Source organism: Hydrogenophaga pseudoflava NBRC 102511 (genome assembly GCF_001592285.1).
GTDB lineage: Bacteria > Pseudomonadota > Gammaproteobacteria > Burkholderiales > Burkholderiaceae_C > Hydrogenophaga > Hydrogenophaga pseudoflava.
On record NZ_BCWQ01000008.1, the window covers coordinates 165,194 to 212,714 of the forward strand.

The 47,521-nt window shown below is 68.6% G+C and carries 51 protein-coding genes (1 of these 51 only partly in view); 26 read left to right on the forward strand and 25 right to left on the reverse strand.

Annotated elements, in window-relative coordinates; translation table 11 throughout:
- The 4 genes in view from HPS01S_RS11780 to HPS01S_RS11795 are tightly spaced (at most 23 nt apart) and all read left to right on the forward strand, a layout consistent with a single transcriptional unit that may run on beyond the window.
- Nucleotides 1-619, forward strand: the end of a protein-coding gene (locus HPS01S_RS11780; RefSeq protein ID WP_255284204.1) for an AMP-binding protein. Its footprint begins 836 nt before the window's first position; only the last 619 of its 1,455 coding nucleotides appear in the window; its start codon lies beyond the left edge, outside the window; its stop codon occupies nucleotides 617-619.
- 19 nt (nucleotides 620-638) lie between these two features.
- A complete protein-coding gene (locus HPS01S_RS11785) occupies nucleotides 639-1,328 on the forward strand; it encodes an iron-containing redox enzyme family protein (RefSeq protein ID WP_066155892.1) in 690 nt (229 codons plus the stop codon).
- Nucleotides 1,325-2,146 (forward strand): SDR family oxidoreductase, encoded by an 822-nt coding sequence (locus HPS01S_RS11790; protein WP_066155895.1) that lies wholly within the window; start codon nucleotides 1,325-1,327, stop codon nucleotides 2,144-2,146. Before HPS01S_RS11785 ends, HPS01S_RS11790 begins: the two co-directional genes overlap by 4 nt.
- 23 nt (nucleotides 2,147-2,169) lie before the next feature.
- On the forward strand, nucleotides 2,170-2,850 hold the full coding sequence (locus tag HPS01S_RS11795; RefSeq protein WP_066155897.1) for a tetratricopeptide repeat protein: 681 nt from the start codon (nucleotides 2,170-2,172) through the stop codon (nucleotides 2,848-2,850).
- A 21-nt stretch (nucleotides 2,851-2,871) separates the two neighbouring features.
- Here HPS01S_RS11795 and HPS01S_RS11800 read toward each other — a convergent pair whose 3' ends face one another.
- Genes HPS01S_RS11800 through HPS01S_RS11810 form a run of 3 tightly spaced genes read right to left on the reverse strand, consistent with a single transcriptional unit; the run spans nucleotide 2,872 to nucleotide 5,144 of the window.
- Nucleotides 2,872-3,384 (reverse strand): dihydrofolate reductase, encoded by a 513-nt coding sequence (locus HPS01S_RS11800; protein ID WP_066155900.1) that lies wholly within the window; start codon nucleotides 3,382-3,384, stop codon nucleotides 2,872-2,874.
- Nucleotides 3,377-4,291, reverse strand: a complete 915-nt coding sequence (locus tag HPS01S_RS11805) for a DMT family transporter (protein ID WP_084397321.1) — start codon at nucleotides 4,289-4,291, stop codon at nucleotides 3,377-3,379. The genes HPS01S_RS11800 and HPS01S_RS11805 overlap by 8 nt, the downstream gene beginning before the upstream one ends.
- A 10-nt stretch (nucleotides 4,292-4,301) precedes the next feature.
- Nucleotides 4,302-5,144: a thymidylate synthase gene (locus tag HPS01S_RS11810; protein ID WP_066155903.1), complete on the reverse strand. Its 843-nt coding sequence runs from the start codon at nucleotides 5,142-5,144 to the stop codon at nucleotides 4,302-4,304.
- An 85-nt stretch (nucleotides 5,145-5,229) separates the two neighbouring features.
- On the opposite strand from HPS01S_RS11810, the gene HPS01S_RS11815 reads away from it, so the two are divergent.
- Nucleotides 5,230-5,862, forward strand: a complete 633-nt coding sequence (locus HPS01S_RS11815; protein ID WP_066155908.1) for a glutathione S-transferase family protein — start codon at nucleotides 5,230-5,232, stop codon at nucleotides 5,860-5,862.
- A 33-nt stretch (nucleotides 5,863-5,895) separates the two neighbouring features.
- Here the strand turns inward: HPS01S_RS11815 and HPS01S_RS11820 are convergent, their stop codons facing one another.
- Entirely contained in the window at nucleotides 5,896-7,317 is a 1,422-nt protein-coding gene (locus tag HPS01S_RS11820; protein ID WP_066155914.1) for an FAD-binding oxidoreductase, read from the reverse strand.
- On the reverse strand, nucleotides 7,314-7,802 hold the full coding sequence (locus HPS01S_RS11825) for a DUF2069 domain-containing protein (RefSeq protein ID WP_066155917.1): 489 nt from the start codon (nucleotides 7,800-7,802) through the stop codon (nucleotides 7,314-7,316). The genes HPS01S_RS11820 and HPS01S_RS11825 overlap by 4 nt, the downstream gene beginning before the upstream one ends.
- Nucleotides 7,803-7,823: 21 nt before the next feature.
- Between HPS01S_RS11825 and HPS01S_RS11830 the strand changes: the two genes are divergently transcribed.
- Entirely contained in the window at nucleotides 7,824-9,056 is a 1,233-nt protein-coding gene (locus tag HPS01S_RS11830; RefSeq protein ID WP_066155920.1) for a YihY family inner membrane protein, read from the forward strand.
- On the opposite strand, the gene HPS01S_RS11835 is transcribed toward HPS01S_RS11830, so the two are convergent.
- Complete coding sequence (locus HPS01S_RS11835) at nucleotides 9,057-10,346, reverse strand: cytochrome P450 (RefSeq protein ID WP_255284205.1); 1,290 nt, start codon at nucleotides 10,344-10,346, stop codon at nucleotides 9,057-9,059.
- Between the two features lie 32 nt (nucleotides 10,347-10,378).
- Nucleotides 10,379-11,878, reverse strand: a complete 1,500-nt coding sequence (locus tag HPS01S_RS11840; RefSeq protein ID WP_084397323.1) for an aminotransferase-like domain-containing protein — start codon at nucleotides 11,876-11,878, stop codon at nucleotides 10,379-10,381.
- A 195-nt stretch (nucleotides 11,879-12,073) separates the two neighbouring features.
- Between HPS01S_RS11840 and HPS01S_RS21970 the strand changes: the two genes are divergently transcribed.
- Nucleotides 12,074-12,412 (forward strand): DUF2917 domain-containing protein, encoded by a 339-nt coding sequence (locus tag HPS01S_RS21970; RefSeq protein ID WP_066155922.1) that lies wholly within the window; start codon nucleotides 12,074-12,076, stop codon nucleotides 12,410-12,412.
- On the opposite strand, the gene HPS01S_RS11850 is transcribed toward HPS01S_RS21970, so the two are convergent.
- Nucleotides 12,349-13,167, reverse strand: a complete 819-nt coding sequence (locus tag HPS01S_RS11850) for an alpha/beta fold hydrolase (RefSeq protein WP_066155925.1) — start codon at nucleotides 13,165-13,167, stop codon at nucleotides 12,349-12,351. The two genes, HPS01S_RS21970 and HPS01S_RS11850, sit on opposite strands and share 64 nt — an antisense overlap.
- The gene (locus HPS01S_RS11855) at nucleotides 13,167-14,477 is read right to left on the reverse strand and encodes an O-acetylhomoserine aminocarboxypropyltransferase (RefSeq protein ID WP_066155928.1); all 1,311 of its coding nucleotides are present in this window, start codon (nucleotides 14,475-14,477) and stop codon (nucleotides 13,167-13,169) included. Before HPS01S_RS11855 ends, HPS01S_RS11850 begins: the two co-directional genes overlap by 1 nt.
- A 120-nt stretch (nucleotides 14,478-14,597) precedes the next feature.
- Between HPS01S_RS11855 and HPS01S_RS11860 the strand changes: the two genes are divergently transcribed.
- From HPS01S_RS11860 to HPS01S_RS11870, 3 genes are all read left to right on the forward strand, one after another.
- The gene (locus tag HPS01S_RS11860) at nucleotides 14,598-15,068 is read left to right on the forward strand and encodes a CBS domain-containing protein (RefSeq protein ID WP_066155932.1); all 471 of its coding nucleotides are present in this window, start codon (nucleotides 14,598-14,600) and stop codon (nucleotides 15,066-15,068) included.
- A gap of 70 nt (nucleotides 15,069-15,138) precedes the next feature.
- Nucleotides 15,139-16,239, forward strand: a complete 1,101-nt coding sequence (aroC, locus tag HPS01S_RS11865; protein WP_066155935.1) for a chorismate synthase — start codon at nucleotides 15,139-15,141, stop codon at nucleotides 16,237-16,239.
- On the forward strand, nucleotides 16,232-17,401 hold the full coding sequence (locus HPS01S_RS11870; RefSeq protein ID WP_066155937.1) for an MFS transporter: 1,170 nt from the start codon (nucleotides 16,232-16,234) through the stop codon (nucleotides 17,399-17,401). Before aroC ends, HPS01S_RS11870 begins: the two co-directional genes overlap by 8 nt.
- Here HPS01S_RS11870 and HPS01S_RS11875 read toward each other — a convergent pair.
- Nucleotides 17,398-18,228, reverse strand: coding sequence for an IclR family transcriptional regulator domain-containing protein (locus HPS01S_RS11875; RefSeq protein ID WP_084397326.1), 831 nt, complete (start codon nucleotides 18,226-18,228; stop codon nucleotides 17,398-17,400). The genes HPS01S_RS11870 and HPS01S_RS11875 overlap by 4 nt on opposite strands.
- 167 nt (nucleotides 18,229-18,395) lie before the next feature.
- On the opposite strand from HPS01S_RS11875, the gene HPS01S_RS11880 reads away from it, so the two are divergent.
- From HPS01S_RS11880 to HPS01S_RS11900, 5 genes are all read left to right on the forward strand, one after another.
- On the forward strand, nucleotides 18,396-19,385 hold the full coding sequence (locus HPS01S_RS11880) for a Bug family tripartite tricarboxylate transporter substrate binding protein (RefSeq protein ID WP_066155940.1): 990 nt from the start codon (nucleotides 18,396-18,398) through the stop codon (nucleotides 19,383-19,385).
- A 77-nt stretch (nucleotides 19,386-19,462) separates the two neighbouring features.
- Nucleotides 19,463-19,975 (forward strand): tripartite tricarboxylate transporter TctB family protein, encoded by a 513-nt coding sequence (locus HPS01S_RS11885; protein ID WP_066155943.1) that lies wholly within the window; start codon nucleotides 19,463-19,465, stop codon nucleotides 19,973-19,975.
- On the forward strand, nucleotides 19,972-21,465 hold the full coding sequence (locus HPS01S_RS11890; protein ID WP_066155946.1) for a tripartite tricarboxylate transporter permease: 1,494 nt from the start codon (nucleotides 19,972-19,974) through the stop codon (nucleotides 21,463-21,465). The genes HPS01S_RS11885 and HPS01S_RS11890 overlap by 4 nt, the downstream gene beginning before the upstream one ends.
- Nucleotides 21,466-21,493: 28 nt before the next feature.
- Nucleotides 21,494-22,414: a 4-hydroxyphenylpyruvate dioxygenase gene (locus HPS01S_RS11895; RefSeq protein ID WP_066155949.1), complete on the forward strand. Its 921-nt coding sequence runs from the start codon at nucleotides 21,494-21,496 to the stop codon at nucleotides 22,412-22,414.
- A gap of 3 nt (nucleotides 22,415-22,417) precedes the next feature.
- Complete coding sequence (locus tag HPS01S_RS11900) at nucleotides 22,418-23,329, forward strand: sugar phosphate isomerase/epimerase family protein (RefSeq protein WP_066155952.1); 912 nt, start codon at nucleotides 22,418-22,420, stop codon at nucleotides 23,327-23,329.
- A 7-nt stretch (nucleotides 23,330-23,336) separates the two neighbouring features.
- Here the strand turns inward: HPS01S_RS11900 and HPS01S_RS11905 are convergent, their stop codons facing one another.
- Nucleotides 23,337-24,602 carry an Hsp70 family protein gene (locus HPS01S_RS11905; protein ID WP_066155955.1) on the reverse strand — a complete coding sequence of 422 codons (1,266 nt, stop codon included), beginning with the start codon at nucleotides 24,600-24,602 and terminating at the stop codon, nucleotides 23,337-23,339.
- A 185-nt stretch (nucleotides 24,603-24,787) separates the two neighbouring features.
- Here HPS01S_RS11905 and HPS01S_RS11910 point away from each other — a divergent pair, with 185 nt between their 5' ends.
- A complete protein-coding gene (locus HPS01S_RS11910; RefSeq protein WP_066155958.1) occupies nucleotides 24,788-25,252 on the forward strand; it encodes a (2Fe-2S)-binding protein in 465 nt (154 codons plus the stop codon).
- Nucleotides 25,253-25,254: 2 nt separating this feature from the next.
- A complete protein-coding gene (locus tag HPS01S_RS11915) occupies nucleotides 25,255-27,399 on the forward strand; it encodes a xanthine dehydrogenase family protein molybdopterin-binding subunit (protein WP_066155961.1) in 2,145 nt (714 codons plus the stop codon).
- Here the strand turns inward: HPS01S_RS11915 and HPS01S_RS11920 are convergent.
- The 6 genes from HPS01S_RS11920 to HPS01S_RS11945 form a co-directional block, all read right to left on the reverse strand.
- Entirely contained in the window at nucleotides 27,386-27,802 is a 417-nt protein-coding gene (locus tag HPS01S_RS11920) for a carboxymuconolactone decarboxylase family protein (RefSeq protein WP_066155964.1), read from the reverse strand. The genes HPS01S_RS11915 and HPS01S_RS11920 overlap by 14 nt on opposite strands.
- A gap of 7 nt (nucleotides 27,803-27,809) precedes the next feature.
- Nucleotides 27,810-28,811, reverse strand: a complete 1,002-nt coding sequence (locus tag HPS01S_RS11925) for a Bug family tripartite tricarboxylate transporter substrate binding protein (RefSeq protein ID WP_066155967.1) — start codon at nucleotides 28,809-28,811, stop codon at nucleotides 27,810-27,812.
- 54 nt (nucleotides 28,812-28,865) lie between these two features.
- Nucleotides 28,866-29,924, reverse strand: coding sequence for a beta-keto acid cleavage family enzyme (locus HPS01S_RS11930; protein ID WP_066155970.1), 1,059 nt, complete (start codon nucleotides 29,922-29,924; stop codon nucleotides 28,866-28,868).
- 30 nt (nucleotides 29,925-29,954) lie between these two features.
- Nucleotides 29,955-30,803: a TauD/TfdA dioxygenase family protein gene (locus HPS01S_RS11935; protein ID WP_066155974.1), complete on the reverse strand. Its 849-nt coding sequence runs from the start codon at nucleotides 30,801-30,803 to the stop codon at nucleotides 29,955-29,957.
- Between the two features lie 20 nt (nucleotides 30,804-30,823).
- Entirely contained in the window at nucleotides 30,824-31,804 is a 981-nt protein-coding gene (locus HPS01S_RS11940) for a quinone oxidoreductase family protein (protein ID WP_066155977.1), read from the reverse strand.
- Between the two features lie 118 nt (nucleotides 31,805-31,922).
- Nucleotides 31,923-32,963 carry an AraC family transcriptional regulator gene (locus HPS01S_RS11945; RefSeq protein ID WP_066155980.1) on the reverse strand — a complete coding sequence of 347 codons (1,041 nt, stop codon included), beginning with the start codon at nucleotides 32,961-32,963 and terminating at the stop codon, nucleotides 31,923-31,925.
- Nucleotides 32,964-33,098: 135 nt separating this feature from the next.
- Here HPS01S_RS11945 and HPS01S_RS11950 point away from each other — a divergent pair, with 135 nt between their 5' ends.
- From HPS01S_RS11950 to HPS01S_RS11965, 4 genes are read left to right on the forward strand one after another with little or no spacing between them, the layout of a single operon-like run.
- Nucleotides 33,099-34,079 (forward strand): tripartite tricarboxylate transporter substrate binding protein, encoded by a 981-nt coding sequence (locus HPS01S_RS11950; RefSeq protein ID WP_066155982.1) that lies wholly within the window; start codon nucleotides 33,099-33,101, stop codon nucleotides 34,077-34,079.
- A 16-nt stretch (nucleotides 34,080-34,095) separates the two neighbouring features.
- Entirely contained in the window at nucleotides 34,096-35,130 is a 1,035-nt protein-coding gene (locus tag HPS01S_RS11955) for a YeiH family protein (RefSeq protein ID WP_066155985.1), read from the forward strand.
- 56 nt (nucleotides 35,131-35,186) lie between these two features.
- Entirely contained in the window at nucleotides 35,187-35,900 is a 714-nt protein-coding gene (locus HPS01S_RS11960) for a YebC/PmpR family DNA-binding transcriptional regulator (protein WP_066155989.1), read from the forward strand.
- Entirely contained in the window at nucleotides 35,900-37,330 is a 1,431-nt protein-coding gene (locus HPS01S_RS11965; RefSeq protein ID WP_066155992.1) for a phospholipase D-like domain-containing protein, read from the forward strand. Before HPS01S_RS11960 ends, HPS01S_RS11965 begins: the two co-directional genes overlap by 1 nt.
- A gap of 7 nt (nucleotides 37,331-37,337) precedes the next feature.
- Here the strand turns inward: HPS01S_RS11965 and HPS01S_RS11970 are convergent, their stop codons facing one another.
- Both HPS01S_RS11970 and HPS01S_RS11975 read right to left on the reverse strand, forming a co-directional pair.
- Nucleotides 37,338-38,222 carry a pirin family protein gene (locus HPS01S_RS11970; protein WP_066155994.1) on the reverse strand — a complete coding sequence of 295 codons (885 nt, stop codon included), beginning with the start codon at nucleotides 38,220-38,222 and terminating at the stop codon, nucleotides 37,338-37,340.
- Between the two features lie 24 nt (nucleotides 38,223-38,246).
- Nucleotides 38,247-38,846, reverse strand: a complete 600-nt coding sequence (locus HPS01S_RS11975; protein ID WP_066155997.1) for an FMN-dependent NADH-azoreductase — start codon at nucleotides 38,844-38,846, stop codon at nucleotides 38,247-38,249.
- 114 nt (nucleotides 38,847-38,960) lie between these two features.
- On the opposite strand from HPS01S_RS11975, the gene HPS01S_RS11980 reads away from it, so the two are divergent.
- Both HPS01S_RS11980 and HPS01S_RS11985 read left to right on the forward strand, forming a co-directional pair.
- Nucleotides 38,961-39,935 (forward strand): LysR family transcriptional regulator, encoded by a 975-nt coding sequence (locus HPS01S_RS11980; RefSeq protein WP_066156001.1) that lies wholly within the window; start codon nucleotides 38,961-38,963, stop codon nucleotides 39,933-39,935.
- Entirely contained in the window at nucleotides 39,932-40,621 is a 690-nt protein-coding gene (locus HPS01S_RS11985; protein WP_066156004.1) for a DUF4286 family protein, read from the forward strand. The genes HPS01S_RS11980 and HPS01S_RS11985 overlap by 4 nt, the downstream gene beginning before the upstream one ends.
- Nucleotides 40,622-40,627: 6 nt before the next feature.
- Here HPS01S_RS11985 and HPS01S_RS11990 read toward each other — a convergent pair whose 3' ends face one another.
- Both HPS01S_RS11990 and HPS01S_RS11995 read right to left on the reverse strand, forming a co-directional pair.
- Complete coding sequence (locus tag HPS01S_RS11990; RefSeq protein WP_066156008.1) at nucleotides 40,628-41,467, reverse strand: DUF3047 domain-containing protein; 840 nt, start codon at nucleotides 41,465-41,467, stop codon at nucleotides 40,628-40,630.
- A 100-nt stretch (nucleotides 41,468-41,567) separates the two neighbouring features.
- The gene (locus tag HPS01S_RS11995; RefSeq protein WP_066156011.1) at nucleotides 41,568-42,188 is read right to left on the reverse strand and encodes an NUDIX domain-containing protein; all 621 of its coding nucleotides are present in this window, start codon (nucleotides 42,186-42,188) and stop codon (nucleotides 41,568-41,570) included.
- A gap of 87 nt (nucleotides 42,189-42,275) precedes the next feature.
- On the opposite strand from HPS01S_RS11995, the gene HPS01S_RS12000 reads away from it, so the two are divergent.
- Both HPS01S_RS12000 and HPS01S_RS12005 read left to right on the forward strand, forming a co-directional pair.
- Nucleotides 42,276-43,034: a DeoR/GlpR family DNA-binding transcription regulator gene (locus tag HPS01S_RS12000; RefSeq protein ID WP_066156014.1), complete on the forward strand. Its 759-nt coding sequence runs from the start codon at nucleotides 42,276-42,278 to the stop codon at nucleotides 43,032-43,034.
- A gap of 102 nt (nucleotides 43,035-43,136) precedes the next feature.
- The gene (locus HPS01S_RS12005) at nucleotides 43,137-43,553 is read left to right on the forward strand and encodes a VOC family protein (RefSeq protein WP_066156017.1); all 417 of its coding nucleotides are present in this window, start codon (nucleotides 43,137-43,139) and stop codon (nucleotides 43,551-43,553) included.
- A 75-nt stretch (nucleotides 43,554-43,628) separates the two neighbouring features.
- Here the strand turns inward: HPS01S_RS12005 and HPS01S_RS12010 are convergent, their stop codons facing one another.
- On the reverse strand, nucleotides 43,629-44,600 hold the full coding sequence (locus HPS01S_RS12010) for a helix-turn-helix domain-containing protein (RefSeq protein WP_084397330.1): 972 nt from the start codon (nucleotides 44,598-44,600) through the stop codon (nucleotides 43,629-43,631).
- Nucleotides 44,601-44,689: 89 nt separating this feature from the next.
- On the opposite strand from HPS01S_RS12010, the gene HPS01S_RS12015 reads away from it, so the two are divergent.
- The gene (locus tag HPS01S_RS12015; protein WP_066156020.1) at nucleotides 44,690-45,484 is read left to right on the forward strand and encodes an MBL fold metallo-hydrolase; all 795 of its coding nucleotides are present in this window, start codon (nucleotides 44,690-44,692) and stop codon (nucleotides 45,482-45,484) included.
- A 24-nt stretch (nucleotides 45,485-45,508) separates the two neighbouring features.
- Here HPS01S_RS12015 and HPS01S_RS12020 read toward each other — a convergent pair whose 3' ends face one another.
- From HPS01S_RS12020 to HPS01S_RS12030, 3 genes are all read right to left on the reverse strand, one after another.
- Nucleotides 45,509-46,078, reverse strand: a complete 570-nt coding sequence (locus HPS01S_RS12020; RefSeq protein WP_255284206.1) for a dihydrofolate reductase family protein — start codon at nucleotides 46,076-46,078, stop codon at nucleotides 45,509-45,511.
- Nucleotides 46,078-46,503 carry a GFA family protein gene (locus tag HPS01S_RS21590; RefSeq protein ID WP_084397332.1) on the reverse strand — a complete coding sequence of 142 codons (426 nt, stop codon included), beginning with the start codon at nucleotides 46,501-46,503 and terminating at the stop codon, nucleotides 46,078-46,080. The genes HPS01S_RS12020 and HPS01S_RS21590 overlap by 1 nt, the downstream gene beginning before the upstream one ends.
- Nucleotides 46,504-46,569: 66 nt before the next feature.
- Nucleotides 46,570-47,094: a GNAT family N-acetyltransferase gene (locus HPS01S_RS12030; protein WP_066156026.1), complete on the reverse strand. Its 525-nt coding sequence runs from the start codon at nucleotides 47,092-47,094 to the stop codon at nucleotides 46,570-46,572.
- Nucleotides 47,095-47,521: the final 427 nt, after the last annotated feature.

The following is a 47,521-nucleotide window of genomic DNA, read 5'->3' on the forward strand; positions in this document are numbered from 1 at the left end:
TCCGGCGCACGAGGGCTACGGCCTGTCCGAAGGCTCGTCGGTGCAGACACTCAACCTGCCGGGCGCCGACCGCCCCGGCAGCGCCGGACGCCCGCTGCCGCATGCGCAGGTGCGCATCTGCGAGCGCGGCGAAATCGAGGTGGCCGGTGGCCTGATGCTCGGATACCTGGGCCAGCCGCCGCTGCAAGGCGATTGGTGGCCCACCGGCGACCTGGGCGAGATCGACGCCGACGGCTTCGTGCACGTGCGCGGGCGTATCAAACATGTGCTGATCACCGCCTTCGGCCGCAACGTCTCGCCCGAGTGGGTCGAGACCGCGCTGCGCAGCGGCCGCACTCTCGTGCAGGCGGTGGTGCTCGGCGACGGCGAGCCGGCCCTCAGTGCCGTGGTCTGGCCGGTGAGCGACGCGCTGCCCGACGCGGCCATCCAGGCCGAGATCGACGCCGCCAACGCCTCGCTGCCCGACTACGCCCGCGTGGCCCGCTGGGTGCGGGCGCAGGCGCCGTTCACCGCCGGCAGCGGCATGGCCACCGCCAACGGCCGGCCACGCCGCGACGCCATCCTGACCCTTCATGCCCAATTGCTCGGTCTCACCGCCCACGACGCGGTGACCGCCTGAGCGTTTCTCTGGAGTCCTCATGTCCTTTCACGCCCAACTGCTGCAACAGACCGTACAGGCCCGCATGGGCCTGCTCTCCGCGCCCATCATCCAGGGCTGCCTGCGCGGCGAAGTCTCGCTGCCCAGCTACATCGCCTTCCTCACCGAGGCTTACCACCACGTCAAGCACACCGTGCCGCTGCTGCAGGCCTGCCAGGCCGCGCTGCCGGCGCACCACGCTTGGCTGAAACCTGCACTGGACGAATACGTCGAAGAAGAGAAGGGCCACGAGGAGTGGATCCTGGACGACATCCGCGCCTGCGGTGGTGACGCCGAAGCGGTGCGCCACGGCCGGCCCGGCCATGCGGCCGAGGTCATGGTCGCCTACGCCTACGACACCATCCAGCGTGGCAACCCGCTGGGTTTCTTCGGCATGGTGCACGTGCTCGAAGGCACCAGCGTCTCGCTGGCCCTGCTGGCGGCCGACAGCATCCAGAAGCCGCTGAACCTGCCGGACTCGGCCTTCAGCTACCTGCGCTCGCACGGCACGCTGGACCAGGAGCACACGGCCCACTTCCAGCTGCTGATGGACCAGATCAGCGACCCGCAGGACCAGGCCGACATCGTGCACAGCGCGAAGGCGTTCTTCCGTCTGTATGGCGACGTGTTCCGCGGCCTGCCGCTGCCGCAAATGGCGGCACAGCCCGCGCGCGAGGCGGTGGCCGCATGAAGGCCGCGAACGCGCGTGTGGTGATCACTGGCGCGGCTGGTGGCATCGGTGCCGCCAGCGCCGAGGCGCTGCTCAAGGCCGGCGCGGCGGTGATGCTGGTGGGGCGCTCGGCGTCCCGCCTGGAAGAGCTGGCGAGCCAGCTCGGACGCAGCACCGGTGCCCATCCCGCGCGGGTGGCCTGCCGGGTGGCGGACCTGACGCAGCCGAAGGATCTGGACAGCCTGTCCGCGCAGGCGGCGGTCTGGGGCTGCAACGTGCTGGTGCACAACGCCGGCCTGCCCTCGTTCGGACGGCTGCAGGACCAGACACCCGAACAGATGACGGCGGCGCTGCAGATCAATCTGCTGGCGCCCATGCTGCTCACGCGCTGCCTGCTGCCGCACCTGCTGGCTCAGCAGGCCGCGCAGGTGGTCTGCGTCGGCTCGGCCCTGGGGGCCATTGGCCTGCCGGGCTTCAGCGTCTACAGCGCGGGCAAGTTCGGGCTGCGCGGTTTTGCGCAGGCGCTGCGCCGCGAGCTGGCCGAGACGCCGGTGGCGGTGCAGTACCTCGGCCCGCGCACCACGAAAACCGCCTTCAACAGCGAAGCTGTGGAGGCCTACAACCGCGCCACCGGCACCGCCAGCGACCGCCCCGAACAGGTGGCCGCCGAGCTGGTGGCCCTGCTGGAGAGCGGGGACGGGGAACGCTTTGTCGGCTTTCCCGAGAAGTTCGCTGCCCGCCTCAACGGCCTGGCGCCTGCGCTGCTGGATGGCAGCTTCAAGCGCCACAGCCGACACCTGCAGGCCACCGGTCATGTCCGGCCGGTCCTGAGTTCCTGAATCACATTCCCGGAGGTCCTTCCATGTCTGTTCCGTTTCCGCTCTCCACCACCGGCGCGTCGCGCCGCCGTCTGACCTCTGTCCTGCTGGCGCTCGCCGGCCTGTCCCTGTTGCCGGCGGTCCAGGCCGCCACGGTCGAAGAATCCGTGACCGAGCTGCAGCAGGCCTGGGAGCTCATCAACTACAAGACGCCCGCGGCCGAGAAGGAGAAGAAGTTCGAGGCCCTGGCCGCCCGCGCCCACAAGGTCAGCGAGAGCTTCGCCGGCCGCCCTGAGCCCCTGGTCTGGGAAGGCATCATCCTCAGCTCCTGGGGCGGCGCCAAGGGCGGCCTGGGCGCGCTCGGCCTGGTCAAGCAGGCCAAGGTGCTGTACGAGCAGGCGATCCAGATCGACGGCAACACGCTCGATGGTTCGGCCTACAACAGCCTGGGCGTGCTGTACTACAAGGTGCCCGGCTGGCCCATCGCCTTCGGCGACAAGGACAAGGCACGCGAGCTGCTGCAGAAGGCGCTGGCGATCAATCCCAAGGGCATCGACGCCAACTACTTCTTTGCCGACTACCTGGTCGAGACCGGCGAGCCGCAGAAGGCGGTGGCGCACCTGGAGAAGGTGATGCAGGCCGCGCCCCGCGCCGGCCGCCAGATCGCCGACGAAGGTCGCCGCGCCGAAGCCCGCGAACTGATGGAAAAGATCCGGTCGAAGTGACGGCCGGCGGGTGGTGGACGTTCAGGCGTCCGCGCGCCGGTAGGTGACGAAGGCGAAGGGCAGGCCGCTGGCGCTGACCTGCTCTTCGCGAGCCACCTCGCGCCATTCGCCGCCCAGCACGGGCGCGAAGGCATCACCCTCGAAGTCCTGCGCGATCTCCGTCACCACCACCTCGTTGGCCAGCGGCAGCGCCTGCGCATAGATCTGCGCACCGCCGATCACCCAAGCGGTGCTGCCGGCGGGGCAGAGCCCGCGCGCGGTTTCGAGCGAATGCGCCACGCTCGCGCCCTCGGCGACGAAACCCGTGTCCCGCGTCACCACGATGTTCAACCGCCCGGGCAGTGGACGAAACTTCGGCGGCAGCGAGTCCCAGGTCTTGCGGCCCATGATGACCGGGCAGCCCAGGGTGCTGCGCTTGAAGTGCGCCATGTCTTCTGGCAGGTGCCAGGGCAGCCGGTTGTCCTTGCCGATCACGCCATTGGCGGCGCGGGCGTAGATCAGGTGGAGCGAAGCGGGGGCGGTGGTCTCAGGCATCCGGCGATTGTGCCGCGCCGGGATTTCTGCGCAGAAAGCCCGAGGGCAGCAGCACGCTGGCGATCGCCACCATCACGAACACCATGGCCAGCCAGTCCTGCCAGTGCGGCACCTCGCCGGTGATGAAGGTGGCGCTGAGCGTGCCCACCAGCGGGATCGCCATCACGCTCATGGCGCTGGTGGCCGGCGGCAGGTCGCGCGCCATGCCGAACCAGATCAGCTGCGCAAAGCCGTAGTTGATGAGCACGCCGTAGGCCAGGCTGATCCACATCATGGGCGTGAAGCTGGCAGGCTGCGGCAGCGGTTCCAGCGACAGCGCGAGTGCCCAGACCACGGCGCTGCCCAGCAGCAGCATCCAGACCGTGACCACCAGCGGCGAGAGCGTGAGGTGGGCGCGGCGGAACATCAGCGTGCCCAGCGCCCACGAGGCCGCGGCGCCCAGCATCCAGGCCACACCGGCGGGGCGGCCACTGAGCCGCTGCAGCTCGTGCCACAGCAGCAGGCCGATGGCCAGGCTCACACACACCACCGCCAGCCGCACGCGCGGCGTGATGCGCTCGCCGAAGAAGGCGGCGCCGATCAGCACGGTGAAGATGGGCATGGTGAAGCCCAGGATGGCGGCACGCCCCGAGGCCAGTTCCTGCACGCCGAAGATGGACAGCGTGTGCCAGCCCAGCACGTTGGGCAGCCCCAGCCAGGCGATGGTCAGCCATTCCTTGCCGGAGGGCCGCATGCGTTCGCCTTTGGATGCCACGTAGGCGAACAGCCAGGCCGCGCCCAGCAGCATGGTGCTGGCACGGAAGTACAGCGGCGAGAGCTGCTGCAGCGAGAGCTTCATCATGGGCCAGTTGACCCCCCACATGATCGTGAGGGCCAGCAGCGCCCAGAGCTGGCGGCGCGAAATCACGGAAAGATCGTCAGACGGCGACGGGCGCCTTGATGGCGGGGTGGCACTCGTAGCCGACCACTTCGAAATCCTCGTACTCGTAATCGAAGATCGAGGCCGGCTTGCGCTTGATGTTGAGCGTCGGGTAGGCAAAAGGCTGGCGGCTCAGCTGCAGTTCCACCTGTTCGTGGTGATTGCTGTAGATGTGGCAGTCGCCGCCGGTCCAGATGAAGTCGCCCACGTCCAGGTCGCACTGCTGCGCCAGCATGTGGGTCAGCAGGGCGTACGACGCGATGTTGAAGGGCACGCCCAGGAAGATGTCGGCGCTGCGCTGGTAGAGCTGGCAGCTGAGCTTGCCGCGGCCGCCCGGCTCGGTGGCGGGCGCCACGTAGAACTGGAAGAAGGCGTGGCAGGGCATGAGCGCCATCTGGTCCAGGTCGGCCACGTTCCAGGCGCTGACGATGATGCGGCGGCTGTCGGGGTTGGTCTTGAGCTGTTTGACGACTTCGCTGATCTGGTCGATGTGCCCGCCGCCCGGCTTGGGCCAGTTGCGCCACTGCACGCCGTAGACCGGGCCCAGTTCGCCGTCTTCGCGCGCCCATTCGTCCCAGATGGTGCAGCCCCGCTCCTGCAGCCACTTCACGTTGGAATCGCCGCGCAGGAACCACAGCAGCTCGACGATGATGGCCTTGAGGAAGACCTTCTTGGTCGTCACCAGCGGAAAGCCCTCGTTGAGGTCGAAGCGCATCTGGTGGCCGAACACGCTGCGCGTGCCGGTGCCGGTGCGGTCGCCCTTCTGCACGCCATGCTCATAGACGTGGCGCATAAAGTCTTCGTACTGGGAGCGGACGGGGCGGTGGGTCGGGGCAGTCATCCCGCCATTTTGCCTGCACGGTTGTGGCCCCCGGGGGCAGCGGCTAGGATCGCCCTTTGCCACCACCGACCACAGGAGGAACGCCATGAGCGAGCTGGTCTTCTACACCAACCCCCAGTCCCGAGGCCGCATCGCACACTGGATGATGGAAGAGGTGGGTCAGCCCTATCGCACGGTCTGGCTCAACTTCGGGCCCGAGATGAAATCCGCCGAGTACCGCGCGGTCAACCCGATGGGCAAGGTGCCCGCCCTGCGGCACGGCGACGTGGTAGTGACCGAGGCCGCCGCCATCTGCGCCTACCTGGCCGATGCCTTTCCCGAGACCGGTCTGGCGCCCCCGCCGGGCGATCCGCTGCGCGGCACCTGGTTGCGCTGGCTCTTTTTCGGGGCCGGGCCGCTGGAGCAGGCCGTGACCGCCCGGGCCCTCGGCTGGCAGGTGCCACCGGGACGTGAGCGCATGGCAGGCTTTGGCAGCTACGACGACACCCTGAACGCACTGGAGATCGCCCTGCGACCCGGGCCGTTCATCTGCGGTGAGCGCTTCTCCGCCGCGGATGTCTACATCGGGTCGAGCCTGGCCTGGGGCCTGATGTTCGGAACCATAGAGAAGCGCCCCGTGTTCGCCGACTATGTGAAACGGCTGGGCGGGCGCCCGGCCGCACAGCGCGCCGACCGCCTCAACGAAGAACGCCTCAAGGCGCAGCAGCCCGCAGGCTGACTCCGCCTGGAAGGGCGGGCCGCTGCCGGCCGATCAGCGCAGCACCCGGCCGGGGTTGAGGATGTTCTGCGGGTCCAGCGCCTGCTTGATCGAGCGCATCAGCGCCAGCGCCACCGGGTCCTTGTAGTCCGGCAGCTTGTCGACCTTGAGGCTGCCGACGCCGTGTTCGGCGCTGATCGAGCCCTCGAAGCGCGCGACCTGGTCGAACACCAGGTGGTTGACCCGTTCCTCCTGCTCGCGCAGGAAGGTGGCGGGGTCGCCGCCTTCGGGCGCCTGCACGTTGTAGTGCAGGTTGCCGTCGCCCAGGTGGCCGAAATTCACCAGGCGCACGCCGGGTATCTCGCGCTGCAGCAGTGCGTCGGTCTCGGCGCAGAAGGCGGGGATCTTCGAGACCGGGATGCTGATGTCGTGCTTGATGTTCAGGCCCTCTTCGGCCTGTGCCAGCGGGATGCTCTCACGGATGTGCCACAGCGCATGGGCCTGCGACAGGTTTTCCGCCACCACCGCGTCGCTGACCACGCCGTTTTCAAACGCGGTCTCCAGCAGCCGCTCGAACTGGCCGCGCGCGTGGTCCTCGGACTCGCTGTCGCTGTTCTCCAGCAGCACGCAGTAGGGGTGATCGGCCCACAGCGGCACGCGCTGCTGCGCAAAGTGTTTGGCCACCAGCGAGAGGGCGAACCGGCCCATGACCTCGAAGCCGGTCAGGCCCGCGCCCAGGTGCCGGTGCGCCAGGCCCAGCAGCTGCACCGCCGCCTCCAGCGAGGGCACGGCGGCCCAGGCGGTGAGTTGCGCGGCGGGCAGCGGGTAGAGCTTCATCGTCGCGGCGGTGATCACGCCCAGCGTGCCTTCGCTGCCCACGAACAGGTCGCGCAGGTCGTAGCCGGTGTTGTCCTTGCGCAGGCCCGAAAGCCCGTTCCAGACCTCGCCCTGCGCCGTCACCACCTCCAGCCCCAGGCACAGCTCGCGCGCGTTGCCGTAGCGCACCACCTGGGTGCCGCCCGCGTTGGTGGCGAGGTTGCCGCCGATGGTGCAGCTGCCTTCGGCCGCCAGCGACAGCGGGAACAGAAAGCCGGCTCTTTCGGCGGTTTCCTGCAGCACCTGCAGCACGCAGCCAGCCTCGACCGTCATGGTGAGGTTGTCGCCGTCGATGGTGCGCACGGCGTTCATGCGGGTGAGGCTGAGCACCACCTGCGTGCCGCTGTCGTCGGGCACCGAGCCGACCACCAGACCGGTGTTGCCGCCCTGGGGCACGATGCTCACGCCGGCGGCGGCGCAGGCTTTCACCACCGCCGCCACCTCGGCCGTATGGCCGGGTCGCACCACGGCGAGGGCACGGCCGCGCAGGCGCTTGCGCCAGTCCTGTTCCCAGGCCGAGAGGTCGGTGGCCGGGTCGTCGTGCGTCAGCACCTGGGCGTGGCCGACGATGCTGCGCAGGGTGGTGATCAGTTCGTTCATGGCTTCCTCGATGGCGGAACCGGGTCGGCCGCATAGCCGGCCTCGGCGGCGCGGCGGGCAGCGTCGGCCGCGATGGCCTCCTTGCCGGCGGCGCGCAGCCGGGTGCGGATGTGCCAGGTGCAGGCCACGAAGAGCACCACGCACAGCAGCAGCTCGATGCCGGCGAGCAGGGCCGAGAGGCTGCTGGGGTCGCTGGTCATGCGCACCGCGCCCTCGGCCGCATACAGCCAGACCAGCAGGCTGAGCCAGCGGTAGGTGTACATGCGGTTCTTGAGCAGGCCCGCGAGCGGGATGGTCAGCGGCAGCACCTTGAGCACCAGCCAGGAACCACCGGGCCGCAGCGGCGCCAGCCAGAGTTCCCAGGCCAGGCACAGCGCGATCAGCGCCACCAGGCTGGCCACTGCGAGCTGGCGGGAGCGGGCCACGCCCGCGGGAGCCGGGGCCATGGCGGCCGCGGGGGAAGAGGGGGTGAGCGGGTCTGACATGGCGGGTGGCATGATACCGGGATGACTGTTTCCGAGCGCCTTGCCGACGCCCAGACCCTGCTGGCCGAGCTGTGGCAGAACCTGCTGCGTTTCCCCTGGCGCACCACCGCGCTGACCCTGCGCGAGCGCTTCCGCGAAGACCGGCTGGGCGTGACCGCGTCCAGCCTCACCTTCACCACCACCATCTCGCTGGTGCCGCTGTTCACCGTGGCGCTGGCGGTGTTCAGCGCCTTCCCCATGTTCGGCCGCCTGCAGGTGACGCTGCAGCGCTGGCTGGTGGAGAGCCTGGTGCCCGACAACATCGCCAAGCAGGTGCTGAGCTACCTCAACCAGTTCGCGGCCAAGGCCGGGCAGATCGGCTGGGTGGGCGCGCTGATCCTGCTGGGCACCGCGCTGGCGCTGATCCTCACCATCGACCGCAAGCTCAACGACATCTGGCGTGTGCGCACCTCAAGGCCGCTGACACAGCGTGTGCTGGTGTACTGGGCGGTGCTCACCCTGGGGCCGCTGCTGCTGGCCGCCAGCCTGACCGCCACCTCCTACGCCGTCACCACGACGGGCGTGACGCGATCGGGCAGCGTGCGGGTGCTGCTCGACTCGCTGCAGTTTGTGCTGATGACCGGCGGCATGGCCGCGCTCTACCGCTTCGTGCCCAACACCAAGGTGCGCTGGTCGCACGCGCTGGTGGGGGGCCTGTTCACCGCGGGTGCGCTGGAGCTCGCCAAGGGCGTGCTGGCCTGGTACCTGGGCCAGGTGCCGACCTACTCGGTGGTCTACGGCACCTTCGCCACCGTGCCCATCCTGCTGGTCTGGTTCTACGTGGCCTGGGTGATCGTGCTGCTGGGCGCGGTGGTCGCGGCCTACCTGCCCAGCCTGCTCTCGGGCATCGCACGCCGCGGCAACTACCCGGGCTGGCGCTTCCAGCTCGCGCTGGAGACGCTGGTGCAGCTGCAGCTGGTGCGCGAGGCACCGGCGCGCGGCCTGAGCCTCGACGCGCTGGCGCAGGCGCTGCAGGTCGACCCGCTGCACCTGGAGGAGCCGATCGGCGCGCTGGTGGCGCTCGACTGGCTGGGCCGGCTGGACGAAGAGGACGAGCGCTACGTGCTGCTGCAGGACCCGGCGAACCTGCCGGTGGCGCCGCTGGCGCAGCGCCTGCTGCTGCCCGATTCGCCAAGCACCGAGGCCTTCTGGGCGGTCAGCGGGCTGCGGAGCATGACGGTGGCGCAGGCGCTGGCGGCGCCGTCGGTGCCCTGATCAGGCGGTCCTGAACGGCGCCGAGAGAAAGCCCCGGAACCGCGCCCGCCCGCCTCGCACCGGCGGTGCGCTGAGCTCGAAGCGCGGAAAGCGGGCCAGGAAGCGCCCGATGGCGATGCGGCCTTCGAGCCGCGCCAGGCTCAGGCCCGCGCACTGGTGGATGCCGAAGCCGAACGCCAGGTGTTTGTTGCCCTCGCGGCGCAGGTTCAGGGTCTCGGGCTGGTCGTACACCGCGGGGTCGCGGTTGGCGGCGCCGATGCAGAGCGTGACCAGCGCACCCGCGTCCAGCGCCATGCCGCCCACCGTGGCCGACGACAGCGCGCGCCGGTTGCCCAGCTGGTTGGACGACTCGAAGCGCAGGCATTCGTCCACCGCCAGCGTCAGCACCTGCTCGCGGGCCGCCTCGTCGGTGCCGGCGGTGCGCAGGTCGGCCAGCAGCTGTTCGCGCTGGACCGGGAACTCCTGCATCAGGATCAGGCCGTTGCCGATCAGGTTGGTGGTGGTTTCGTGGCCGGCGTTGAGCAGGAAGATGCAGTTCTGCAGCAGTTCGACCTCGCTGAGCTTCTCGCCGCTGGCTTCGCCCTGGATCAGGCGCGTGAGCACGTCGCGCTCGGGGTCGCCCGGGGCCTGGCGCCGTGCGGCAACCAGCGTGCGCAGGTAGGCCAGCATCTCGGTCACGCTGCGGTTGCCGGCGGCGTGCTGCTCGGGCGTGGGCACGGGTTCAAGCGCGCCGAGGATGGCCAGCGACCAGTCGCGCAGCGGGCCACGGTCGGCGTGCGGCACCCCCAGCAGGTTGCCGATGATCTCGACCGGGATCGCGGAGGCGAAGTCCTCGACCAGATCACCGCCGCCTTGCGCCTCGATGCGGTCGAGCAGCTGGTCGACCAGGGTCACCAGGCCCGGCTCCATGTCGGCGATCGCGCGGCGGGTGAGGGCGCCCATGATGAGCTTGCGCACCCGCGTGTGCAGCGGCGGGTCGTTGAACACCAGGCTGGTGGTGTGGTGCTCGTACAGCGGCGAGCCCACGCCGTACTTGGGTGCGAACTCGACGTGTTTGTCGGAGCTGAACACGGCGGCGTCGCGGTACACCGCCATCAGGTCGGCGTGGCGCGTGAGGAAGAGCGAACCATCGGGCATGCGCCGCACCGGCTCGTGTTCGCGCAGCAGGGCGTAGACCGGGAATGGGTTGGCCAGGAAATCGGCGGGCAGGGCGCGCAGGTCGAACGTTGCGGCGATCTCGCGCGCGCGCTCGGCGCTCATGGGCGGGGTGATCTGTTGCGGCTGGATCATGGTGCGGCCATTCTGGCGCCGCCGCGCGGCGCTCAGGCGCGCTTCTTCTCGGGGTTTTCCTGCAGCATCTGCCGCGCGATCTCGCCGATGCGCGCCAGTGCCTGCATCTCCAGCGTGGTCCAGGGCCCGGAGAAGTTCAGGCGCAGGCAGTGCCGGTAGCGGTCGGTGGCGGTGAAGAATTCACCGGGGCCGAAGGTGATGCCTTCGGTGGCGCAGCGACGGAACAGTTCCATGGCCGAAAGGTCCGGTGCCAGCTCCAGCCACAGCGTGTCGCCCGAGGGCGGGTTGCTCACCTTGGTGCCCGGCGGGAAGTGGTGCGCGATCAGGCGGCGCGCCTCGTTGCGGCGCTGGTTCATGTAGGTGGTCAGGCGCCGCAGGTGGGCCTCGTAGCTGCCCTGGTTCAGCAGGTCGGCCAGGGCTTCCTCCAGCACCACCGGCGTGGCCGCGCCCTGCAGCCGCTTGTGCGAGGCCACGCTGTCGCGCCAGCGGCCGGCCTCGACCCAGCCCAGGCGGATGCCGGGCGTGAGCGTCTTGGCGAACGAACCGCAGACCATCACGTTGCCGTCGGTGTCGAAGGACTTGGCGGCCTTGCGGCGCTCGTCGCCGGCCAGCAGGTCGTTGAACACCACGTCCTCGATCAGCGGCACCCGCCGCTGCGCCAGCAGTTTCACCAGCTTCTGCTTGGCGCCCATCGGCATCACCGAACCCAGCGGGTTGGACAGCGTGGGCGCGGCCAGCACCGCCTTGACCGGCTGCGTGTCCAGCGCGAGCTCGAGCGCGGGCAGGGACAGGCCGGTGGCGGGGTGCGTGGGGATCTCCAGCACGCGCAGGCCCAGCGACTCGATCAGGTCGAGGTAGCCGAAGAAGGTGGGCGACTCCAGCGCGACCACGTCGCCCGGCTGGGTCACGGCGCGCAGGCACAGGCTGACGGCCTGGGTGCAGCTGGCGGTGATGACGATGTGCGCCGCGTCCAGCGCGCAGCCCAGGTGCAGCGCGCGCCGGGCCACGGCCTGGCGCAGGGCCGGGCGGCCGGCGTCGGCCTTGTTATATTCGGTCAGGCTGTGGCGGTGCACGCGCGAGGCGCGGCCGATGGCGACGCGCAGGCGCTCCTCGTCGAACAGCGTGCTCTGTTCGGGCGCGAAGCCGCCGAAGCTGGCGCGGTCGCCCGGCTGGTGCAGCATGGCAAAGCCTTCGGAGCGCGTCTGCCGCTCCACCAGAAAGCTGCGCTGCGGCGGCGCGCTCAGGCCGGGCTGGGCGATGCGCTGCGGTCGCCGCACGAAGTAGCCGGCCTTGGGGCGCGCATGCGCCAGGCCTTGCTCCTCCAGCTGGCGGTAGGCCTGCAGCGCGGTGGAGATCGACACGCCGTGCGCCACCGAGGTTTCGCGCACCGAGGGCAGGCGCTGGCCGGCCTTGAGGGTGCCGCCATGAATCAGTTGTGCCAGGGCCTGCGCGATCTGCTGGTACAGCGGCGTGTCGGGGGGCGACACCGGTGGAACCGGGCGCAGCGCGGGGGGCTGGGAGGGCTCGGGCATGGACGGTCCATGCTAACCGAGCGCCGGCCAGCCGGCGCCGCCGGTGGTCTGCCGCCGACCAGCACAGTTGGCCGGCAAGCCGACCACACAGATGCGGATCTGTGCGGCGCTGAGCGGGCATGCTGCCGGCCCGCTGTGTCTGTTGCGGTGGGGCGGAACGCCGGACAGTGGGGCCTCATTCACGAAAGGTCCGACATGTCCACCAGCCAGCCCCCCACCACCCGCCTGTTCCCGCTGCAGACCCGCGTGATCCACGCCAGCGCCGGCCTGCGGCTGCGCGTGGTCAGCGGCCGGCTCTGGCTGACGCAGCCGAACATGGCGCAGGACCTGTTCCTCGGCCCGGGCTCGGTGATTGATCTGCAGCAGGACTGGGTGGTGATCGGTGCCGACGCCGAACCCTCGCACACGCCGCAGGAGCACTACAGCGAGTACCTGCTCATGCCGCTGGTGGCGCCCGCACCGTCCTGGTTTCAGCGCTTGAGGAAGTCGCGGATCGCGAACAGGGTGAGGTCCGGGGTCTCCGTCATCTGGTGATGGCCGACCGGCAGGGTCACCACCTGCACGGTTTTGCCCGCCGCCTGGGAGGTCTTGATCAACCCTTGTGCAGCCTTGGGCTGGGTCATCTGGTCCACGCCACCCAGCAGGAACAGCACCGGGCAGGTGAGGGCCGCCATGGCGGCCTCGCCGCCCGCGTAGCGGTCGCAGGCCACGAAGCCGCGGTGGAACACATTCACCTTGGGATTGCTGCGCAACACGCGCCGGCCCAGCGCCATGCCGGCGCCGTAGACCCAGGTGCCCGGGCCCAGAGCCGAGGGCGGCGCGGCCAGGGTGGAGCGCGAGAACACGTTGACCATGGTCAGCGCCTTCTCGGGTTCGTTCAGCGAGGCCTCGATCAGCGCGGGCGACACCTTCATCGGGAAGGCGGTGCCGACCAGCACCGTGTGCGTGACGCGCTCCTTGAGCCGAGCCGCCGCTTCCATGGCGATCAGCGAGCCCCAGCTGTGGCCGACCAGCGCGGCCTTCTGCACGCCGGCGGCGTCGAGCAGGGCGCCGATGAAGTCGGCCGCTTCCTCGACCGTGGAGGGGGCTTCGCCGGCGCTGCGGCAGTGGCCGGGCAGATCGACAGCCAGCACGTTGAAACCGTGGTTGGCGAGGTAGCGGCTCTGCAGGATCCAGACGCTGTGGTCGTTGAGCACGCCGTGGATGAACACCACGGTGGGCTTGGCGGGGTCGAAGGCCTTGCCGCCGGTGTAGCAGTAGGTGGTGGCGCCGTTGACGGTGAGTTCCATCACGCACCTGCCTTTTCTGCGGCTTTGAGGGCACGCTTGAGGTCGTCGATCAGGTCGTCCGCATCCTCCAGCCCGATGGACAGGCGGATGGTGCCCGGGCCAATGCCGGCGCCCGCCAGCGCCTCGTCGCTCATGCGGAAGTGCGTGGTGCTGGCCGGGTGGATCACCAGCGAGCGGCAGTCGCCCACGTTGGCCAGGTGGCTGAAGAGCTTGAGGGCTTCGATGAAGGCCTTGCCCTGTTCACGAGAGCCCTTGATGTCGAAGCTGAACACCGAGCCCGCGCCCTTGGCGCCGTGCCTGAGCAGGCGGTTGGCCAGCGCATGGCTGGGGTGCGACTCGAGCAGCGGGTGACCGACGCTGCCCACGAGCGGATGGCTGGCCAGGAAAGCAACCACCTTTTCGGTGTTGCTGATGTGGCGTTCCATGCGCAGCGGCAGGGTTTCCAGACCCTGCAGGATCAGCCAGGCGCTGTGCGGACTCAGGCAGGCGCCGAAGTCGCGCAGGCCCTCGCGGCGGGCGCGCAGCAGGAAGGCACCCACGGTGCTTTCCTCGCTGAAGGTCATGCCATGGAAGCCGTCGTAGGGCTCGGTCAACTCGGGGAATTGGCCCGAGGCGTCCCAGTCGAAGCTGCCGGCGTCCACCACCACACCGCCGATGACGGTGCCGTGGCCGGAGAGGAACTTGGTGGCCGAGTGGTAGACCAGGTCGGCACCGTGCTCGAAGGGCTTGATGAGGTAGGGCGTGGTCAGCGTGCTGTCCACCAGCAGCGGCACCTTCGCCTCGTGCGCGATCTGCGCCACCGTCGGGATGTCCAGCACGTCCAGGCCCGGGTTGCCCACGGTCTCGCCGAAGAACAGTTTCGTGTTTGGGCGCACCGCGGCCTTCCAGCCGTCGATGTCGCCGGGCTTGACGAAGGTGGTCTCGATGCCGAAGCGGCGCAGCGTGTAGTGCAGCAGGTTCTGGCTGCCGCCGTACAGCGCGGTGCTGGCGACGATGTGCGAACCGGCGCCCATGAGGGTGGCGATGGACAGGTGCAGCGCGGCCTGGCCGCTGGCCACCGAGATGGCGCCGATGCCGCCTTCGAGCGCGGCCATGCGCTGCTCGAACACCGCGTTGGTGGGGTTGCTGATGCGGCTGTAGACGTGGCCGGCGCGTTCGAGGTTGAACAGGGCGGCGGCGTGGTCGCTGGATTCGAAGACGAACGAGGTCGTCAGGTGGATGGGCACGGCGCGGGCGCCGGTGGAGGGGTCTGGGGCCGCACCGGCGTGCAGCGCCAGGGTGTCGAAGCCGGGGTCTGAATGGCCGGGCATGCGTGTGTCTCCGAAGGTAACGTCCGGGCAGTCCCGGTGTGTTGTTCGCGCCGATTGTGGGCTATATTCATCTCCACGCCTGCTCAGCTGGCGACAGCATCCATCCCAAGGAGAAGTGCCATGAAGGTCAGCGACATCCTGCGCGTCAAGGGCAACGCCCTCTACACCGTCACCCCCGAGGACTCCCTGGCCGACGCCGTCAAGCTCATGGACGAGAAGGACATCGGCTCGCTGGTCGTGATGTCCAACGGTCTGGTGGTCGGGATGCTCACCTTCCGCGAGGTCATCAAGACGCTGGTCAAGAACGGCGGCCAGCTGGGCACCACCACCGTCTACCGCGCCATGGACCCAGGCCCGCTGACCTGCACCATGGCCACCGAGATGGACGAGGTCCGCCGCATGATGCTCGACCGCCATGCCCGCTACATGCCCGTGATCGAGAACCGCATGCTGATGGGCGTGATCAGCTTCTACGACGTGGCCAAGGCCGTGGTGGACGCGCAGAACTTCGAGAACAAGATGCTCAAGGCCTACATCCGCGACTGGCCGGAGGAAGAGTCCGAAGGCAAGAACGAGCCGAACTTCCCCTGATGGGTCTGTCCGTGACCCGAAGCAAAACGCCCCGCTCGCGGGGCGTTTTGCTTGGCGATAATCGGAGCCCATGAGCGGCAACACCTTCGGCACCCTGTTTTGCGTCACCAACTTCGGTGAATCCCACGGCCCGGCCATCGGCTGCGTGATCGACGGCTGCCCGCCCGGCATGTCGCTGACCGAAGCCGACATCCAGCACGACCTGGACCGCCGCCGCCCCGGCACCAGCAAGTTCGTCACCCAGCGCAACGAGCCCGACGCCGTCGAGATTCTCAGTGGCGTGTACGAGGGCCGGACCACCGGCACGCCGATTGCCCTGCTGATCCGCAACACCGACCAGCGCAGCAAGGACTACGGCAACATCCTGCAGACCTTCCGCCCCGGCCACGCCGACTACGCCTACTGGCAGAAGTACGGCATCCGCGACCCGCGCGGTGGTGGCCGCAGCTCGGCCCGCCTCACGGCGCCCACGGTGGCGGCCGGCGCCGTCGCCAGGAAGTGGCTCAAGGAGAAGTTCGGCACCACCTTCCACGCCTGCATGACGCAGATCGGCGAGGTACCGATCGGTTTCGAGAGCTGGGAGCATGTGCCCAACAACCCGTTCTTCGCCCCGGTGGCCGATGTGTCGGCGCTGGAGGCCTACATGAACGAACTGCGCAAGAGCGGCGATTCGTGTGGCGCGCGCCTGCGCGTGGTCGCGAAGAACATGCCGGTGGGCCTGGGCCAGCCGCTGTACGACAAGCTGGACGCCGACATCGCCTACGCCATGATGGGCCTGAACGCCGTCAAGGGTGTTGAGATCGGCGCCGGTTTTGCGTCGGTGGCCGACAAGGGCAGCACCCACGGCGACTCGCTCACCCCGAACGGCTTCGTCGGCAACAAGGCGGGCGGCGTGCTCGGCGGCATCAGCACCGGGCAGGACCTGGACGTGTCGGTCGCGATCAAGCCCACCAGTTCCATCCTGGTCCCGCGCGACTCCATCGACGTGGCAGGCCAGCCGACCGAGGTCATCACCAAGGGCCGCCACGACCCCTGCGTCGGCATCCGCGCCGCGCCCATCATGGAAGCCCTGCTGGCCCTGGTGGTGATGGACCACGCGCTGCGCCACCGTGCGCAGTGCGGCGATGTGACGGTCGAGACACCGGATATCGCTGCCGCGTCGCGTGCCTGAACAGCGCAAGCAACTCCTGCCCTTCGCGGCCCTGTCCGCGAGTTACTTCGCGCACATCGGCTTCTTCAACCCCTACCTGCCGCTCTGGCTGAAAGACCTGGGGTTCGGGCTGTTCGCCATCAGCGTGCTGACCTCGGTGCAGTCGGCGACGCGCCTGTTCGCGCCCTACGCCTGGGGCACGCTCTCCGACCGCACGGGCGAGCGCGTCAAGCTGCTGCGCTATGGGGCCACGGCGGCGCTGGTCTTCTCGCTGGCGCTGTGGTTTCCGCTGGGCCCGGTTGCGCTGTTTGCCGTGCTGCTGCTGATGTTCACCCATACCAGCGCCATGATGCCGATGAGCGAGGCCGCGTTGGCGCACCTGGTCAGCCAGGGCGGGGCGTTCGACGCAAAACGCTATGGCCGCGTGCGGCTCTGGGGCTCGCTGGGCTTCCTGCTCACGGTGATGGTGGCCGGCTGGTGGTTCGAACACTTCGGGCTCGGTCATTTCCCGGCATGGACGCTGTTGACCCTGGTGGCGGTGGTGGCCAGCGTCTGGTGGCTGCCCGACCACAAGGAGGCGGCGCACCACGACGACGACCACCCCGCCATCTGGCCGCTGCTCAGGCAGTCCGCGGTGCGCTGGTTCTTCGCGTCGGTGTTCTTCCACATCCTCGCGCACATCGCCATCTACGTCTTCTTCTCGCTCTACCTGGACAGCCTGGGCTACAGCAAGACGGTGATCGGACTCTTGTGGGCGGTGTCGGTGTTGATCGAGATCGGCTGGTTCTTCACCCAGGGGCGCTGGCTGCCCCGGCTCAGCCTGACCGGCTGGCTGGTGCTGGCCTCGGCACTGATGGTGCTGCGCATGGGCCTGACCGCCGGCCTGCCGCAGGTCTGGCCGCTGCTGCTGGCCGCGCAGGCGCTGCACGCCATCACCTTCGCGGCGCACCACACGGTCTGCATCGCACTGATCTCGCACCACTTTCCCGGCCGGCTGCGCGGGCGCGGCCAGGCGCTGTACACCGTGATCGGCTACGGCCTGCCGGGCACGCTCGGCGGGCTGGGCGGCGGCGTGCTGTCGTCGGCGCTGGGCCTGGCCAGCGTGTTCTGGCTGGCGGGCGCGCTGGCGGGGGTGGCGACGCTGTGCGCCTGGCGCCTGCGCCGGCTGGAGCACCGCGCCTAGATCAGGTTGCGCAGCCCGCGCGCCGCTTCCTGCAGCACCGGCAGCACGCGCTTGACCGCATCCTCGCTGCTTTCCTGGTTGATCGGCATGGTGACGCTGATCGCGCCGTGCACATCGTTGTTGCGGTCCAGCAGAGGCACGGCGATACCGCGGTGGTTCAGTTCCAGCTGCTGTTCCGACAACACCCAGCCCTGGCGCCGGCAGCGTTTGAGTTCTGCGCGCAGCTGGTCCTTGCTGGAGACGGTGAATGAGGTGAAGGCGCGCAATGGATGCGCCAGCAGCCACTCGTTCAGGCTGGGCTCGCTGAGCATCGACAGAATGGCCAGGCCGGCAGCGGTGACCTGGGCGGGCACGCGCGTGCCCAGCATGTAGCCTTCGAACATGTGCCTTGGCGACCCACCGCGGGCGATGTAGACGGCGTCCTCGCCGTCCAGCACCGCGAGATACGCGATCTCCTGGGTGCCGCCCACGATCCGCTGGAGAAAGGGTTGCACCTGTCTTGGCAGGCGCGCCGACTCCAGATACGCATGCCCCAGCCGCATGATGCGCGGCATCAGCCAGAACAGCTTGCCGTCGGTGCCCACATAGCCCAGGTGCGCCAAGGTCAGCAGGTAACGCCGCGCAGCGGTGCGGGTCAGGCTGCAGCGCGCGCCGGCCTGGCTGGCGGTCAGGCGCGGGTGCTGGTCGTCGAAGGCTTCGATGATGGCCAGCCCTTTTTCAAGACCGGCGATCCAGTCGCGGCGTTCAAGCGCGGGATGCCCCCGCCCGGGCGCAGACGCAGCCGCCGTTGCCGCGCGCGCACTGTCGATGGTGGTCCGGGAGTTCATGGGGGAGGCATTGGGGGAAGTACCAGAAATGATCGATGATTGATCGATGTCGATCGATTATCGATCAATTGGGCGGCCCAGAAGTAGGAAGTTGGCCGTTCCTTTCATAGAGTGCTCGGGTGTTCCCGGCTATTTCCGTTTTTCCACCCAACCTTGGAGACATCACCATGAACCTTCGCCGTCAATTCCTGGCCACGGTCGCGCTGGCCGCCTTTTCCACGATCGGTGCCGCACAGGGCTTTCCTGACCGTGAACTGAGCGGGGTGATCCAGTGGGGCGCCGGCGGCGCCAGCGACGTGGTCAGCCGCGCGCTGGCGCCGGTGGCCGAGGAGGCGCTGGGCAAGAAGATCGTGCTGCAGAACAAGCCGGGCGGCGTCGGCGCCATCGCCACGAACTTCGTGTACCAGCAGCCCAGCGACGGCTACACGCTGCTGTTCGGTGCCGAAAACCCGCAGCTGCACCCGGTGTTGGCCATCAGCGAGCTGGACTACAGCAAGTTCTACCCGGTCACCATCGCCGCCCGCGGCAATGTGCTGCTGGTGACCAACGCCGCCAAGCCCTGGAAGGGCTTCAAGGACATGCTGGCCGAGATCCAGGCCAATCCTGGCAAGGTGAAGCAGGGGTCCACCGGCGCCGGCGGCCTGCCCTTCACCGTGGGGGCCATGGTGTCGACAGCCACCAAATTTCCGGTCACCTCGGTGCCGTTCGATGGCGACGGCCCGGGTCTGACGGCGCTGCTGGGCGGCCATGTGGACTTCATGTTCGTGGGTGCGGGTGCGGCCGCCGAGCACATCAAGGCCGGCCGCCTGAAGGCGCTGGCGGTGGTGGATGAGAAGCCGTTCGGCGATGTGCCGCCGATCACACAGGACCTGCCGACGCTGGAGAAGTACCTGCCCTGGGGGCCGTTCTACGGCGTGTTCGTCAAGCGCGATGTGCCGGATGCGGTCAAGGCCAGGCTGACGGCGGCGTTCAAGAAGGCCGGCGACGATCCGAAGTTCCGCGAACTGATGGCCAGCCGTGGCAACGTGATGATGAACATCTCGGGCGCCGAAGCCGATGCTTTCCTCAAGAAGTGGCAGTCGGTCACTTCCTGGACCTACCAGGAAGTGGGCGTCGCCAAGAAGAACCCGGCCGAGCTGGGCATCGCCAAGCCCTGAGCGTCCGCATGTCCGCAGCCTGTCCGGTCCCGGCCGGACGGCTGCGCGTTTGTGCCTGAACCCTTGCGTAACCCACCATGCAACCCACCCGACAACGGCTCCCTGGCGAGCTGAGCTTTCTGGCCGTGCTGCTGCTGGCCAGCCTCTTTCTTCTGTGGACGGCGTACGGCATCTCGAAGTTCGAGTCGCTCACGTCTGCGGGCGCGTTCCCGATGTTCGCTGCAGCGATCATGGTGGTCTGCGCCGTGTTGATCCTGCGGGATGCGGCGCGCTCGGCACCGACCGAGACTCGGGCCGGTGAGTCGCTGGCGGCGCAATTCGTGCGGCGCCTCACGCCGCCAGTGGTGGTGGGCTTCACGGTCGCCATCGCGCTGTACATGGTGCTGCTGCAACCACTGGGCTTTCTGCTGGCGTCCTACCTGTTCCTGGTGGTGTCGATGGCGCTGCTGGGCAGCCGCCGCTGGGGCCTGAACCTGCTGGTGTCGGCGCTGGCACTGGCCGCGATCTACGGGATCTTCCAGACCGTGTTCTCGGTGGTGCTGCCCAGCGGCACCCTGCTGCAGGGCCTGTTCAACGGAGCCGCCGCGTGATCGAAGCGCTCAACTATTTCTTCATCAGCTGGGTCGACGTCCGGTTGCTGCTGCTGACCGCGGCCGGCACCTTCGCCGGCATCTACATCGGCGCCATTCCCGGCCTGTCGGTGACGATGGCGGTGTCCATCCTGATCTCGTTCACCTTCAAATGGGAGGTCAACTCGGCGCTGGCGCTGATCTCGGGCATTTACCTGGGCGGCGTCTATGGCGGCTCGCGCAGCGCCATCCTGCTGAACATTCCCGGCGCGCCCTCGGCCATTGCCACCGGGCTGGACGGCTACCCGCTGGCCAAGCGGGGCGAGGCCGGCACCGCCATCGGGCTGACCACGGTGGTCTCTGTGGTGGGTGGTTTCATCGGCATCCTGGCGCTGGCCGTGGCCGCGCCGGCGGTGGCGGATCTGGCGCTCCAGTTCGCGCCGCGCGACTACCTGATGCTGGCCATCTGGGGCATCCTGCTGGTGGGCAGTCTCTCGGGTGGCTCGCTGGCCAAGGGCATCTTTGCCGGGGCCCTGGGCGTGCTGATCGGCTCGGTCGGGCTCGACCCGATGACCGCCGAGTCGCGCTTCACCTTTGGCAGCCTGCAGTTGACCGCGGGCATCTCCTATGTGGCCGCAATGATCGGCTTCTTCGGCGTGGCCGAGGTGCTGTGCCAGCTGCACGAACTCAAGCTCCAGGCGATCAAGCAGGACGTCTCGAAAATCCTGCCGTCCTGGAGCCTGCTGCGCAAATACCTGCCGCTGACCGCGCGCACCTCCACCATCGGCGTGGTGGTGGGCGCGCTGCCCGGCGCCGGTGGCGACATTGCCGCGCTGATGGCCTACGACCACGCCAAGCGCACGGTCAAAGACCCGTCGCGGCCGTTCGGCGAGGGTGCCTACGAAGGGCTGGTGGCGCCGGAGTCGGCCAACAATGCGGCCGTGGGCGGCGCCTACATCCCGATGCTCACGCTGGGCATTCCGGGCGACGCCGTCACCGCCGTGATCATCGGTGCCATGTACATCCACGGTCTCAAGCCCGGCCCGATGCTGATGGTGGAAACGCCGCACCTGTTCTGGTTCATCGTGGGCAGTCTCACACTGGCCAACATCTTCCTGCTGGTGTTCGGTCTCACCGGCATCCGGCTGTTCGCCAAGATCGTCGAAACGCCCAAACCCATCCTGTTGCCGGTGATCCTGGTGCTGTCGGCCGTGGGTGCGTACGCGATCAACAACAACCCGGTGGATGTGTACTGGATGCTCGGTTTCGGCGTGCTCGGCTACTTCCTGAAGATGTACGGCTTCCAGGTGGGGCCGGTGATCCTGGGCATGATCCTGGGTCCGCTGATGGACAAGAGCTACCGACAGGCCATGATCTCGGCCGAGGGCAACCCGGTGCAGTTCGCGGGCGAGTTCTTCACATCGCCGCTGTCGCTCGTGATCCTGATCGCGCTGACACTGACCATCGCCAGCCAGTCGACCTGGTGGAAGCGGCTGCGCGGTCGAGCCTGATATTCCCTTTCCTGCATGGAGACCTGCCATGAGTGATCTGCTGCTCAACACCGCCGCTGGCCGCGAGCCCCTTCAGGCTTCGTTCAGCGACGCCGCCAACCCCCTGGGCCTGGACGGCATCGAGTTCATCGAATACGCCACCACCAAACCCCAGGCCCTGGGCCAGGTGCTGGAGATGATGGGTTTCCGCCCGGTGGCGCGCCACCGCTCGCGCGAGATCCTGCTCTACCGCCAGGGTGGGCTGAACATCGTCGTCAACGCCCATCCCAGCGACGCCCAGGGCGCCAGCCACGGCAGCGACGTGCCCTCGATTTCCGCGATGGCGCTGCGCGTGCGCGATGCGCGTGCCGCCTACCACTATGTGCTGGAGCGCGGCGCCTGGTCGGTGCCGACGCACGCCGAGGTGATGGAGCTGAACATCCCGGCCATCCACGGCGCGGGCGGCAGCCGCATCTATTTCGTGGACCGCTACAAGGAGTTCTCGATCTACGACGTGGACTTCGTGCCCATCCCCACGGTGGACCAGAAGCCGCCGGCCACCGCCGGTATCCACTTCTTCGGCATCGTGCAGTACATCGGCCCCGAGCGCAGCAACGACTGGATCGCCTTCTACGACGAGCTGTTCGGCACCGAGGTGATCCCCGACGACCAGCGCTTCGGCATCATGCCCAAGGGCACGCTGCTGCGCACGCCGGCGCTGGACCCCTCGCAGCGCTTCATGCTGCAGCTCGTGGAGCCGCCGGTGAACGTGTACGACGCCGACGAGAAGCTGCAGCGCATCGGCCTGGGCGTGCCCGACGTGCTGGCGGCGGTGAAGGCGCTGCGCGCGCTGGGCGTCGAGTTCGTCGAGACCGAAGCGGCGCACACCGAGCAGCGCGGCGCCATCACCAAGACCTACCTGGGGTCGGTGGTGTTCGAGCTGGTGCACAGCGAGCGCGCCGGAGGCTGAGCGATGAAACCCTCCCAAGCCGCCATTGCCGAGGCCATCTCCGGTTTCGGCATGGACACCATCACGCTCGCCGGCCCGCTGGAGGCCAAGCTCGCGGCCATGAAGGCCGCGGGCTTCTCGCAGGTCATGCTCAAGGCCAACGACATCAACGGCCATCCGGGCGGCATCGAGGCCGCCGTCGCGGCCGTCAAGGCCAGCGGTCTGCGCGGCACCGGCTTCCAGGTGCTGCGCGATTTCGAGGGCCTCTCGGGCCACCTGCACCACTACAAGATCGACATCGCCAAGGCCATGCTTGAGATGTGCGCCGCGCTGGACTGCAAGGTGCTGCTGGCCTGCTCGTCGACCTCGGCCCACGCCACGCAGGACCTCGACCACCTCGCGCGCGACCTGCGCAAGCTGGCCATGCTGGCGCTGCCGCTGGGCATCCGGATCGCCTACGAAGGCCTGTCCTGGGGCCGCACCATCAACGAGTTCACCGCCGCCTGGGACGTGGTCTGCCGCGCCGACTGCCCGAACCTTGGCATTGGCCTGGACTCGTTCCACATCTTCGCGGCCAAGACGGCGCTGGACGAGATCGACTACCTCGACCCGAGCAAGATCTTCCTGGTGCAGCTCTCCGACTTCATGTGGCAGGAGGCCAAGACCTTCGAGGAGCGCATGGCGACCGCGCGCACCTTCCGCGTCTTCCCCGGCGAAGGGGTGCACAGCGAGCAGATCGTCGACCTCGTGCTGCGGCTGGACAGGCTCGGCTACGCGGGCGACTACAGCTTCGAGGTATTCAACGACGACTACCAGCAGATGCCGCTGCCCATGGTGGCCGAGCGCGGCAAGCGCGCCGCGCTATGGCTGGCCGAGGACGTGCTGCGCCGCTCGGTGCCGCTGCCCAACCAGATGCGGCTGAAGTCGGTGGGCTGAAGCGGCGTTACGCTGAACGCCCGGTGCCGTACGCCAGCCCCGACGCCACGCCGCCAAACAGGTCGCCCTCGATCAGCGGCACGCCCGGGAACGCCGCGTGCAGCGTCTGCTGGAAGGGGCGCAGGGCCGACGAGCCGCCGGTGAGGTAGACGGCGTCGAGCTGGTCGTTTCGCAGGCCGGCGCGTTGCACGCATTCGCGCGCGCAGGCCACGGTGCGATCCAGCAGGGTGCCCAGGTGCTCGCGCAGCGCGGCCTTGCCCAGGGGGGCCGTGAGGGCGGCTTCGACGATGGAGAGGTCCACGGTGGTGTCGGCGTCGGCCATCGAGCAGCGGATCTTGGCCTGCTCGACCTCGTGGGCGATGTGGTGGCCGTGGCGCTCGCGCAGCACGCGCATCAGCCGCTCGTGCAGCCGCACATCGCTGTAGTTCACGCGCAGCGCCTGCGCCTGGCTGACCGCCTTGGGCAGGTAGAGCCACTGGATCAGGTGCCAGGTGGAGAGGTCGAAGAAGGTGCGGCTGGGCACTTCGCGCCCTTGTGGGCCGAGGTGGCGGTAACCCAGCAGCGGCATCACCTGTTCCAGGCTGAGCCGGTGGTCGAAGTCGGTGCCGCCGATGTGCACGCCGGTGGTGGCCAGCACGTCGTCCGCCCGGTCGGGTCGCGCGATGCGATCAGGGCCCAGGCGCACCACGGTGAAGTCGGAGGTGCCGCCGCCGATGTCGACGATCAGCACCAGGGATTCGTGCGCCAGCCGGCGCTCGTGGTCCAGCGCGGCGGCGATGGGTTCGAGCTGGAAGCTCACCTCGCGGAAGCCCGCGGCCTGCGCGGCTTCCAGCAGCGACTGCTGGGCCGCCGCGTCGCGCGCAGGGTCGTCGTCCACGAAGTGCACCGGCCGGCCCATGACGACCCGTTCAGGCGCGTGGCCCAGCGAGCGGGTGGCGCGTTCGCGCAGCTCGGCCAGGAAGGTGGTCACGATCTCCAGGAAGCTGACCGGGCGGTGGTTGACCTCGGTGCTTTCGTGGATCAGCGGGCTGCCCAGCAGGCTCTTGAGCGAGCGCATCAGCCGGCCTTCGGTGCCGGCGAGGTACTGGGCCACGGCGTCGCGGCCGAAGTGGGTGCGGTGGTCTTCGCTGTTGAAGAACACGGCGGTGGGCATGGAGACGGCGTCGCCTTCGAGCGGGATCAGGCGCGACAGGCCGTCGGGGGCGGCCCAGGACATGGCGGAGTTGGAGGTGCCGAAATCGATGCCGAGGGTGCCGGGGGAGTCTGGGTGCATGGGAGAGGGCCAACAAGGGGAGCGGCATTCTGCCACCGCGCCGGGTGGCCCGAAACGGAACAGCTTGTCCCCACGCCACCGTAGGACAAGGGTCGGCCCGGTCCGGGGCCGGGTGGCTGCTCGTTACATTGCAGAACGACCTTGGCGCCTTGATCGCCGGGCGAACCCTACAGGAGACACACCCCATGTTGAACATCACTGTCAACGGGAAAGCGGCGTCGCTCGACGCCGAACCCGACATGCCCCTGCTCTGGGCGCTGCGCGAAGACCTGCAACTCACCGGGACCAAGTTCGGCTGCGGCATGGCGCTGTGCGGCGCCTGCACCGTGCACCTGGACGGTCAGCCGGTGCGCTCCTGCTCCACCCCGCTGTCGGCCGCCACCGGCAAGAAAGTGGTGACCATCGAGGCCATTGGCAACAGCAAGGCCGGCAAGGCCGTGCAGGCCGCCTGGGTCAAGCACGACGTGCCGCAGTGCGGCTACTGCCAGAGCGGCCAGATCATGAGCGCCACCGCGCTGCTGACCGCCAAGCCCAGGCCCAGCGACAAGGACATCGACGAGGCCATGAGCGGCAACATCTGCCGCTGCGGCACCTACAACCAGATCAAGGCGGCCATCAAGGACGCTGCGACCGCCCTGCAGGGAGCCTGATCATGAGCACCACCAACGATTCCCACGCCTTCGAGACCAGCCGCCGCGGCTTCATGGCCGGTTCAGGCGCCGCCCTGGTCGTCGGCTTCACCCTGCCGTCCATGGGCGGCCGGGCTCTGGCAGCGACCGACACCGCCTTCACGCCCAACGCCTGGCTGCGCATCACGCCCGACAACCGCGTCACCGTGGTCTGCGGCAGCTCCGAGATGGGGCAGGGCGTGCTGACCGCGATCCCGCAGCTGATGGCCGAAGAGCTGGACGCCGACTGGGCCACGGTGGGCGTGGAGCAGGCGCCGGTGAGCCAGGCCTTCAACAACCCCGCCTTCGGCATGCAGGCGACCGGCGGTTCGACCACGGTGCGCGGCCACTGGGACGTGATGCGCAACGCCGGCGCCACCGCGCGCGCCATGCTGGTGGCGGCCGCGGCCGAGCAATGGAAGGTGCCGGCCGGCGAATGCCGCACCGAGGCCGGCCACGTGATGCACGGCAGCAAGAAGCTGAGCTACGGCCAGCTCGCCGAGGCGGCGTCGAAACAGAAGGCGCCCGAGAAGGTGGCGCTGAAGGACCCGAAGGACTTCAAGATCCTCGGCCAGCGCAAGGCCCGGCTGGACACGGCGGGCAAGACCAACGGTTCGGCCAAGTTCGGCATCGACGTCAACCTGCCCGGCATGCTGGTGGCCGTGATGGCGCGCGCGCCGCTGCCGGGCGTGAAGGTGGCCAAGGTGGACGACACGGCGGCCAAGGCGGTCAAGGGCGTGAAGCAGGTGATCACGCTGCCGACCGGCGTGGCGGTGCTGGCCACGGGGTACTGGGCCGCGAAGAAGGGCCGCGATGCGCTGAAGGTGGACTGGGACTTTGGCGACAAGGCCGGGCTCGATTCGGCCAAGGTCACGGCCATGCTGACCGACGGCGCCAGCAAGGCCGACGCGGTGGCGCTCAAGGCGGGCGACGCCGGCATCACCCCGGCCAAGCTGGTCGAGGCCACCTACGAGGCGCCCTATCTCGCGCACGCCTGCATGGAGCCGATGAACTGCACGGCCTGGGTCAAGCCCGACGGCGTGGAGGTCTGGGCCGGCACGCAGAGCCAGGGGCCGGTGCAGGGCATCCTGTCGCAGGTGGCTTCGGTGGACCCGGGCAAGGTCAAGGTCAACACCATGATGCTGGGCGGCGGCTTCGGCCGGCGCTTCGCGCCCGACTTCGTGATCGACGCCACCCTGCTGTCCAAGATCAGCGGCGCGCCGGTCAAGCTGGTCTACACCCGCGAGGACGACATGGCCGCCGGCTTCTACCGCCCGGCTTCGGTGGCGAAGTTCACCGGCGGGCTGGACGCCCAGGGCAACGCGGTGCTGCTCAAGGCCGGCGTAGGCTCGCCGTCCATCATGGCGGCCTCGGGCTTCATGAAGATCCCCGAGAGCGGTGTCGACAGCTTCGCGATGGAGGGCATCAACGACCACCCCTACAGCGTGCCCAACCAGCTCATCACCTACGGCCGGCGCGAGCCTGGGCCCAGCGTCTGGTTCTGGCGTTCGGTCGGCCACTCGCAGAACAGCTTCTTCATGGAAGGCTTCATCGACGAGATGGCGCACGCCGCGGGCAAGGACCCGTTCGAGTTCCGCCGCGCGCTGATGGACCAGCAGCCGCGCTACAGGCAGGTGCTGGAAGTGGCGGCCGAGAAGGCCGGCTGGGGCAAGCCGCTGCCGGCGGGCGTGTTCCGTGGCATCGCGGTGGTGCAGAGTTTCGGCAGTTATGTGGCCGAGGTGGCCGAAGTCTCGATCAACGCCGATGGCACGCCCAAGGTGCACCGCGTGGTGGCCGCAGTGGACTGCGGCATGACGGTGAACCCCACCATCATCGAGCGCCAGGTCGAGGGCGCCATCGTCTACGGGCTGTCGGCCGCGCTGTACGGCAGGATCAGCCTCAAGGACGGCAGGGTCGAACAGGGCAACTTCCACGACTACCCGGTGCTGCGCCACAACGAGATGCCCAAGGTCGAGGTGCACATCGTCAAGAGCACCGAGAAGCCCGGCGGCATCGGCGAGCCCGGCACGCCACCGGTGGCGCCGGCGGTGGCCAACGCGATCTTCGCGGCCACCGGCAAGCGCCTGCGCAGCCTGCCGTTCGACACGTCGCAGCTCAAGAAGGCCTGATCGGCGAGGCCCGGGCCTGGTGGCGGGCCACCTCCTCCAACAGCATGGGCGCACCCATGCTGTTGGCATGCAGGCCGAGCACGCTCACGCCCTGGAGCACCGCCGCAATCTCCTCCGGGGTGGCGCCGAGTTCCAGTGCCCGGCGGATGTGGCGCCGCGTGCCCGGGCCATACATGTGCGTGCATGAGGCGTCCACCGCGATCGAGATGAACTCCCAGACCTTGGGCTCGATCAGGCCCTTGCGCATGGGGTGCATGGCCATGTCGAGGAATTTTTCGGTCCACAGGGGGTCGAGCTCGGCGAAGCTGTCCCACTCGGGGTTCCAGTAGCCGCTGGCGCGCAGCTCGTCGCTGACCGGGGTGGCGCTGGTGCCCGCGCCGGGGGAGGTGGTCGGATGGCTCATGCGTGGTTCAGGAGGGTTGGTGGCCGATCGAGCGCAGCATCCGGCCCGTGCTCTCGTTGTCCTGCCGCAGCGCCTTCTCCAGCTCGGGGACGGTCTGGGCGGGGTTGCCGGCGTCCATGCCCAGGGCGCCGAGCTGGCTCTTCACAGAAGGGGTCGAGATGGCCTTGATCAGTTCCTGGCGGAACTTGTCGCGGATGTCCTGCGGGACGTCGGGCGTGGACCAGATCGAGGTGCCCATGATCTGGCTCAGATCGGGGTGTCCCGCTTCCGCCAGCGAGGGCACGTCGGGCAGATAGGGCGATCGCTTGGCCGAGGTCACGGCCAGGGCGCGCACCTTTCCGCTTTTGATCAGGGGCAGCGAGGTGCCCAGGCCGTCGAACATGAACTGCACCTGGCCGCCCATGAGGTCTTGCAGCGCGGGCGGAGAGCCCTTGTAGCCCACGTGCACCATGTCCAGCCCTGCAGCCTTGCTGAACTGCAGGCCCTTGAGATGCGACAGCGTGCCGGGACTGTAGGACGCGTAGGACACCTTGCCCGGTCGCGTTTTCACGTAGGCCACCATCTCGGCCAGGTTGGAGACGGGCAGGGACGGGTCGGCCACCAGCACCAGCGCGACGGAGGCGACCTCGGCGATCGGGACCAGATCCTTGAGGGGGTCGAAGCGGAACTTGTAGCTGTGCGGGTTTTCCGTCACGAGCGAGTTGGGCGACAGAACAAAGGTGTACCCGTCGCGCGGAGCACCCAGCATGCTTTCGACGGCGAGGATGCCGCCGGCTCCGGGCTTGTTTTCGACCAGCACCGGCTGGTTCAGGCTTTTGCGGACGTTCTCGGCCACGGTGCGCGCGATCATGTCGGAGGCGCCACCGGCCGGTGCAGGCACGACGATGCGGATCGGGCGGTTGGGCCAGCCAGTGCCCTGGGCCATCACCTGGCCGAAGGGCAGGGCCAGCAGCGAGGCCAGAACAAGGGTTCTGCGCGGAAGGGCGGGCGAAGAAGTGTGGAGGGTCATGGACTGTCCTGACATCGTTGAAGGTCTTTCGGGTCGACGCGGGGCGGGCTGCCCTCAGGCCACCTTGCGCAGAAAGCCCTGCTGGCGTCCCGGTGCGTTGGGCGAGAAGCCGTTGGCGGCCAGGGTCTCTTCCACGGTGTCGTAGAACACGCCGATCTTCAGGATCTCGCGCGCCTGCTGGCCGGTGGCGATGGGGCGGCCGAACTCGTTGGCCATGCGCACCAGCTGCTGAATCTGCTGCACGGTGGTCATCTTCTCGGTGCGGCTCTGGTTCCAGAGGTTGTCCTCGATGCCGCAGCGCACGTGCAGGCCCATGGCCATGCCCATCATGTTGATCGGCAGGGTGTTGCGCATGCTGCTTTCCACCGTGAGCATGGTGCCGTCGGGGATGGCGCGCAGGAAGTTGGCCAGGTTGTAGATGTTGGGGGCGTCCATGCCGCCGCTGATGGCGACCCAGTTGCACACCAGCGGCCCCTTGTAGACGCCGCGGCGGATCAGGCGCTCGACGGTCTCGAAGCTGTTGAGGTTGTAGAACTGGAAGGCGCTCTGGATGCCGGCGGCGGACAGGCGCCTGACGTGTTCCTCGACGAAGCTGGGCGTGGAGGGCACCACCATCTCCGTGTAGGCGCGGCGACCCTCGGGCGTGGCCATGGAGGTGCCGGCGATGTCGGCCTCTTCCATGTGTTCGGTCACGTTCATCTGGGTGGTGTTGACGGTCACGGTCACCTGGTCGGGCTTGGGCGTCAGCTCAGCCAGCATGTGGCGCGTGTCGTCGGACAGCCACTTGGCGATCTCGCCTTCGCCGACCGGCGCGAACGAGATCGATCCACCCACCTGGATCACCATCTCGGGCACGGCCTCTCGCACGCCGGCGATCAGCTCGTTGAACTTGGACAGGCGTTTGCTGCCCTTGCCGTCCAGCTCGCGCACGTGCAGGTGCAGCACGGTGGCGCCGGCGTTGTAGCAGTCCACGGCTTTCTGTACCTGCTCTTCCATGGTCACGGCGATGTCCTCGGGGAAGTCCGAAGGAATCCACTCGGGACCGTAGGGGGCGGCGGTGATGACCAGGGGTGGCTGGTTTTCCGGGAAGAGGTGGCCGTCGAGGAAGTTCATGAGGTGTCTCCTGGGTCAGTGAATGGGGGGTCAGAACGTGGGCGTGCCGATGATTCCGGCGCGCTCCATCTTTCGGTGGCAGGGCGGGTAGTCCATCACAGCGTAGTGCTGGGTGGACCGGTTGTCCCAGATGGCGACGCTGTTGGGCTGCCAGCGCCAGCGCACCTGGTACTCGGGAATCGCGGCCTGGCTGATCAGGTACTGCAGCAGGGCCGAGCTGCCCTGGGTGAAGTCCTGGCCATAGCGCACGTTCTCGGGCGTGTGGTAGTTGGTGAAGTGGGTGGTGAAGCCGTTGACGAACAGCACCTTCTCGCCGGTCTCGGGATGGGTGCGCACCACCGGGTGCTCGGCGTCGGGGAACTGGGCCTTGAGCGCCAGGCGTTTTTCGACGGGCATGGCGGCGCCGAAGCTGAATTCGATGCTGTGGCGCGCGCGCAGGCCGGCGATCTGCTGCTTGACCGGCTCGGGCAGCCGCTCGTAGGCCAGCGCCATGTTGGCCCACATGGTGTCGCCGCCCACCGGCGGGCATTCCACACAGCGCAGCACGCAGCCCATGGGCGGCACCTCGCGCCAGGTGGCGTCGGTGTGCCACGAGTTCTCGTAGCGGTCGTTGGGCGCGTCGGGCGTCTTGTAGATTCGCACCAGGCCCGGGTGTTCCGGGTCGCTGCCGGCCACCGGGTGGTCTTCCAGCTCGCCGAAGCGGCGCGCGAAGGCCACGTGGTCGGCGCGCGAAATGTCCTGGTCGCGCAGGAACAGCACCTTGTGCCTGAGCAGCGCGGCCTTCATCTCCTCGTACAGCGCGTTGTCGCGCGCCGCATCGGCCAGGCTCACGCCGCTGACTTCCGCGCCGATGGCGCAGGTGAGTTGCTCGATCTTCATGGGGTGTCTCCTCGGGCGGTTCAGATCACGAACACCGACGAACCGGTGGTCTTGCGCGACTCCAGGTCGCGGTGCGCCTGCTGCGCATCGCCGAGTGCGTAGCGCTGGTGGATGTCGATGCGGATGCGGCCGGCCGCCACGTGGCCGAACACTTCGGCGGCGAGTTCGGCCTTCTCGGCCGGGTCGGCGATGTAGTCGGCCAGGGCCGGGCGCGTGAGGTAGAGCGAGCCCTTCATGGCCAGCAGGTTGGGGTTGAAGCCCTCGATGGGGCCGCTGGCCGTGCCCACGCAGACCATCAGCCCGCGGCGCCTGAGCGAGTCCAGCGAGGCCATGAAGGTGCTCTTGCCGACGCTGTCGAACACCACATCCACGCCCTTGCCACCGGTGAGTGCCTTCACCCGCGTGGCCACGTCCTCGTGGCTGTAGTTGATGGTGTGGGTGCAGCCGTGGGCGCGGGCCATTTCGGCCTTGGCGTCGGTGGACACGGTGCCGATCACGGTGATGCCCAGCAGCTTCGCCCACTGCGAGACGATCAGGCCCACGCCGCCGGCCGCCGCGTGCAGCAGCAGCGTGTCGCCGGCCTGGAAGGGGTGGATGCGGCGCATCAGGTAGGCCGAGGTCAGGCCGCGCATGGTCATGGCGGCGGCGGTCTCGAAGCCGATGCCGTCGGGCAGCTTGATGAGCGGTGCCGCGGCGATGAGGCGCTCGGTGGCGTAGGCGCCCAGGGTGTTGAGGAAGCCGGTGTAGGTGACGCGGTCGCCCACGGCGACGTTGCTCACATCGGGGCCGACGGCCTCGACCACACCCGCCGCCTCCACGCCCATGCCGGCGGGCAGGGGCATGGGGTAGGTGCCGTTGCGGAAGTAGGTGTCGGCGTAGTTCAGGCCGACGGCGGCGTGGCGCAGGCGGACCTGGCCCGGGCCTGGGTCGCCCACCTCGACCTGTTCGATCTCCAGCACCTCGGGGCCGCCGGTGCGGTGCATGCGGATGGCAGTGGCCATGGGGGTGTCTCCTTCGTGCGTTCGGGGTACCGGGTGTCCGGACCATGGAACGCATCGTAGGAATCACCGCCAGTCAGTGCTTGTCAAACTGGGACATTGATTTGCGAATGTGGGACAGTCAGGGTTGACCCTGACGCACCGCCGCTTTCGCTTTTTCCTGCGCGCGCCAGGCGGTGACGCTGCAGCCGAAGGTGTGGCGGAACCAGTGCGAAAACGCCGCCGGCGCGGCGAAGCCCAGCAGCTGCGCCACCTCGGACAGCGGCAGGTCGCTGTCCTGCACCTGGCGCAGCACGAGTTCGGAACGCACCGCCTGCAGCAGCGTGGCGAAGCTCTCGCCCTCGCGCGCCAGGTGGCGGTGGATGGTGCGGCGGTCCACGCCCAGGTGCTGCGCCACCTGCTGCGAGGTGCAGCGCCCGCCTGGCAGCAGCGCGGCCACCAGTTGCTGCACCGTGGCCTTGGTGCTCTGGTGGCGGCCCGAGAGCGCGCGGTCCAGGTACTGGCGGGCGAAGCGCGCCATCTCGGGGTTGTTGCCGGGCAGCGGGGTCTGCAGGTCGGCGGCGGTGCAGACGATGCCGTTGAACTCGCTGTTGAAGTCCACCGAGGTGCCGAAGAAGGCCTTGTGCGCCTTCGCGTCCTTCGGCGGCCGGTGCTTGAAGCACACGCGCACCGGCTTCCACGGCCCGCCCAGCAGCTCGCGCACGATGCGGTACATCACGCCCACCGCCAGCTCCATCGACTGGCGCGTGCTGGCCGACTGCTCGACCAGCAGCTCCTCGCGGATGATCACCAACGGCCCGTGGTCCTCCACCCGCGTGAGCAGCGAGGCGTTGAGCAGGCGCAGGTAGCGGCACAGCGTGTCCAGCGCGGCGCGCGCGGTGGGCTCCTCCTTGAGCACCAGGCTGATCGGGCCGAGGTTGGCCAGGTGGCGCCGCGCCGCCATGCGCAGGCCGAAGTCGTCCACGCCGCTGGCCTGCGCGCTGTCTTCCAGCAGCGCCCGCACCGCCGCTGCGCTCAGCGGCGTTTCGGGATCGTCCAGCGCCCGTGGCGAGAGTCCGGCCTTGCGCAGCAGGGCGCGCGCATCCAGCCCCAGCGACTGCGCCAGCTCGACGTAGCCGGAGAGGCTGGCGCTGCGCACCACGGGCACGTAGGGGTAATCCATGAATGTCCCAATTTCGAAAGTCGATGTCCCGATTGGACAAGCACAGTGGGGGGTGCAGGCCTAGGATTTGCCCCACGGTCCGACACCCGGGCCACGACAGGCCCGACGATGGCCTGCGCCACACTGGAGACATCCATGAACGCCTTCCGCTTTTCGCCCCTGCGCCGCGCCGTGTGCGCTGCCGCCCTTGCCCTCACCCTGCCGGCCGCCATGGCCTGGACCGACAAGCCCGTGCGCATGCTGGTGCCCGCACCGGCCGGCGGCACCATGGACGTGGTGGCCCGCATCGTGGCCGACCAGCTCGCGGCCGACATCGGCCAGCCGGTGGTGGTGGAGAACAAGCCGGGCGCCGGCGGCGCCATCGCGGTGCAGGCCATGCTGGCCGCGCCGCCCGACGGCCACACCATCATGATGACGGCGAGCAACATCCTCACCGAGATCCCGCACGTCATGAAGACGGCCTTCGACCCGCTCAAGGACGTCAAGCCGGTGACCGCCATCGCCCGCGCCACCATGGTCATGGTGGGGGCACCCACCGTGCCGGCCAAGGACGTCAAGGGTGTGGTGGCCTGGGTCAAGGCCAACCCCGGCAAGGTCAGCTTCGCGTCGTACAGCACGGGCACCAGCTCGCACTACGCCGGCATGATCCTGAACCAGAAGGCCGGGCTGGACATGCAGCACGTGCCCTTCGCGGGCTCGCCGCCCGCGCTGGCACAGCTCATGGGTGGCCAGGTGCCGCTGATGTTCGACGGCATGGCGACGTCCAAGAAGATGATCGAGGCCGGCAAGATCCAGGCCTTCGGCGTCGCCGGGAAAAAGCGCTCACCGCACCTGCCCAACGTGCCCACCATGGCCGAACAGGGTTACCCCGACCTCGACTTCACCAACTGGGTCGGCATCATCGTGGCCAGCAGCGTGCCACCTGCCCTGGTGCAGAAGATCAACGCGGCGGTGGACAAGAGCGCCGCCTCGCCCAAGGTGCGCGACCGCCTGCTGGGTGCGGGCTTCGATGCGGGCGGCGACGAGACCGCCGAGCAGATGGCGCAGTCGCTGCGCGCCGACTTCGAGCGCAATGCGGCCATCGTCAAGGCCTTCGACATCAAGCTCAACCAGTGAGCCCCTGGTGCTGACAATGAGCACGTTCCTCGCGCCTGCACACTGGCCCCGGCTGCGCACCCACGCGGCCGAGCTGGCCCCAGGCATCACCCTCAGCGCCGTGGTGGCGGTGGCCGCCATGGCGCTGGGCGCCCACTACGGCGCGCCGGTGATGCTGTTCGCGCTGCTGCTGGGCATGGCGCTGAACTTCCTCTCCACCGAAGGCAAGGCCGGCCCTGGCATCCAGTTCACCGCGCGCACCCTGCTGCGCCTGGGCGTGGCCCTGCTGGGGCTGCGCATCACGGTGGCGCAGGTGGCGGCGTTGGGCTGGTCGCCGGTGCTGATGGTGCTGGTCTCGGTGGCCGCGACGATTGCGGTGGGCATGGTGCTGGCGCGGCTGATGGGGTTCCGCCTGTTCTTCGGCCTGCTCACTGGTGGTGCGGTGGCGATCTGCGGCGCGTCGGCGGCGCTGGCGCTGTCCGCCGCGATGCCCGCGCACCCGCTCAAGGAGCGCGCCACGCTGTTCACCGTGATCGGCGTGAGCACGCTCTCGACCCTGGCCATGGTGCTCTACCCGATGCTCACCCACGCGCTGGACATGCCACCGGTGATGGCGGGCTTCTTCATCGGCGGCACCATCCACGACGTGGCCCAGGTGGTCGGCGCGGGCTACAGTCTCTCGCACGAGGCGGGCGACGCCGCCACCCTGGTCAAGCTGATGCGGGTGGCCATGCTGCTGCCGGTGATCGCGCTGGCCGCGGTGCTGGCGCGGCGCTACGAGCGCGAGCAGGGCGGCGATGCGCCGGCCGGTCCACGCCCACCGCTGCTGCCCTGGTTCGCGGTGGCCTTCGCGGTGCTGGTGCTGGTCAACAGCAGCGGCTGGCTGCCGGCGGCGCTGGTGCAGGCGGGGCAGGGCACGTCGCAGTTCCTGCTGGTGGCCTCGATGGCCGCCATCGGCATGAAGACCCAGCTGCGCGAGATCGTCACCGTGGGCTGGAAGCCGGTGGCGCTGATGGTGCTGGAGACCGCCTTTCTGGCAGCGCTGTTCTGGGGACTGCTGCAGCTGTCGTAGCCCGGTGCCGCGTACCCGGCCCACTACACTTCCGGGTTCACACGGAAGGGAACCCCATGGGCGCGCAATGGAAAGCCAAACACAAGGACATCGCGGCGAACGCGAAAGGCAAGCTGTTCGGCAAGCTGGTCAAGGACATCATCATTGCGGCCCGCAACGGCGCCGACCCCGCGGCCAACGCCCGCCTTCGCCTGGTGGTCGAACAGGCGCGCAAGGTGTCCATGCCCAAGGACACGCTGGAGCGCGCCATCAAGAAGGGGGCCGGCCTCACGGGTGAGGCGGTGCACTACGAACACGTGATCTACGAAGGCTTTGCGCCGCACCGCGTGCCGGTGATGGTGGAGTGCCTGACCGACAACGTGAACCGCACCGCGCCCGAGATGCGCGTGCTGTTCCGCAAGGGCCAGCTGGGCACCAGCGGCTCGGTGTCGTGGGACTTCGACCACGTGGGCATCATCGAAGCCGAAGCCACGAACAAGGACGCCGACGCCGAAGTGGCTGCCATCGAGGCCGGCGCGCAGGACTTCGAGCCCGCGGACGACGAGGGCGTGTGCGTGTTCCTCACCGACCCGACCGACCTCGACCTCGTGAGCCGTGCGCTGCCCGCCCAGGGCTTCACCGTGCTGTCGGCCAAGCTGGGCTACAAGCCCAAGAACCCGGTGGACCCGGCCAGCCTGAGCGCCGAGGCGCTGGAGGAGGTGGAGGCCTTTCTGGCGGCGCTGGACGAACACGACGACGTGCAGAACATCTTCGCCGGGCTGGACGGCTGATGATCTGGCGGCTCGTCCGGTGGACCGGCATCGCGCTGCTGGTGCTGCTGGTCGGTGTGCCGGTGGTGTTCGCCATCGCCTTCCTGGGCATCCAGGAGGCGAGCGAGCGCCAGTGGCTGGGCCAGGCGCCGCAGCACGCCGCCATCGACGTGCGCTCGCGCGAGCCGCACGCGGTGGCCCTGCTGGACGTGGGTTTCGACTCGCTGGCCGCGCGCCTGAAGCTGATTGAGGAAGCGAAGCAGTCCATCGAGCTGGAGTTCTTCATCTACGAACTCGACGAGTCCAGCCGCCTGATCAGCCAGGCGCTGGCGCGCAAGGCGGCGCAGGGTGTGAAAGTGCGCATCCTGGTGGATTTCGCGATGCCGGTGTTCAAGCTGGCGCCGCAGGTGGCGCGCACGCTGGAGCAGGCGGGCGTGCAGGTGCGCTACTACAACACCTCGGGCATCGCGCGCTTCTTCGCCATGCAGCACCGCACCCACCGCAAGCTGCTGGTGGTGGACCGGCAGAAGGCCATCATCGGCGGCCGCAACATCGGCAACGACTACTTCGACCTGTCCACCCACTACAACTTCCTCGACAGCGACCTGCTGATCCAGGGGCCGATCGCGGGCGCCATCGTCGACAGCTTCGAGCTGTACTGGGCGTCGGACTGGGTGACCGAGCCCAAGGACATCGCGGTGGACGAGACCGATGCGCCCCGCATCAACCTGCTGGGCAACCGCACGGTGGCCGAAGAGCGCATCAGCGCCGAGCTGCGCCAGCACACCGCGGCGCCGCGGTTCAGCACCTGCCGCGACACGCACTTCGTCACCGACTACCCCGGCTCGGGCGTGGAGCGGCGCAAGGTCTACACGGCGATTGCCTCGCTGGTGCAGGAGGCGAAGCAGCACATCGTGGTCGAGAGCCCGTATCTGGTGCTGCGCGGCGATGGCGTCGCGCTGATGCAGGGGGTGCTTCAGCGCGGCGTGAAGCTGCAGTTCCTCACCAACACCCTGCGTTCCACCGACGCGTTTTACGCCGTGGCCAGCCTGGCCGATTCGCTGGACCGCTTCGCGCTGGTGAACCTCGAAGTCTGGGGCTACGACGGCCGGCCGCTGAAGCAGAACGCCCGCCCGCCCGCGTCCCAGCGCTGGGGCGTGCACGGCAAGCGCGCGGTGTTCGATGACCGCACCGTGGTGGTGGGCACCTACAACATGGACCCGCGCTCGGCCAACCTCAACTCGGAACTGATCGTGATCTGCCGCAACAACCCCGAACTGGCCGCGGCCATGACGACCAGCCTGAAGGCGCGGCTGTCGCAGTCGCGCGCCATCACCGGCGCGCCGGGCGCGCGCGGTTACGACGCGCTGATCGAGGGCGCGGACCCGGAAACCATCTTCCAGATGCGCATGGTCCGGCCCTTCGCCAGCTTCCTGGGCTTCCTGCTCTAGGCGTCGCTCAGGCCGTGGCGCGCTGCTCGCCCAGGCGGCCGTCGCGGAAATCGGCCAGCGCCTGGTAGATCTCGTCGGTGGTGTTCATCACGAACGGGCCGTACTGGGCGATGGGTTCGTTCAGCGGCCGGCCGGCGATCAGCAGCACCCTGGCGTCGGCCGAGGCCTCGATGCGCACACCGTCGCTGGCCGGGTCGTTGGCCAGCAGCGCCATGCGCTGCACCGGCACCGCCGTGCCGTTCACGCTCACCTCGCCGCGGTAGACGTAGACGAAGGCGTTGTGCGTGCCCGGCAGCGCCTGCTCGAAGTGCGAGCCGGCGGCCAGGTGCAGGTCCAGGTACAGCGGCTGCGTGCCCTCGCGCGTCACCGCGCCGGTCACGCCGTGGCTTTCACCGGCGATCACCGTCACCGCCACGCCTTCGGGCGTAGTGAACTGCGGCAGCTCGGCGTTCGAAAAGTCGCGGTACCAGGGCTGGCACAGCTTGTCGCGCGCGGGCAGGTTCAGCCAGAGCTGGAAGCCTTCCATCAGGCCTTCTTCCTGCTGCGGAATCTCGGAGTGGATCACGCCGTGGCCGGCGGTCATCCACTGCACGCCGCCGTTTTCCAGCAGGCCTTCGTGGCCGGCGCTGTCGCGGTGCAGCATGCGGCCCGCGATCATGTAGGTCACGGTCTCGAAGCCGCGGTGCGGGTGGTCGGGGAAGCCGGCGATGTAGTCGTCGGCCTGGTCGCTGCCGAAGGCGTCGAGCATCAGGAACGGGTCCAGCCGGCGCTGCAGGTTTTGCGTCAGCACGCGGGTGAGCTTGACGCCCGCACCGTCGGAGGTGGGTATGCCGGCCACCAGCCGCTCGACGCGGCGGGGCTGCTGCAGGCGGGGGGTGAGGGTGGCGGTCATGGTGGTCTCCGTTGGGTTGAAGATTTAGCCGATGGCGGCGGCCAGGTCGGCCTCGGCCTGGGCAAAGCCCTTGGCCACGGCCTCGGGGCCCATGTTCAGGCCCTCGGCGTAGATCAGGCGCACGTCGGTCAGGCCCAGGAAGCCCAGCACGGTCTTCAGGTAGGGCGTCTGGCTGTCGTGCGGCTGGTCGCGGTAGAGGCCGCCACGGGCCAGCGCCAGGTAGACGGTCTTGCCCTTGACCAGGCCTTCGGGGCCCTTCTCGGTGTAGCGGAAGGTCACGCCGGCGCGGGCCACGGCGTCGATCCAGGCCTTGAGCTGCACCGGCACGCCGAAGTTGTACATCGGCACGCCCAGCACGATGGCGTCGTGCGCCTGCAGCTCGGCGATCAGCGCGTCGTACTCGGCCACCACGGCGGCCTGCCCGGCGCTGCGCTGCTCGGCGGGGGTGAACAGGGCGCCCAGCGCCACCTCGTCGAGCACGGTCACGGGCGTGGTGCCCAGGTCGCGCAGGGTGACGGTGCTGCCCGGGTGGGCGGCCACCAGGCGCTCGCTCACGCTGTTGGCGAGCTTGGTGGAATTGCCGGCTTCGCGACGGGGGCTGGCGTTGATCTGCAGAATCTTCATGGCGGGCTCCTGGGTATTGGGTGATTCGGAAACGGTCAGTAGTTGACCGATGGACTCAACTTTATGGGTTGCGAATCCTCTTGAAAAGCCGTCGAAATGGATAAGATTGTTTCCATGGTGGAACAATCACACCGCGAATGTGGCCCCGACGCCATCGAACCGACCGACCTGCTCATCTTTGCCCGGGTGGCCGAGCTGGGCAGCTTCAGCCAGGCCGCGGTGCGCCTGGGCCTGCCCAAATCCACGGTCTCGCGCCGCGTGGCGACGCTGGAACGGCTGATGGGTGAGCGCCTGCTGCTGCGCACCACGCGGCGCCAGTCGCTCACCGAGTTCGGCCTGCAGCTGCTGGAACACGCGCGGCAGGTGGTGGCCGAACTGGAGGCGGTGCACAGCCTGCGCGAGCAGCGACGCGCCGCGCCCAGCGGCCGTCTGCGCGTGTCCATGCCCAGCGACTTCGCCAACCTGATGCTGGCCGACAGCCTGGCCGCCTTCACCGCGCTGCACCCGGCGATCACGCTCGACCTGGACCTCTCGCCGCGCCGGGTCGACCTGCTCGGCGAAGGCTTCGACGTGGTGGTGCGCATGGGCGAACTGCCCGACGACAACCTGCTGGTGGCCACGCGGCTGGCGGTGTTTGCCAACGGGCTGTATGCCGCGCCGGGCTACCTGCAAGCGCGCGGCGATCCGCAACACCCCGACGACCTGGCCGGCCACACCGCGCTGCGCCTGCTGCGCGGCAACGGCGAGCCGGCGGTCTGGCCACTGAGCCGCGGCAGCGAGCGCTGGTCGGCGGTGCCGCGCGGGCAGGTCAGCGCCAACTCGCCAGAGTTGCTGATGCGCATGGCGCGCGCCGGCGCCGGCATCGCCGCGCTGCCCAACCATTTCGCCGAAGAAGCGGTGAACGCCGGCCAGCTGCGCCGCGTGCTGCCCGACTGGTGCCTGCCCGAAGCGCCGGCCTGGGCGGTCTACCCGGGGCGCAAGCTGGTGCCGCCCAAGACCCGCGCGTTCGTGGACATGCTCAAGGCCGCGCTGGCGCGCTGCGACATGGCGCGCATTCCCCCTTCCAACCTCACCCAGGAGACACCATGACCCACCGCGGACAAGCCCAGCTCGCCATCTGGAGCGACATCGAACCCGGCCAGGAAACCGACTACCTGCACTGGCTCACGCGCGAGCACGTGCTGGAGCGCGTCGGCGTCGACGGCTTTCTCTCGGGTCGCGTGTTCCGCGCCGAGGCCGGTGGCAAGCGCCGCTTCTTCATTACCTACGAGCTGCAGGACGCTGGCGTGCTGGCCGGCCCCTCGTACCTCGCCCGGCTGAACGCGCCCACGCCCTGGTCGCAGCGCACCATGCCCATCCTGCAGAACTTTGCGCGCGGCGGCGGGCCGGTGGTGGCAAGGGCGGGGTTGGGCAATGGATCGGTGGTGGCGCCGCTGCGGTTGGACCTTGCCGCGGCGGGCCTGCAAGACGCTGGCGCGCAGCAAGCGCTGGTGCAGAAAGTCGCGGGGCTGGACGCTGTGGCCCAGGTCTGGCTGATGCAGGTGGACGCGGCCGGCACTGGCGTGCAGACCAAGGAGAAGTCCATGCGCCGCAGCGTGGAGGGTGTGTTCGACGGCGTGCTGGTGGTCGAGGCGCTGCACGCGGCAGGCGCGCAGGCGGCGCTGGACGGGCTGCTGGGTCGTGAACTGGCGGGCGCCGGGGTGAGCGACCCGCAGCTGTTCAGCGCCAGCTTCCAGCTTGACCGGCGGCTGGCCGGGCTGGATGGCGCCAACTGAGCAGGCTCAGTTCGCCGGCGCCGACATCGTCAGCTGCAGCGGTCCGTACCAGGCCGTGACCGCAGCGCCCGAGTTGTTCGAATCGGTCATCAGGCCCAGGCCGATCATCGGCCCCGGCGCCTCGCCGAAGGCCAGCCGGAAGTCGGCCTCCACGTCGCGGTCGAAGTCCACCCACTGGTTCAGCCGCGCCGTGCCCGACTCCACCACGATCTGGCGGATGCGCCCGGTGTAGGGGTTGGGAATCACCGTGCCGGCCGGGTAGCGGTTGTCCCACACATACATGATCGACGCGTAGGGCAGGGGCTTGCCGGCGATCAGGCCCGACAGCTCCGAGACGATGTGGTCGCGCGCCTTCCAGGTGCCGTTGTGGCGGTCGCCATCGAAGCTCAGGATCAGCCGCGCCACCGAATCGTCCTCGCCCTTTTCACCCAGATTGAACGCCGGGTTCAGCGCCGGCACGAACAGCGAGAAGTGCAGGCGTTTGGCCTGCGCGCCGGGGGCGGGCTTGAGCAGCAGGTTCAGCGTGCTGTTGGAGCCCATGGCCTCGGCCCGCACGGCCGGCCGGCCGGCGTGTTCGGTGGCCTGGTAGCGCGTGGGGCGGCGGCTCATGAAGACCTGGTGTTCCCAGGGCGTGGCCGGCGCGGCGCCGTCGATGTGGTTGCTGGCCTGCCAGGCTGTGCCGTCGAGGATCACCGGGCGCTGCTTGGGGCTGGCCTCGTCGGCCTCCGCGGTGGTGTCGTCGGTTCCGTCGGCAGAGGGCGTGGGGGCGGTGGCGCAGGCGCTCAGAAAAAGGGCCAGCAGGGAGGCCCAGAGGCGGGGCGAGCGCGGGGAGAGAGCAGAAGACATGAAAGACGCGTGAGGCAGCGGCGAAAAAGCCGGGCCATATTGTGACGCCGCGGTGCGGGTGGGATGGGTTACGAGTTGTGCCGCCCGGTGGCCGCCCACCCTACAGGCGCTCCAGCCCCACCAGCGCCGCGTGCTGCAGCAGCATGATGGTCTTGCCGTCCTGGATCTCGCCGGTGCCGATCATGGCCAGCGCCCGCTCCAGCGGCAATTCCAGCACCTCGATGTCCTCGCCCTCGCTGGCGTCGCCGCCGCCTTGGCTCACGCGGTCACCGGGCTCGTATTCCGCCACGAAGAAGTGCAGCCGCTCGGTGACGGAGCCCGGGCTCATGAAGGCTTCGAACACCTTGCGCGGCATGCGCACCGCAAACCCAGTTTCTTCCTCCACCTCCCGCCGGATCGCCACTTCCGGTGCCTCGTTGTCCAGCAGGCCGGCGCAGGCTTCCACCAGCATGCCGTCGGCCAGGCCGTTGGCGTAGGCCGGAAAACGGAACTGGCGGGTGAGCACCACCGTGCCCCGCGCCCGGTTGAACAGCAGCAGGGCCGCGCCATCGCCGCGGTCGTAGGTTTCGCGCTGCAGCCGCTGCCAGCGCCCGCTGCTGTGGCGGTAGTCGAAGATGTTCTTCTTCAGCACGAACCAGTCGTCGGCCAGCACGCGCTGTTCGACGATGCGCACGCGTTCGTTCGCGGGCAGCGGGATCTCTCGGTGGTGGGGGTTGGTCATCGTATAAATTCGTGCAGTGTCGTGTAATATCGTGCAATCGTAGCGCGTCCGACGCCACCGCACAAGACATCGCAAAAGAGGCCCCCCATGCTCACCGCCCAGCGTAAACAGCTCATCCTCAGCCGCCTCGCCACGCACGGTCAGATCGTGGCCGGGGAACTGGCGCTGGAACTGGGCACCTCGGAAGACACCATCCGCCGCGACCTGCGCGAACTGGCGCAGCAGGGCAAGCTGCAGCGCGTGCACGGCGGGGCATTGCCCGCGTCCGCCGCCACGGGCGACCTGCGGGTGAGGCAACAGGTGTCGCCCGACGAAAAACAGGCGCTGGGGCGCTTCGGTGCGCAGCTCATCAAGCCCGGCCAGGTGGTCATGCTCGACGGCGGCACCACCGCCATCCAGGTCGCGCGCCAGCTGCCGGCCGACCTGCGCGCCACGGTGATCACCCACAGCCCCAACGTGGCGGTGGAACTGGCCGCGCACCGCCACGTGGACATCATCGTGCTCGGCGGGCGCCTGTTCCGCCATTCCATGGTGAACGTCGGCGCCTCGGTCATCGAAGCCGCGGCGCGCTTCCGGGCCGACCTGTTCTTCCTGGGCGTGACCGGCGTGCATCCCGAAGCGGGGCTGAGCACCGGCGACGCCGAAGAGGCCGACGTGAAGCGCGCGCTGCACGCCCGCGCGGCGGAAACGGTGGTGCTGGCGTCCAGCGAAAAGCTGCTCAGCGCATCGGCCTTCGTCATCGCGCCGATGAAGGGGCTGTCGCTGCTGGTGGTGCCCGACGGCACGCCAGCAAAAACCGTGAAGGCGCTGCGGGCGGGGGGCGTGGTGGTGCAGAAGGCTGATTGAAAAGGTGTTGATCGACAGCGAGCGTATGTCGATTCCAGCAGGTGTGGTTCGTCGTGTGGAGAGCCTGGCGCTCAACCCGCACACCACCAAGGAGAGAACCCCATGCCTAAGATGATCTTTGTCAGCCTGCCCGTGGCCAACCTCGAAACATCCGTGGCCTTCTACAAGGCCCTGGGCTTTGAGCGAAACCCGCAATTCAGCGACGACTCCGCGGCCTGCATGGTGTGGAGCGAGGCGATCTGCGTGATGCTCATCACGCACGCAAAGTGGCGCACGTTCACGCAGCGACCATTCCCTCCGGCCGGAACCGCCGGATTGATGCTGTCGCTGGTCCTGGACAGCCGTGACGCGGTGGACGCGATGAACCAGGCCGCCGCGGCGCATGGTGGGCAGGCCGACGTGAACCCGGCGGAAGACACAGGCTTCATGTACACGCGCGACCTGGCCGACCCCGACGGGCACATGTGGGCAGCGCTCTGGATGGACCCCGTCTCAATGCCGCACGCAGATCAGCGCTGACCCCCGGTGGTGCAGAAGGCTGATGCGTCTTTGGCCTGACCTTCCGCATCAAACGGGCACCTCCGTGCGGCCGGTCTACATGCGATAGCGGTTGACGTACTCCTGCGGTGTCAGGCCAGTCGCCGCCTTGAAGCTGCGCCGGAACCCCGACTCGTCCGCGAAGCCCAACGTGTGGCTCACCTGGGCCGCGCTGCACCCGCTGTGCAGCAGGTGTTCGCCCGCCTGGTGCAGCTTGACCAGCCGCACGAAGCGACCCACCGGCATGCCCGCGAGGTCGTTTACCTTGCGCGCGAGGGTTCGCGAAGAGCAGGCGAGCGATCGGGACAACACCTCCAGTGTGGTGTGGGTGGCAGGCAGGCGCTCGACCAGCTGGCGAAGGCGTGCCAGGAATGGATCGGTTCCGTGCAGGGTCAGCATGGCGTCGAAGACGCTCGCCGCGGGCTGCGGGCGTGGCAACACCATCAGGCGCTGAACGTCCCGCCAGGCCTCGGGGCTGATGCGCTGTTCCATCTGCTCGCTCAGGATGGACAGGTAGCCGTGCACGCCAGAGGCGGTGGCCAGGTTCGGGCCGCTGACCATCGGTTGCTGCCATTGCCAGTTCACCGACGGATGCCGTTGCGACAGCACTGGCGCCATCCACCAGGTGCCGGTGGCGGACTTCCCGTCGAGCCGGCCACTGGCGGCGGCAAGCGCCACGCCGGTGCACCAGGTCCACAGCGGTACCTTGCGACCCAACGCCCTGAGCGACTGCTGCAGCGGCCGCAGTGTCGTCAGCCCCTGATCCAGTTGCGCCGGCGAACCTGCCCAGAAACCGGGCATCAGCAGGGCATCCCAGCGTTGCGCGTCCAGTGCCGCTTCCGCGCTCAACGACATACCGTGCGCACAGGCCACCGGCCCGCGCTTCAAACCCACCCAGTGCACCTTCCAGTGCCGGGCCCCTGAGCGCAGCGCCGCGGCGGACAAAAGATCCGCCGCCGCAAACAGCCCGGCCGGCATGCAGCCGGGGTAGATCAGCAGCCCCACATCGAATCGCGAAGGCGTTGGCATGAAATGACTCCATTGTGTCGTTTTGAGCCATGGTACGCCTAAGCCTGACTGCACAGAATGCAGGCCACTGAATGACCCGGAGAGAACCCTTGAAGATCACGCAGATACGCAACGCCACCCTGTTGGTTGAAATCGCCAACCACCGGGTGCTGGTTGATCCGATGCTGGCGCCGCAGGGCGCCCTGCCGTCACTGAAGTACCTCGTCGGACAGCGGCGCCGCAATCCCGTCGTGGCGCTGCCCGAGGGGGTCGACGCGCTGCTGGACAGCGCCACACACGCCCTGATCACCCATTGCCAGAAAGGACACTTCGACCACCTCGACCGGGCAGGCAAGCGCTGGCTGCGCGAACGCCAGCTGCCGGTGTTGTGCATGCCGGAAGACGAGGACTACCTGCGCACCCGGGGCTTGGCCGTGCAGGTGCTGAATGCCCACGAGTCGACCGAGGTGGCGGGCGGGCGCATCACGCCAGTGCCCTGCCTGCACGGTCGCGGGTGGGTCGGCAAGCTGATGGCGCACGGACACGGCTACATCCTGGAATGGCCCGGAGAACCCACCCTCTATTTGGCCGGAGATACGGTGCTGACCGACGAGGTCTGCCGTGTCATGGCCGCCCTGCCTGTCGACTCGGTCAGCGTATTGCCCGCCGGCGGCGCGGCCATGGACTTCGGCAGCGAACTGATCATGGACGCCGACCAGGCGTTGCGCGCCGCGACGGGCGGGTGCGGGCATGTCGTGCTGAATCACCTGGAGGCACTGGACCACTGTCCCACCCGGCGCAGCGATCTGCGCCTGGAAGCGCGCCGGCGCGGGTTGCAGGACCGTGTGCAGGTTCCTGAAGATGGCGCTTGCCTCCGGTTCGATCTGCAGGGCCACGGACGGTGATGCCGGGCCGGGTGCTCGACGCGGTCAGCGTCCGCGCCGGTAGTGCAGGGCGACCGCGCCGCAGCGCAGCGGCTGTGCAGACACCAGCTCCAGCCGGCGCGTGCCGGGCAGGCCGCCCGCGTACAGCGCCGGGCCGTGACCGGCGATCCGGGGGTGAAGGAGAAAACGGTACTCGTCGATCAGGTCCAGCCGGTCGAGCGCGGTGGCGAGCAGGCCGCTGCCTAGCAGCACACCCGCGGGCGTGGCGTCCTTGAGCGCCTGCACACCAGTGCGCAGGTCATCGGCAGCGATGTGGTGGCTGTGGGTCCAGGGGAAGTCCTTGCGCGTGGACGACACCACGTACTTCGGCTTGGCCTCCAGCTTCACCGCCCATTCGCGCAGCGCCGGTGGCGCCTCGACTTCGCCACGGGCCACCGCCGGCCAGTAACTTTCCATCATCTCGTAGGTGGTGCGCCCCCACAGCATCGCGCCGCACCCGTCCATGAGGCGCGTGAAGAAGGCATGCGTCTCCTCGTCGGCAATGCCTTCCCGATGGTCGACGCAGCCGTCCAGGGTGAGGTTGAGGCTGAAGGTCAGGAGGCCCATGGTGGGCATCACGCCTTGGGCTGCGGCGCCACCACGGGAGGGCCCTCGAATTGCTCCAGCGATGGATCAACGCAAGCCCAGCGTGGCGCACTGGCCACCCAGATGTTGGTGGTGGGCCTGACGGCCGATTGCTCGTCCAGCGTGCCCACCCGAACCACCGTCAGGCCCGGGCGACCACTGGAGTCGGAGAACAACTGGGTGCCGCAGCTTGCGCAGAACCGGCGGGTCACCGTGTTGCCGCTGTCGGCCGTCTTCTTGTGCTGGCCCGGCGCTCCCGAGATCTGGATGGCCTCGCTGGGGAATAGGACGTTGACCGTTCCGTTGGACGAGATCTTCTGGCAGTCCCTGCACCAGCAGATCCTGGATGGACCGGCCTCTGCGTTGATCTCGTATCGGATTTCGCCGCAGAGGCAACCACCGGTGAATGACTTCATGTGAGCTCCTTGTCAGTCTCGATTTCTGCACCAGCGGGAGAGCCTACAGACCGGAGGGACAGGCGTCTACCCGGCCAGGGCCTTGCAGAGCACACGGTTCTCATGGCCCACGCCGTCGATGACGTACTCCTTGGTCCCGATGTCCCGGAAGCCGAGCGACTGGTAGAACGCCAGCGCCCCGTGGTTGCCGGCCCAGGCGGTGAGCCAGAGGGCCTCCAGACCCCGGGCGCGGGCGGACGCCTCGGCCTTGGCCAACAGGCTGCGCCCCAGACCACGGCGCAGGAACGGGCGCTGCACGTACAGCCGGAACACCTCGGCGCCGCGCACGTCTGGAACGGGACAGCTTGTGGCAAAGGAAATATCCACGAAACCCACCGTGTACCCGCCCGATGTGACGAGCAGCAACTCGACATCCGCGTCCCGCAGCCGCCGATCAAACACCTCGGCGGAGTAGACCGTGGCCACTTCCCGTGCGAGGGCGTCGTTGATCCCGTGGGTGGCGTAGGTGTCGAGGAAGACCTGGGTGGCGAGCGTGCTGAGGGTTTGGGCGTCGGTAGTGGCTGCTCGGCGGTGCTCGAAGTCTTCGGGCATGGGGTTTGGAACCGGTATCGGCCAGGAGCGGACGCTCAACGTTGGAGGCCAGGCGCGGCCTTAGGCCGTCGCCTCTGGGCCGACATGTTAAGCCGAATGCTCACCGCGCCGAAGGATTGAAAGTGCCAGGTAGGGAGCATTTGCACTCTTCAGGTCCTCTGCCGTTCATGCCCGCTGTCATCGCTGCGGGATAGATAGGAACCATGCGCCCTTCCATTCCACTTACTTTGCACTGAGCGTTGCATTTTTCCGCAAACGAAGGCAGGAAACTTAAAAGGTACGCGACCCCAAAGCTAAGCCCAACAAAGCCGGCAAAGCACGCTGCAACCAACCAAGATCGTCTAGCGTCAAGTGAGAGTTTCATGCGGCTTAACGTTTGACATGAGGGGCGGCCGAGGGCGATAGCCCTTGGACGTCCCCCTCGATT

Coding starts and splice junctions, on each gene's coding strand:
- HPS01S_RS11915 (WP_066155961.1), top strand. CDS start 25,255: ATGAGCACCACCAACGATTCCCACGCCTTCGAGACCAGCCGCCGCGGC.
- HPS01S_RS21590 (WP_084397332.1), bottom strand. CDS start 46,503: ATGAAGTCATTCACCGGTGGTTGCCTCTGCGGCGAAATCCGATACGAG.
- HPS01S_RS11830 (WP_066155920.1), top strand. CDS start 7,824: ATGACTGTTTCCGAGCGCCTTGCCGACGCCCAGACCCTGCTGGCCGAG.
- HPS01S_RS21970 (WP_066155922.1), top strand. CDS start 12,074: ATGTCCACCAGCCAGCCCCCCACCACCCGCCTGTTCCCGCTGCAGACC.
- HPS01S_RS12000 (WP_066156014.1), top strand. CDS start 42,276: ATGCTCACCGCCCAGCGTAAACAGCTCATCCTCAGCCGCCTCGCCACG.
- HPS01S_RS11985 (WP_066156004.1), top strand. CDS start 39,932: ATGACCCACCGCGGACAAGCCCAGCTCGCCATCTGGAGCGACATCGAA.
- HPS01S_RS12005 (WP_066156017.1), top strand. CDS start 43,137: ATGCCTAAGATGATCTTTGTCAGCCTGCCCGTGGCCAACCTCGAAACA.
- HPS01S_RS11905 (WP_066155955.1), bottom strand. CDS start 24,602: ATGCACCCAGACTCCCCCGGCACCCTCGGCATCGATTTCGGCACCTCC.
- HPS01S_RS12020 (WP_255284206.1), bottom strand. CDS start 46,078: ATGCCCACCATGGGCCTCCTGACCTTCAGCCTCAACCTCACCCTGGAC.
- HPS01S_RS11970 (WP_066155994.1), bottom strand. CDS start 38,222: ATGACCGCCACCCTCACCCCCCGCCTGCAGCAGCCCCGCCGCGTCGAG.
- HPS01S_RS11835 (WP_255284205.1), bottom strand. CDS start 10,346: ATGATCCAGCCGCAACAGATCACCCCGCCCATGAGCGCCGAGCGCGCG.
- HPS01S_RS11820 (WP_066155914.1), bottom strand. CDS start 7,317: ATGAACGAACTGATCACCACCCTGCGCAGCATCGTCGGCCACGCCCAG.
- HPS01S_RS11895 (WP_066155949.1), top strand. CDS start 21,494: ATGAGTGATCTGCTGCTCAACACCGCCGCTGGCCGCGAGCCCCTTCAG.
- HPS01S_RS11910 (WP_066155958.1), top strand. CDS start 24,788: ATGTTGAACATCACTGTCAACGGGAAAGCGGCGTCGCTCGACGCCGAA.
- HPS01S_RS11800 (WP_066155900.1), bottom strand. CDS start 3,384: ATGCCTGAGACCACCGCCCCCGCTTCGCTCCACCTGATCTACGCCCGC.
- HPS01S_RS11960 (WP_066155989.1), top strand. CDS start 35,187: ATGGGCGCGCAATGGAAAGCCAAACACAAGGACATCGCGGCGAACGCG.
- HPS01S_RS11925 (WP_066155967.1), bottom strand. CDS start 28,811: ATGACCCTCCACACTTCTTCGCCCGCCCTTCCGCGCAGAACCCTTGTT.
- HPS01S_RS11955 (WP_066155985.1), top strand. CDS start 34,096: ATGAGCACGTTCCTCGCGCCTGCACACTGGCCCCGGCTGCGCACCCAC.
- HPS01S_RS11810 (WP_066155903.1), bottom strand. CDS start 5,144: ATGACTGCCCCGACCCACCGCCCCGTCCGCTCCCAGTACGAAGACTTT.
- HPS01S_RS11790 (WP_066155895.1), top strand. CDS start 1,325: ATGAAGGCCGCGAACGCGCGTGTGGTGATCACTGGCGCGGCTGGTGGC.
- HPS01S_RS11980 (WP_066156001.1), top strand. CDS start 38,961: ATGGTGGAACAATCACACCGCGAATGTGGCCCCGACGCCATCGAACCG.
- HPS01S_RS11840 (WP_084397323.1), bottom strand. CDS start 11,878: ATGCCCGAGCCCTCCCAGCCCCCCGCGCTGCGCCCGGTTCCACCGGTG.
- HPS01S_RS12030 (WP_066156026.1), bottom strand. CDS start 47,094: ATGCCCGAAGACTTCGAGCACCGCCGAGCAGCCACTACCGACGCCCAA.
- HPS01S_RS11940 (WP_066155977.1), bottom strand. CDS start 31,804: ATGGCCACTGCCATCCGCATGCACCGCACCGGCGGCCCCGAGGTGCTG.
- HPS01S_RS11875 (WP_084397326.1), bottom strand. CDS start 18,228: ATGAACTCCCGGACCACCATCGACAGTGCGCGCGCGGCAACGGCGGCT.
- HPS01S_RS11990 (WP_066156008.1), bottom strand. CDS start 41,467: ATGTCTTCTGCTCTCTCCCCGCGCTCGCCCCGCCTCTGGGCCTCCCTG.
- HPS01S_RS11945 (WP_066155980.1), bottom strand. CDS start 32,963: ATGGATTACCCCTACGTGCCCGTGGTGCGCAGCGCCAGCCTCTCCGGC.
- HPS01S_RS12010 (WP_084397330.1), bottom strand. CDS start 44,600: ATGCCAACGCCTTCGCGATTCGATGTGGGGCTGCTGATCTACCCCGGC.
- HPS01S_RS11850 (WP_066155925.1), bottom strand. CDS start 13,167: ATGGAACTCACCGTCAACGGCGCCACCACCTACTGCTACACCGGCGGC.
- HPS01S_RS11920 (WP_066155964.1), bottom strand. CDS start 27,802: ATGAGCCATCCGACCACCTCCCCCGGCGCGGGCACCAGCGCCACCCCG.
- HPS01S_RS11785 (WP_066155892.1), top strand. CDS start 639: ATGTCCTTTCACGCCCAACTGCTGCAACAGACCGTACAGGCCCGCATG.
- HPS01S_RS11825 (WP_066155917.1), bottom strand. CDS start 7,802: ATGTCAGACCCGCTCACCCCCTCTTCCCCCGCGGCCGCCATGGCCCCG.
- HPS01S_RS11930 (WP_066155970.1), bottom strand. CDS start 29,924: ATGAACTTCCTCGACGGCCACCTCTTCCCGGAAAACCAGCCACCCCTG.
- HPS01S_RS11880 (WP_066155940.1), top strand. CDS start 18,396: ATGAACCTTCGCCGTCAATTCCTGGCCACGGTCGCGCTGGCCGCCTTT.
- HPS01S_RS11995 (WP_066156011.1), bottom strand. CDS start 42,188: ATGACCAACCCCCACCACCGAGAGATCCCGCTGCCCGCGAACGAACGC.
- HPS01S_RS11935 (WP_066155974.1), bottom strand. CDS start 30,803: ATGAAGATCGAGCAACTCACCTGCGCCATCGGCGCGGAAGTCAGCGGC.
- HPS01S_RS11795 (WP_066155897.1), top strand. CDS start 2,170: ATGTCTGTTCCGTTTCCGCTCTCCACCACCGGCGCGTCGCGCCGCCGT.
- HPS01S_RS11860 (WP_066155932.1), top strand. CDS start 14,598: ATGAAGGTCAGCGACATCCTGCGCGTCAAGGGCAACGCCCTCTACACC.
- HPS01S_RS11885 (WP_066155943.1), top strand. CDS start 19,463: ATGCAACCCACCCGACAACGGCTCCCTGGCGAGCTGAGCTTTCTGGCC.
- HPS01S_RS11815 (WP_066155908.1), top strand. CDS start 5,230: ATGAGCGAGCTGGTCTTCTACACCAACCCCCAGTCCCGAGGCCGCATC.
- HPS01S_RS11855 (WP_066155928.1), bottom strand. CDS start 14,477: ATGCCCGGCCATTCAGACCCCGGCTTCGACACCCTGGCGCTGCACGCC.
- HPS01S_RS11965 (WP_066155992.1), top strand. CDS start 35,900: ATGATCTGGCGGCTCGTCCGGTGGACCGGCATCGCGCTGCTGGTGCTG.
- HPS01S_RS11950 (WP_066155982.1), top strand. CDS start 33,099: ATGAACGCCTTCCGCTTTTCGCCCCTGCGCCGCGCCGTGTGCGCTGCC.
- HPS01S_RS11900 (WP_066155952.1), top strand. CDS start 22,418: ATGAAACCCTCCCAAGCCGCCATTGCCGAGGCCATCTCCGGTTTCGGC.
- aroC (WP_066155935.1), top strand. CDS start 15,139: ATGAGCGGCAACACCTTCGGCACCCTGTTTTGCGTCACCAACTTCGGT.
- HPS01S_RS11975 (WP_066155997.1), bottom strand. CDS start 38,846: ATGAAGATTCTGCAGATCAACGCCAGCCCCCGTCGCGAAGCCGGCAAT.